This is a genomic window from Campylobacter sp. IFREMER_LSEM_CL1085 (assembly GCF_025772235.1).
Classification (GTDB): Bacteria; Campylobacterota; Campylobacteria; order Campylobacterales; family Campylobacteraceae; genus Campylobacter_D; species Campylobacter_D lari_D.
Map to the genome: position 1 here is coordinate 1 of NZ_JAKMRU010000011.1, position 56,801 is coordinate 56,801.

64 protein-coding genes and 1 tRNA gene (1 of these 65 running past the window's edge) are annotated in these 56,801 nt (G+C 29.3%); 42 read left to right on the forward strand and 23 right to left on the reverse strand.

The window, feature by feature from the left end:
- Nucleotides 1-140 precede the first annotated feature (140 nt).
- The 6 genes from L8W56_RS05555 to mog are packed head-to-tail and all read left to right on the forward strand — an operon-like array spanning nt 141 to nt 7,510.
- Entirely contained in the window at nt 141-1,547 is a 1,407-nt protein-coding gene (locus L8W56_RS05555) for a COG3400 family protein (protein ID WP_263659668.1), read from the forward strand.
- Between the two features lie 7 nt (nt 1,548-1,554).
- A complete protein-coding gene (gene aroB, locus L8W56_RS05560; protein WP_263659669.1) occupies nt 1,555-2,613 on the forward strand; it encodes a 3-dehydroquinate synthase in 1,059 nt (352 codons plus the stop codon).
- Nucleotides 2,610-4,139, forward strand: a complete 1,530-nt coding sequence (locus tag L8W56_RS05565; protein WP_263659670.1) for a mechanosensitive ion channel family protein — start codon at nt 2,610-2,612, stop codon at nt 4,137-4,139. The genes aroB and L8W56_RS05565 overlap by 4 nt, the downstream gene beginning before the upstream one ends.
- On the forward strand, nt 4,136-5,392 hold the full coding sequence (gene mtaB, locus L8W56_RS05570) for a tRNA (N(6)-L-threonylcarbamoyladenosine(37)-C(2))-methylthiotransferase MtaB (protein ID WP_133318946.1): 1,257 nt from the start codon (nt 4,136-4,138) through the stop codon (nt 5,390-5,392). Before L8W56_RS05565 ends, mtaB begins: the two co-directional genes overlap by 4 nt.
- Nucleotides 5,382-6,980, forward strand: coding sequence for an AAA family ATPase (locus L8W56_RS05575; RefSeq protein WP_263659671.1), 1,599 nt, complete (start codon nt 5,382-5,384; stop codon nt 6,978-6,980). Before mtaB ends, L8W56_RS05575 begins: the two co-directional genes overlap by 11 nt.
- Before the next feature lie 2 nt (nt 6,981-6,982).
- Nucleotides 6,983-7,510, forward strand: coding sequence for a molybdopterin adenylyltransferase (mog, locus tag L8W56_RS05580; protein ID WP_039618174.1), 528 nt, complete (start codon nt 6,983-6,985; stop codon nt 7,508-7,510).
- A gap of 12 nt (nt 7,511-7,522) precedes the next feature.
- Here the strand turns inward: mog and L8W56_RS05585 are convergent, their stop codons facing one another.
- Genes L8W56_RS05585 through L8W56_RS05630 form a run of 10 tightly spaced genes read right to left on the reverse strand, consistent with a single transcriptional unit; the run spans nt 7,523 to nt 15,224 of the window.
- A complete protein-coding gene (locus L8W56_RS05585) occupies nt 7,523-7,897 on the reverse strand; it encodes a rhodanese-like domain-containing protein (protein WP_263659672.1) in 375 nt (124 codons plus the stop codon).
- A gap of 2 nt (nt 7,898-7,899) precedes the next feature.
- Nucleotides 7,900-8,232, reverse strand: a complete 333-nt coding sequence (locus L8W56_RS05590) for a rhodanese-like domain-containing protein (RefSeq protein WP_263659673.1) — start codon at nt 8,230-8,232, stop codon at nt 7,900-7,902.
- On the reverse strand, nt 8,229-10,058 hold the full coding sequence (gene htpG / locus L8W56_RS05595) for a molecular chaperone HtpG (protein WP_263659674.1): 1,830 nt from the start codon (nt 10,056-10,058) through the stop codon (nt 8,229-8,231). Before htpG ends, L8W56_RS05590 begins: the two co-directional genes overlap by 4 nt.
- 11 nt (nt 10,059-10,069) lie before the next feature.
- On the reverse strand, nt 10,070-10,438 hold the full coding sequence (gene crcB / locus L8W56_RS05600; protein WP_263659675.1) for a fluoride efflux transporter CrcB: 369 nt from the start codon (nt 10,436-10,438) through the stop codon (nt 10,070-10,072).
- A complete protein-coding gene (locus L8W56_RS05605) occupies nt 10,435-11,124 on the reverse strand; it encodes a lysophospholipid acyltransferase family protein (RefSeq protein ID WP_263659676.1) in 690 nt (229 codons plus the stop codon). Before L8W56_RS05605 ends, crcB begins: the two co-directional genes overlap by 4 nt.
- Nucleotides 11,102-12,307 (reverse strand): hypothetical protein, encoded by a 1,206-nt coding sequence (locus L8W56_RS05610; protein ID WP_263659677.1) that lies wholly within the window; start codon nt 12,305-12,307, stop codon nt 11,102-11,104. Before L8W56_RS05610 ends, L8W56_RS05605 begins: the two co-directional genes overlap by 23 nt.
- Nucleotides 12,301-12,951 (reverse strand): phosphoribosylformylglycinamidine synthase subunit PurQ, encoded by a 651-nt coding sequence (purQ, locus tag L8W56_RS05615; protein WP_133318939.1) that lies wholly within the window; start codon nt 12,949-12,951, stop codon nt 12,301-12,303. The genes L8W56_RS05610 and purQ overlap by 7 nt, the downstream gene beginning before the upstream one ends.
- Nucleotides 12,948-13,184: a phosphoribosylformylglycinamidine synthase subunit PurS gene (purS, locus tag L8W56_RS05620; protein ID WP_133318938.1), complete on the reverse strand. Its 237-nt coding sequence runs from the start codon at nt 13,182-13,184 to the stop codon at nt 12,948-12,950. The genes purQ and purS overlap by 4 nt, the downstream gene beginning before the upstream one ends.
- 8 nt (nt 13,185-13,192) lie before the next feature.
- Nucleotides 13,193-13,900, reverse strand: a complete 708-nt coding sequence (gene purC / locus L8W56_RS05625; RefSeq protein ID WP_263659703.1) for a phosphoribosylaminoimidazolesuccinocarboxamide synthase — start codon at nt 13,898-13,900, stop codon at nt 13,193-13,195.
- A gap of 7 nt (nt 13,901-13,907) precedes the next feature.
- Nucleotides 13,908-15,224: a S41 family peptidase gene (locus L8W56_RS05630; RefSeq protein WP_318529807.1), complete on the reverse strand. Its 1,317-nt coding sequence runs from the start codon at nt 15,222-15,224 to the stop codon at nt 13,908-13,910.
- A gap of 206 nt (nt 15,225-15,430) precedes the next feature.
- Between L8W56_RS05630 and L8W56_RS05635 the strand changes: the two genes are divergently transcribed.
- The 5 genes from L8W56_RS05635 (at nt 15,431) to L8W56_RS05655 (ending at nt 22,259) form a co-directional block, all read left to right on the forward strand.
- Nucleotides 15,431-18,004, forward strand: coding sequence for an ATP-dependent Clp protease ATP-binding subunit (locus L8W56_RS05635; RefSeq protein WP_263659678.1), 2,574 nt, complete (start codon nt 15,431-15,433; stop codon nt 18,002-18,004).
- Between the two features lie 159 nt (nt 18,005-18,163).
- Entirely contained in the window at nt 18,164-19,303 is a 1,140-nt protein-coding gene (locus L8W56_RS05640; RefSeq protein WP_133318935.1) for a hydrogenase small subunit, read from the forward strand.
- 2 nt (nt 19,304-19,305) lie between these two features.
- Nucleotides 19,306-21,021, forward strand: a complete 1,716-nt coding sequence (locus tag L8W56_RS05645) for a nickel-dependent hydrogenase large subunit (RefSeq protein WP_263659679.1) — start codon at nt 19,306-19,308, stop codon at nt 21,019-21,021.
- A 15-nt stretch (nt 21,022-21,036) separates the two neighbouring features.
- Nucleotides 21,037-21,729 carry a Ni/Fe-hydrogenase, b-type cytochrome subunit gene (gene cybH / locus L8W56_RS05650; RefSeq protein WP_133318933.1) on the forward strand — a complete coding sequence of 231 codons (693 nt, stop codon included), beginning with the start codon at nt 21,037-21,039 and terminating at the stop codon, nt 21,727-21,729.
- Nucleotides 21,726-22,259 (forward strand): HyaD/HybD family hydrogenase maturation endopeptidase, encoded by a 534-nt coding sequence (locus L8W56_RS05655; protein WP_220566245.1) that lies wholly within the window; start codon nt 21,726-21,728, stop codon nt 22,257-22,259. The genes cybH and L8W56_RS05655 overlap by 4 nt, the downstream gene beginning before the upstream one ends.
- A 22-nt stretch (nt 22,260-22,281) precedes the next feature.
- On the opposite strand, the gene L8W56_RS05660 is transcribed toward L8W56_RS05655, so the two are convergent.
- The gene (locus tag L8W56_RS05660) at nt 22,282-22,704 is read right to left on the reverse strand and encodes a PepSY-like domain-containing protein (protein WP_263659680.1); all 423 of its coding nucleotides are present in this window, start codon (nt 22,702-22,704) and stop codon (nt 22,282-22,284) included.
- A gap of 126 nt (nt 22,705-22,830) precedes the next feature.
- Here L8W56_RS05660 and gltX point away from each other — a divergent pair, with 126 nt between their 5' ends.
- Genes gltX through L8W56_RS05675 form a run of 3 tightly spaced genes read left to right on the forward strand, consistent with a single transcriptional unit; the run spans nt 22,831 to nt 26,053 of the window.
- Nucleotides 22,831-24,126 (forward strand): glutamate--tRNA ligase, encoded by a 1,296-nt coding sequence (gene gltX, locus L8W56_RS05665; RefSeq protein ID WP_263659681.1) that lies wholly within the window; start codon nt 22,831-22,833, stop codon nt 24,124-24,126.
- 1 nt (nt 24,127) lies between these two features.
- Nucleotides 24,128-24,415 (forward strand): YggT family protein, encoded by a 288-nt coding sequence (locus L8W56_RS05670; protein ID WP_012661430.1) that lies wholly within the window; start codon nt 24,128-24,130, stop codon nt 24,413-24,415.
- Complete coding sequence (locus L8W56_RS05675) at nt 24,416-26,053, forward strand: lytic transglycosylase domain-containing protein (RefSeq protein WP_263659682.1); 1,638 nt, start codon at nt 24,416-24,418, stop codon at nt 26,051-26,053. It begins immediately after the preceding gene.
- Here L8W56_RS05675 and L8W56_RS05680 read toward each other — a convergent pair.
- Nucleotides 25,941-26,435 (reverse strand): hypothetical protein, encoded by a 495-nt coding sequence (locus L8W56_RS05680; RefSeq protein ID WP_133318928.1) that lies wholly within the window; start codon nt 26,433-26,435, stop codon nt 25,941-25,943. The two genes, L8W56_RS05675 and L8W56_RS05680, sit on opposite strands and share 113 nt — an antisense overlap.
- An 87-nt stretch (nt 26,436-26,522) precedes the next feature.
- Between L8W56_RS05680 and mobB the strand changes: the two genes are divergently transcribed.
- From mobB to L8W56_RS05710, 6 genes are all read left to right on the forward strand, one after another.
- The gene (mobB, locus tag L8W56_RS05685; RefSeq protein ID WP_133318927.1) at nt 26,523-27,002 is read left to right on the forward strand and encodes a molybdopterin-guanine dinucleotide biosynthesis protein B; all 480 of its coding nucleotides are present in this window, start codon (nt 26,523-26,525) and stop codon (nt 27,000-27,002) included.
- A 9-nt stretch (nt 27,003-27,011) separates the two neighbouring features.
- Nucleotides 27,012-27,860, forward strand: coding sequence for a class 1 fructose-bisphosphatase (locus L8W56_RS05690; protein WP_133318926.1), 849 nt, complete (start codon nt 27,012-27,014; stop codon nt 27,858-27,860).
- Entirely contained in the window at nt 27,860-28,054 is a 195-nt protein-coding gene (locus L8W56_RS05695) for a hypothetical protein (protein WP_263659683.1), read from the forward strand. The genes L8W56_RS05690 and L8W56_RS05695 overlap by 1 nt, the downstream gene beginning before the upstream one ends.
- A 12-nt stretch (nt 28,055-28,066) precedes the next feature.
- On the forward strand, nt 28,067-29,953 hold the full coding sequence (metG, locus tag L8W56_RS05700; protein ID WP_263659684.1) for a methionine--tRNA ligase: 1,887 nt from the start codon (nt 28,067-28,069) through the stop codon (nt 29,951-29,953).
- The gene (locus L8W56_RS05705; protein WP_263659685.1) at nt 29,954-30,895 is read left to right on the forward strand and encodes a hypothetical protein; all 942 of its coding nucleotides are present in this window, start codon (nt 29,954-29,956) and stop codon (nt 30,893-30,895) included.
- A 61-nt stretch (nt 30,896-30,956) separates the two neighbouring features.
- Nucleotides 30,957-31,700 carry a substrate-binding domain-containing protein gene (locus L8W56_RS05710; protein ID WP_263659686.1) on the forward strand — a complete coding sequence of 248 codons (744 nt, stop codon included), beginning with the start codon at nt 30,957-30,959 and terminating at the stop codon, nt 31,698-31,700.
- Between the two features lie 41 nt (nt 31,701-31,741).
- Here L8W56_RS05710 and L8W56_RS05715 read toward each other — a convergent pair whose 3' ends face one another.
- Together L8W56_RS05715 and queC are read right to left on the reverse strand one after the other, a co-directional pair.
- Nucleotides 31,742-32,314 (reverse strand): YceI family protein, encoded by a 573-nt coding sequence (locus tag L8W56_RS05715; protein ID WP_133318921.1) that lies wholly within the window; start codon nt 32,312-32,314, stop codon nt 31,742-31,744.
- Between the two features lie 62 nt (nt 32,315-32,376).
- Complete coding sequence (gene queC, locus L8W56_RS05720; protein ID WP_263659687.1) at nt 32,377-33,042, reverse strand: 7-cyano-7-deazaguanine synthase QueC; 666 nt, start codon at nt 33,040-33,042, stop codon at nt 32,377-32,379.
- Between the two features lie 52 nt (nt 33,043-33,094).
- On the opposite strand from queC, the gene ybeY reads away from it, so the two are divergent.
- Nucleotides 33,095-33,505 (forward strand): rRNA maturation RNase YbeY, encoded by a 411-nt coding sequence (gene ybeY, locus L8W56_RS05725; RefSeq protein ID WP_220566256.1) that lies wholly within the window; start codon nt 33,095-33,097, stop codon nt 33,503-33,505.
- A gap of 294 nt (nt 33,506-33,799) precedes the next feature.
- On the opposite strand, the gene L8W56_RS05730 is transcribed toward ybeY, so the two are convergent.
- On the reverse strand, nt 33,800-34,210 hold the full coding sequence (locus L8W56_RS05730; RefSeq protein ID WP_133318918.1) for a PepSY-like domain-containing protein: 411 nt from the start codon (nt 34,208-34,210) through the stop codon (nt 33,800-33,802).
- A gap of 113 nt (nt 34,211-34,323) precedes the next feature.
- Here L8W56_RS05730 and L8W56_RS05735 point away from each other — a divergent pair, with 113 nt between their 5' ends.
- Together L8W56_RS05735 and L8W56_RS05740 are read left to right on the forward strand one after the other, a co-directional pair.
- A complete protein-coding gene (locus L8W56_RS05735; RefSeq protein ID WP_133318917.1) occupies nt 34,324-34,854 on the forward strand; it encodes a rhomboid family intramembrane serine protease in 531 nt (176 codons plus the stop codon).
- A complete protein-coding gene (locus tag L8W56_RS05740; RefSeq protein WP_133318916.1) occupies nt 34,851-35,342 on the forward strand; it encodes a SixA phosphatase family protein in 492 nt (163 codons plus the stop codon). Before L8W56_RS05735 ends, L8W56_RS05740 begins: the two co-directional genes overlap by 4 nt.
- Before the next feature lie 422 nt (nt 35,343-35,764).
- Here the strand turns inward: L8W56_RS05740 and L8W56_RS05745 are convergent, their stop codons facing one another.
- Complete coding sequence (locus tag L8W56_RS05745; RefSeq protein ID WP_133318915.1) at nt 35,765-35,965, reverse strand: molybdenum cofactor biosynthesis protein; 201 nt, start codon at nt 35,963-35,965, stop codon at nt 35,765-35,767.
- 93 nt (nt 35,966-36,058) lie between these two features.
- Here L8W56_RS05745 and L8W56_RS05750 point away from each other — a divergent pair, with 93 nt between their 5' ends.
- Together L8W56_RS05750 and L8W56_RS05755 are read left to right on the forward strand one after the other, a co-directional pair.
- Entirely contained in the window at nt 36,059-36,742 is a 684-nt protein-coding gene (locus tag L8W56_RS05750; RefSeq protein ID WP_263659688.1) for an aspartate/glutamate racemase family protein, read from the forward strand.
- Nucleotides 36,742-37,809 (forward strand): tyrosine-type recombinase/integrase, encoded by a 1,068-nt coding sequence (locus tag L8W56_RS05755; RefSeq protein ID WP_263659689.1) that lies wholly within the window; start codon nt 36,742-36,744, stop codon nt 37,807-37,809. The genes L8W56_RS05750 and L8W56_RS05755 overlap by 1 nt, the downstream gene beginning before the upstream one ends.
- A 34-nt stretch (nt 37,810-37,843) precedes the next feature.
- Here the strand turns inward: L8W56_RS05755 and L8W56_RS05760 are convergent, their stop codons facing one another.
- Nucleotides 37,844-38,701 carry a DMT family transporter gene (locus tag L8W56_RS05760; RefSeq protein ID WP_263659690.1) on the reverse strand — a complete coding sequence of 286 codons (858 nt, stop codon included), beginning with the start codon at nt 38,699-38,701 and terminating at the stop codon, nt 37,844-37,846.
- A gap of 84 nt (nt 38,702-38,785) precedes the next feature.
- On the opposite strand from L8W56_RS05760, the gene murA reads away from it, so the two are divergent.
- Together murA and L8W56_RS05770 are read left to right on the forward strand one after the other, a co-directional pair.
- A complete protein-coding gene (murA, locus tag L8W56_RS05765) occupies nt 38,786-40,042 on the forward strand; it encodes a UDP-N-acetylglucosamine 1-carboxyvinyltransferase (RefSeq protein WP_263659691.1) in 1,257 nt (418 codons plus the stop codon).
- A complete protein-coding gene (locus tag L8W56_RS05770) occupies nt 40,039-41,199 on the forward strand; it encodes a molybdopterin molybdotransferase MoeA (protein ID WP_263659692.1) in 1,161 nt (386 codons plus the stop codon). Before murA ends, L8W56_RS05770 begins: the two co-directional genes overlap by 4 nt.
- A gap of 30 nt (nt 41,200-41,229) precedes the next feature.
- On the opposite strand, the gene L8W56_RS05775 is transcribed toward L8W56_RS05770, so the two are convergent.
- Nucleotides 41,230-41,526, reverse strand: coding sequence for an invasion antigen C (locus L8W56_RS05775; protein ID WP_039668370.1), 297 nt, complete (start codon nt 41,524-41,526; stop codon nt 41,230-41,232).
- Nucleotides 41,527-41,634: 108 nt separating this feature from the next.
- On the opposite strand from L8W56_RS05775, the gene L8W56_RS05780 reads away from it, so the two are divergent.
- The 9 genes from L8W56_RS05780 (at nt 41,635) to L8W56_RS05820 (ending at nt 48,751) form a co-directional block, all read left to right on the forward strand.
- Nucleotides 41,635-41,709, forward strand: a tRNA-Gly gene (locus L8W56_RS05780).
- A gap of 72 nt (nt 41,710-41,781) precedes the next feature.
- Nucleotides 41,782-42,450, forward strand: coding sequence for a flagellar basal body P-ring formation chaperone FlgA (flgA, locus tag L8W56_RS05785; RefSeq protein ID WP_133318910.1), 669 nt, complete (start codon nt 41,782-41,784; stop codon nt 42,448-42,450).
- A complete protein-coding gene (locus L8W56_RS05790; protein WP_263659693.1) occupies nt 42,447-43,025 on the forward strand; it encodes a UbiX family flavin prenyltransferase in 579 nt (192 codons plus the stop codon). The genes flgA and L8W56_RS05790 overlap by 4 nt, the downstream gene beginning before the upstream one ends.
- Nucleotides 43,022-43,504, forward strand: a complete 483-nt coding sequence (gene coaD, locus L8W56_RS05795; protein WP_263659694.1) for a pantetheine-phosphate adenylyltransferase — start codon at nt 43,022-43,024, stop codon at nt 43,502-43,504. Before L8W56_RS05790 ends, coaD begins: the two co-directional genes overlap by 4 nt.
- Nucleotides 43,495-44,079, forward strand: coding sequence for a dTMP kinase (gene tmk / locus L8W56_RS05800; protein WP_263659695.1), 585 nt, complete (start codon nt 43,495-43,497; stop codon nt 44,077-44,079). The genes coaD and tmk overlap by 10 nt, the downstream gene beginning before the upstream one ends.
- Complete coding sequence (gene hisS, locus L8W56_RS05805) at nt 44,072-45,298, forward strand: histidine--tRNA ligase (protein ID WP_263659696.1); 1,227 nt, start codon at nt 44,072-44,074, stop codon at nt 45,296-45,298. Before tmk ends, hisS begins: the two co-directional genes overlap by 8 nt.
- Nucleotides 45,295-47,124: a biosynthetic arginine decarboxylase gene (gene speA / locus L8W56_RS05810; RefSeq protein WP_263659697.1), complete on the forward strand. Its 1,830-nt coding sequence runs from the start codon at nt 45,295-45,297 to the stop codon at nt 47,122-47,124. Before hisS ends, speA begins: the two co-directional genes overlap by 4 nt.
- Complete coding sequence (cysE, locus tag L8W56_RS05815; protein ID WP_133318905.1) at nt 47,121-47,723, forward strand: serine O-acetyltransferase; 603 nt, start codon at nt 47,121-47,123, stop codon at nt 47,721-47,723. The genes speA and cysE overlap by 4 nt, the downstream gene beginning before the upstream one ends.
- Entirely contained in the window at nt 47,720-48,751 is a 1,032-nt protein-coding gene (locus L8W56_RS05820) for a UDP-N-acetylglucosamine--N-acetylmuramyl-(pentapeptide) pyrophosphoryl-undecaprenol N-acetylglucosamine transferase (protein ID WP_263659698.1), read from the forward strand. The genes cysE and L8W56_RS05820 overlap by 4 nt, the downstream gene beginning before the upstream one ends.
- Here L8W56_RS05820 and L8W56_RS05825 read toward each other — a convergent pair.
- Genes L8W56_RS05825 through L8W56_RS05845 form a run of 5 tightly spaced genes read right to left on the reverse strand, consistent with a single transcriptional unit; the run spans nt 48,744 to nt 51,985 of the window.
- Complete coding sequence (locus L8W56_RS05825; protein WP_258107345.1) at nt 48,744-49,361, reverse strand: YggS family pyridoxal phosphate-dependent enzyme; 618 nt, start codon at nt 49,359-49,361, stop codon at nt 48,744-48,746. The two genes, L8W56_RS05820 and L8W56_RS05825, sit on opposite strands and share 8 nt — an antisense overlap.
- 6 nt (nt 49,362-49,367) lie before the next feature.
- Nucleotides 49,368-50,615 carry an RNA polymerase factor sigma-54 gene (locus L8W56_RS05830; protein WP_133318902.1) on the reverse strand — a complete coding sequence of 416 codons (1,248 nt, stop codon included), beginning with the start codon at nt 50,613-50,615 and terminating at the stop codon, nt 49,368-49,370.
- Nucleotides 50,615-51,340: an LPS export ABC transporter ATP-binding protein gene (gene lptB / locus L8W56_RS05835; protein WP_039618272.1), complete on the reverse strand. Its 726-nt coding sequence runs from the start codon at nt 51,338-51,340 to the stop codon at nt 50,615-50,617. Before lptB ends, L8W56_RS05830 begins: the two co-directional genes overlap by 1 nt.
- Nucleotides 51,333-51,740 carry a tRNA (adenosine(37)-N6)-threonylcarbamoyltransferase complex ATPase subunit type 1 TsaE gene (gene tsaE / locus L8W56_RS05840; RefSeq protein ID WP_220566375.1) on the reverse strand — a complete coding sequence of 136 codons (408 nt, stop codon included), beginning with the start codon at nt 51,738-51,740 and terminating at the stop codon, nt 51,333-51,335. Before tsaE ends, lptB begins: the two co-directional genes overlap by 8 nt.
- On the reverse strand, nt 51,737-51,985 hold the full coding sequence (locus L8W56_RS05845) for an RNA-binding S4 domain-containing protein (RefSeq protein WP_039618276.1): 249 nt from the start codon (nt 51,983-51,985) through the stop codon (nt 51,737-51,739). Before L8W56_RS05845 ends, tsaE begins: the two co-directional genes overlap by 4 nt.
- Before the next feature lie 115 nt (nt 51,986-52,100).
- Between L8W56_RS05845 and L8W56_RS05850 the strand changes: the two genes are divergently transcribed.
- The 6 genes from L8W56_RS05850 to L8W56_RS05875 form a co-directional block, all read left to right on the forward strand.
- Complete coding sequence (locus L8W56_RS05850) at nt 52,101-53,321, forward strand: argininosuccinate synthase (protein WP_263659699.1); 1,221 nt, start codon at nt 52,101-52,103, stop codon at nt 53,319-53,321.
- A gap of 11 nt (nt 53,322-53,332) precedes the next feature.
- Nucleotides 53,333-53,776, forward strand: coding sequence for a 50S ribosomal protein L9 (gene rplI, locus L8W56_RS05855; protein WP_039618280.1), 444 nt, complete (start codon nt 53,333-53,335; stop codon nt 53,774-53,776).
- Nucleotides 53,776-54,318 (forward strand): ATP-dependent protease subunit HslV, encoded by a 543-nt coding sequence (gene hslV, locus L8W56_RS05860; protein WP_263659700.1) that lies wholly within the window; start codon nt 53,776-53,778, stop codon nt 54,316-54,318. The genes rplI and hslV overlap by 1 nt, the downstream gene beginning before the upstream one ends.
- Nucleotides 54,315-55,634, forward strand: coding sequence for an ATP-dependent protease ATPase subunit HslU (gene hslU, locus L8W56_RS05865; RefSeq protein WP_133318898.1), 1,320 nt, complete (start codon nt 54,315-54,317; stop codon nt 55,632-55,634). Before hslV ends, hslU begins: the two co-directional genes overlap by 4 nt.
- Entirely contained in the window at nt 55,631-56,503 is an 873-nt protein-coding gene (era, locus tag L8W56_RS05870; protein ID WP_263659701.1) for a GTPase Era, read from the forward strand. Before hslU ends, era begins: the two co-directional genes overlap by 4 nt.
- On the forward strand, nt 56,493-56,801 hold part of the coding region annotated (locus L8W56_RS05875) for a hypothetical protein (RefSeq protein ID WP_263659702.1) (this coding region is incomplete at its 3' end). Its footprint extends 443 nt past the window's final position; 309 of 752 annotated nt are visible. The genes era and L8W56_RS05875, both read left to right, overlap by 11 nt.

Consider the following 56,801-nt stretch of genomic DNA (forward strand, 5'->3'; position numbering starts at 1 on the left):
GATTTTTACTGAATGAAAAATAATAATTTTTGTTAATTTAAAAGATATATTAAGTAGTGGAATATATTTTGAAAAAACAAAAACTTTAAAATATAAACTATAACTTTGCTATAATTATGCTTTATATTTTAGAGGTGTGAATGAATAAGATTTTATTACTGACTGATGGACCTTTTGCGAAAGATTTTTTAAAGAAAATTTATAATAACAAAACCTTCAAAGAGTCTTTGAGTGTTGTGTATTATAATGATGATAGCGTAGACTTAGACTTAGAGAATGAACAAATTTCTTTTTTTAAATTTGATCCTACGAGTTTGATTAAGCTAGAAAATTTATTAAAAGAAAATTTTCATCAAGCTATTATTTATATGCAAGAAGAAGCAGATACATTAGCTTGCTATCAAAATTTAAGAAAATTACATCCAAGATTAAATATAGTTATTATGGATTTGTGGAATAGCCAAATTGATGATAATTTTTGTGAGGTAATTAATATTTATGATACTTTAAGTACAAGATTGACAGGTTGTTTGGATAATATGCCTTCAATGGCACAATTTATAGGGCTTGGACAAGGTGAGATTATGGAGGTTAAAATTCCTGCAGGGTCAAGTTTTGCTTATAGGCACATAAGCTCTATTAGCCAAAAACGCTTTAAAATCGTAATGGTTTATAGAAATAATGAATTTATTTTGGCAAGACCTGGGCTTATTTTAATGCCAAATGATAGCATTTTAATCGTGGGTGATCCTAAAGTTTTGCAAAGTGTTTTTACTAATGTTAAAACAAGCTTAGGACGCTTTCCATCGCCTTTTGGAGATAATATACTTTGTATTATAGATATGAAAAAAATGAGTGAGTTTGCTATAGAAAAGCTTATTTTTGCAAGCTTGCTTTTGCATGTAAGAATCAATAGCAAAAAACTTTATTTTAAGGTGATTAATCCTACTTTAACTCCTATGTATTATAAACTTAAATCCTTGCATAAAAATAGCACTGAAGTGATATTTGACTTTGAAAGCACAAATATAAAAAACATTAAACCTTTTGTGGAAAATACTAGCATAGGTTTACTAGTGGTGGAGGATTATCTTTTTGAAAAAGAAAAAAGTTTTCTTTTTACTTTAAAACTTCCTGTGTTAAAAGCAGGTAAAGGGGATTTTGCAGATTTAAAATCTTCTGTAGTTTTAAGTTCAAATTTTGAAGATGTAGAGGGTATTGCTTCTATTATGCTTGATTTTAACAAGCAAATTCAACTAGGCCTTGCCTTGTATTACTATGCTTTAAAATTAAATAAAGCCGAAATTTTTGAATATCATCAGTATTTTGAAAGCCTTTCAAAACTTCATGATGAAAAATTACTTTTGATAGAAGAAAAAGAACATAATCCTATCAATAAATTTTCTTACAAACAAAATATATTGCATTTTGTACCATTTAATGAAAAAATTTTAGGAAACAATTTCAATAAAATTTTAAAAACGGATTTAAATACGATATATTATAAGATGAATAAAAATTATCAATTGTTTATACCATCATTGTGAGAAAATAATGCAAGTTAAGGTAAATTTAGATAAAAATACAAGTTATAATGTCTATATAAATGAGTTAGAAAAATTAAATTTTGATACTAAAGTAGTGATTTTAACTAATGAATTAGTTGCAAAACTACATTTGGATACACTTTTGAAAAAAATTCATGCTAAAGAACTTTTTGTTATAAAAATCAAAGATGGCGAAGAGTATAAAAATTTACAAACTATAGAATATATCTTAGATCAAATGTGTACTTATAGGCTAGATAGAAAAAGCTTACTCATAAGCTTTGGTGGTGGGGTGATCTCTGATATGGGTGGTTTTGTAGCAAGTATATATCAAAGAGGGATAGAATTTATCAATATCCCTACAACTTTACTAGCTTGCGTGGATGCAAGTGTGGGTGGTAAAACCGGAGTGAATAATAAATTTGGTAAAAACTTAATAGGCACTTTTTATCAGCCAAAAGCAGTGTATTGTGAGAGTAAGTTTTTAAAAACCTTACCTTCAAGAGAACTAGCTGCTGGCATGGCTGAATTTATCAAAATGGCTGTGGTTTTTGATGAAGCAATTTTATCTTTTTTAGAAAATTTAGATGAGGATAAATTTTTAAACGCTAAATTAGATGATATTACCTTGGCTCAAATCATCCAAAAAAGTATAGAACTTAAAGCTAATGTGGTTTCACAAGATGAAAAAGAAAGTGGCTTAAGAATGCTTTTAAATTATGGTCATACTTTTGCTCATGTTATAGAAAATCAAACAGGATATAAAAAGTACTTACATGGTGAAGCCGTGGCTATAGGTATGAACATGGCAAATATTCTAGCTTTAAATTTGGGGTTATTAAGCGAGCAAGAATGCCAAAGAGTACAAAAATTGCTTGTGAAATTTAAATTACCCATATCTTATAAAATTTCAAATATAGAAGAGTTTTATAATGCCTTTTTCTTAGATAAAAAAACACATTTTCAAAAGATTAATTTTGTTTTAGCTTGTGGTTTAGGAAAAGCTTGTATAAAAAATGATATATCTAAAGAAGATATTTTACACACTTTAGAGGTGTTTGCATGAAAAAAATTATATTGATTTTGCTCTTACCCTTTACATTACTTTTAGCGCAAGATGATATAGAGCATTTAGAACAAAAATTAAATGAATTACATAATAATTTAGCATATAATACTTGGATAATTAAATATAATAATTTTAACATTTACAGAAAAACTCAAGATGAAATTTTGGCTTTAGAAAAAGAAAGTTTAAAAGCTAATGAACGCAATAAAAGCATTATAGAAAGACAAATTTTAATTTTAAAAGAAAGATTAGAGCTTTTAAGTGAGTATAAAAGTGCAAATTTTTCTAAGATGGTTTTGGCACCTGAAGAAGTTGATAAAATAGATAAGCTAACTAATCCTTTGGCTATTATTTCAGCATACTCACATATAAAAAAATTAAGACGCGACAAAGAAGAATATGTCAATCTTTTAAATAGTTTTAAGCAAACTTTAGATGAGCTTATAAAAGAAAATGTTTTAGTAGCTGAAATAGCTAAATTATCTTCTAATAAAGAGCATGATGAATATTTAAAAATATCCAATCAAATGGTTAGAGATTTTTCACAAACTCTGCGTTTTGGAGAAATTTCTTATTCTGTGTATGAGAAAAAAATTCAAGAAGAGATTGAAAAAACGACAGCTTCAATTAAAATTCAGGGTGTAAGAGCTTTCAATATAGTTTTGGCTATTGTTATAGTTGTAGCCATAGCATTTTTACTCAAATTTATAGCTAGAAAATATATAGGTGATAATGATCGCTTTTATACAGCAAATAAAATCATTAATTTTATTAATATCAATGTAATTGTTTTAATCTTGCTTTTTGGATATATTGAAAATATCAGCTATTTAGTTACTGTGCTTGGTTTTGCTTCTGCTGGTTTGGCTATTGCTATGAAAGATATGTTTATGTCTATGCTTGGTTGGTGTGTGATAGTTTTTGGTGGAAGTTTTAGAGTGGGCGATAGGGTGAGAGTTTTTCAAAACAATACACATTATATCGGCGATATAATTGATATTTCGTTTTTAAGAATAACTTTGTATGAAGATATATCTTTACTAACTTATACAGATAATCGAAGAAGTGGTAGGATAATTTTCATACCAAATAATTTTATTTTTACCAATCTTATATCAAATTATACTCATCATGGGATGAAAACAATTTGGGATGGACTTGATATTACTTTAACTTTTGATTCAAATCATCAAAAAGCCTTAGATATAGTAGAAGAAATCGTTATAAAAGCTTCCAAAGGCTATACAAAAATTGCAAAAGAATCCATGAATAAATTAAGAAATGAATACAGCATTAGAAATCCTAAAGTAGAACCTAGGTTTTTTACATTTTTAGAAGGTTATGGTATGAGAATTTCTGCTTGGTATATGACAAATTCTTATGCGGCCTTGGTTTTAAGAAGTAATATAAGTAAAGAAATTATCAATGAATTTAATAAACATGATGATATAAAAATAGCCTATCCATCGCAAAATTTATATATGGCAAAACATGAATTTATAGAAAATAAGGAAGATATTTGAAAAAAAAGGTATATTTTAAAACTTTTGGTTGTAGAACTAATATTTATGATACGCAATTATTAAAAACTTATATTAAAGATCATATTGTCACACAAAATGAACAAGAAGCTGATGTGATAGTGATAAATTCTTGCACGGTTACAAATGGTGCTGATAGTGGGCTTAGAAGTTATATTAATAGTGTAAAAAAAAATGGAGTTAAGGTTATACTTACAGGCTGTGGTGCTGTAAGCAAGGGAAAGGATTTTTTTAATAAAAAAGAAATTTTTGGAGTTTTAGGAGCTTCTAATAAAGATAAAATTAACGAGTTAATCTCACAGGATAAAGCCTTTTATGAGCTTGGAAATTTACGCTTTATCGATACAAAAATCGTAAGTAATTATGAAAATCACACTAAAGCTTTTGTAAAAATTCAAGAAGGATGTGACTTTGCTTGTAGTTATTGCATAATCCCAAGTGTTAGAGGTAAATCAAGAAGCATGCCAAGTGAGGAAATAATAAAACAAATCAAACTTTTGGCTCAAAATGGCTATAGTGAAGTAGTTTTAACGGGTACTAATATAGGAAGTTATGGTTTAAAAGATAAAACTACACTTGGAAAATTACTGCAAGAAATAGGCAAGATTAATGGTATAAAAAGAGTAAGACTTGGGAGTTTAGAACCTGCTCAAATTGATGAGAGTTTTAAAGAAATTTTAGATGAACCTTGGCTTGAAAAGCATTTGCATATTGCCCTGCAACACACTCATGAGAAAATGCTACGCATCATGCGTAGAAGATCACACACGCAAAATGATTTAGCATTGTTTAATGAGTTAAATCAAAAAGGTTTTGCTTTAGGAACAGACTTTATCGTGGCACATCCTGGGGAAAGTGAGTTGATATGGCAAGAAGCTTTAGAAAATTTCAAACAATTTAAACTCACACATATCCATGCTTTTATTTTCTCACCACGCGATGGAACGCATTCTGCTTCTATGAGTGAGCGAATTAATGGTGATATAGCCAAAGAAAGATTAAATATTTTAAAAGATATAGTCGCACAAAATAATTATGAGTTTAGAAAAAACCAAAAAAATATTTTAGAAATTTTAGTCGAGAGTAAAAAAGATGGTTTTTATGAAGGCTATGATCAATTTTTTAATAAAATCAAAATTACAAGCAAAGAAGATATTGCTAAACAATGGATAAGTATTGAAAAATATGAATGCAAAGAAGATTGTAACTATTTAAGGTTAGAGGATGAAAAATAAAAAGATTATCTTGGCTTCATTTTTATTGCTTTGTGTTTTTATATTGATTGCATTTTTAAAAAATCAACCAGATTATATTAGCAAGGCTGCTTATGAAGAGCTTTTAGAACAAAATTTAATCCAAAAGGCTATAGTAGAAAATAATGAAATATTATTAAAAAGCAAAGAAGGAAATTTTTTAATCGCTAAAGATGTAGTGGATTTAAATGCTTTGTGGCAAAAAATTCCTTTAGAATATGCTAAAGATTATGATTTGAGCGAGTTTTTTTTGATATTTATTTTACTTGCTTTTCTCATAAGCTTTTTACTCTTTCTTAATAAAAAAAACAAAGATAGGCAAAATTTACTTTCTTTAGAAAAAAATATTTTAGAAAAAAATGAACAAAATAACACCATACAAGATGTAGTAAGTGAAGTTAAATTTAAAGATGTAGCAGGGATTGATGAGGCTAAGGTGGAGCTTTTGGAAATCGTTGATTTTTTAAAAAATCCTCAAAAATATAAAGATTTTGGCGTGAAAATGCCAAAAGGCGTTTTGCTAGTAGGCCCTCCTGGAGTAGGTAAAACCTTGATAGCAAAAGCAGTAGCAGGTGAAGCTGGGGTGTCATTTTTTTATCAAAGTGGGGCTAGTTTTGTAGAAATTTATGTAGGTATGGGTGCAAAAAGAGTTAGAGAGCTTTTTTTAAAAGCTAAATCAAAAGCTCCAAGTATTATTTTTATAGATGAAATTGACGCAGTTGGTAAAAGTAGAGGGGATTTTTCCAATGTAGAAAGAGATAATACTCTAAATCAACTTTTAACTCAAATGGATGGATTTGAAGATAATAGTGGTGTTATAGTGATGGCTGCTACAAATAAAATCGATCTTATGGATAATGCGTTATTAAGATCAGGGCGTTTTGATAGAAGAATTTTTATATCTTTGCCTGATTTTAAAGATAGAATGCATATTTTGCAAAATTATATGAAAGAAAAAAAATCTAGCGTAGATTTAGAAAAAATTGCAAAAGCTAGTGTGGGTTTTAGTGGAGCTGCCTTGGAGACTTTAGTTAATGAAGCGGCTATTAATGCTATAAGAAGAAAATCAGATTTAATAGAAGAAAATGATTTTTTTGCAGTGCTTAATAAAGTTTTAATGGGTAAAAAAAAGATTTTTTCTCTAAGCGACAAAGAAAGAAAAATTCAAGCCACATATCAAGCAGCTAAAGCCTTGTGTGCTTTTTATTTTGATGTTAAATTTGAAAAAATTACCCTAATTGAAGATAGGTTTAAAGAATATGAAAATACTATCAAATCAAAATCAGAATTATTAAATAAAATAAAAGTTTTTTTAGCAGGTTCAGTTGCTATGGAGCTTATTTTTAATGAAAGTTACACTAATGCACAAAGTGATCTTTTAAAGGTTAAAGAATTGCTCGTTTTTATGGAAACTTTCGCTATGGCAAATGAGGGTTTATTACAAGAGCAAAAGCAAGAAGTGAAAGAATTTTTAGAATTAATGAAAGAAAAAGTAGTGAGATTAGCTAGCATTCTTTTAGAAAATGAAAAAATAGAAAAACAAGATATAGAAAAAATCATAATGGAGTGAAAATGGTAAAAATAGGAATTTTAGTACTTTCAGATAGAGCAAGTAGCGGAGTTTATGAGGATAAATCCGGAGTAGAGATAGAAAAAATTTTAGATTCTTATATAAAAAATGAAAAAAGCTTTTATTATGAGCTAATTCCTGATGAGTATGATTTAATCATAGAAAAATTAGCTTATTTGGCAGATGAAGTAAAATGTGATTTGATTTTTACCACAGGAGGTACAGGGCCTGCTTTACGTGATGTGACACCAGAGGCAACACAAGCAGTGTGTGATAAAATGCTTCCAGGTTTTGGGGAGTTAATGCGTGCAAAAAGCTTAGAATATGTGCCAACGGCTATACTTTCAAGACAAAGTGCAGGTATAAAAGGAAAATCATTAATTATTAACTTACCGGGTAATCCAAAAGCTATAAGAGAATGTATTGAGCCTATATTTCCTGCTATTCCTTATTGTGTAGATTTGATAGGTGGAGCTTATATTGAAAATAATGAAGAAGTAATTTCTGTGTTTAGACCAAAGAAAAAATAAGTCTAGTTAGACTTATTTTGAGGTTTCATAACCTTGTGATAAAAGTGCGTTTATACCGCCTTTTAAATTAGTAACTTCTATGCCATTTTGATCTAGTAAAGCAGAAGCCTTAGCACTTCTTGCTCCACTTCTACAAACTATAGCAATAGGTTTTTTGCTTGAAATCTTTTTAATTTCCTCAACGAAATTTTTATTCAAGCTTCCATCTTCATTATAAAAGCTAATTTTAATGGCATTTTTTATTGTACCAGTTTGTACCCATTCACTAGGTTTTCTAACATCAATTACTTGATAATTTTCTAAAATTCCTGCGTTAATATCGATATTTTTAACTTCTGCTAAAACAAAACTAGTACAAAGCATTAAAGATAAAAATATTTTTTTCATAATCAACCTTCTTTTGTTGCTTCATAACCTTGTGATAAAAGCGCTACCATGCCACCATCTAAATTAGTACATTCTATACCTAGAGCATCTTCTATCATCACAGCAGTATGTTTGCTTCTTGAGCCTGTAGCACATACAAAGGCTATGTTTTTATTTTGATAATCTACTTTTTCTTTAAACTCTTGGATGAAATTTTCATTCATAAAGCCATTATCATCGCAAAGTGCGATGAGTACAGCTTCTTTTATAACCCCGCTTTTCCATTCGCTAGGAGTTCTTACATCTATAATGCAAAATTTGTGCAAAATATCTTTAGAAATAGCTATATTTTTCATTTTTCTAAAGCCTTAGAAACGATTTTGCTTAAGGCATTGTTAAATTCACTAGGGTTATCTATACCCATACCTTCGCTAAGTTTAGCCATATTTAAAAGAATATGTGCCATTTCATTAGCTAAGGTATCATTTTCTTTTAAGGCTTTTAAAATTTCATGATTAGGATTGATTTCAAGTATAGGTTTAACTTGCTGTTCTTGCCCCATTTGTTTAAGAATTTGTTGCATAGCAAAATCAGGTTTATTTTGATCATAAACAATACAACTTGGACTATTTGAAAGTCTTTGGCTAAGTTTTACCTCTTCAACATCATCTTTTAAAACTTCTTTTATTTTGATGAGCAAGCTTGCAAATTCAGCCTTTTGTTCTTCGCTAGTTTCTTCACTAGCTAGATGGTTAATAGCGCTAAATTTTAAACCTTCAAATTCATTCATCATAGGCATAACTATGGTATCAATTTCCTCATCAAGCAATAAAACATTGATATTTTTTTGTTTATAGCTTTCAAGTAATGGAGAATTTCTTAAAAGTTTTTCATTTTTTCCGCTAATATAAAAAATTTCATTTTGACCTTCAGCTAGGTTTTGTTTATACTCTTCAAGATCAATTAATTCTTCTTTGTTTGAGTTTTTAAAATATAAAAGCTTAGCTATAGCGTCTTTATTTTCACCAAAACCATATAAACCCTCTTTTAAAACTTTTCCAAAATTTTCATGGAATTTAAGATAATTTTCTTTATCTTTTTCTTTAAATTTTTTAAGTTCAGCTAGGATTTTTTTAACACTTGCTTCTTGAACGCTTTTTAAGATTTTATTTTCTTGTAAGATTTCACGACTAACATTAAGCGGTAAATCTTCTACATCAATAATCCCACGCACAAATCTTAGATAAGTTGGTAATAATTCTTTATCATCATCACTTATAAAAACTCTTTTAACATAAAGTTTTAAACCACTTTTATAATCTACTCTATAAAGATCAAATGGAGCTTGCGCAGGTATAAAGAATAAAGAATTGTATTCTATAGAACCTTCAGCTTTTGTGTGGATATAAAGCATAGGTTTGTTTGAATCATGGAAGTTTTGTTCATAAAATCTTTCATAATCCTCAGCTTTTAAACTTGCTTTATTTTGTCTCCATAAGGCACTTGCTGTATTAATTTGAGTGTTTTTTAATTCTTTTTTAGGTTCTTTTTCACCTTCTTCTAGTGGTAAATATTCTTCTTTTTCCATGAAAATAGGAAATTGTATATGATTTGAATATTTTTCTACTATGCTTTCAATGCGGTATGAGTTTAAAAACTCTTCATCTTTTAAATGCAAGGTTATGCAAGTGCCTTGTTCATCTTTATTTGCATCTTCTATTTCATAACCACTAGCATCAGAAGTCCAAAGATAAGCTTTGTCATCTAATGCTTTTTTGCTTAAAACTTCTATTTTGGAAGCTACCATAAAAGCAGAGTAAAAACCTACACCAAATTGTCCTATAAGTTGAGAGTCTTTTTTGGCATCACCACTTAAGTTCTCTAAAAAGCTTTTTGTGCCACTTTTAGCAATGGTTCCAAGATGATTGATTAAATCGTCTTTATTCATACCTATACCATTATCACTTATAGTTAAGGTTTTTGCTTCTTGATTGAAATTAATTTGAATTTTTGGCTCAAATTTTAAATTTTTATAAGCATCATCACTCACGCTTAAATAACTAAGTTTATCAAGTGCATCACTTGCATTAGAAATAAGCTCTCTTAAAAAAATTTCTTTGTTAGAATACAAAGAATGAATCATAAGTTGTAAAAGTTGATTAACTTCAGTTTGAAATTGCATTTATATCTCCTTTATTTAAAAATTAAAAAACCAATCCATACTGCCAAAAGACAAAGGATAACATTTAAAATAATATTTATAAAAAAGTGAAAATAATCACCATTTTGCAAAAATAACAAATTTTCATAAGAAAAAGTTGAAAAAGTTGTAAAGGCACCCAAAAAACCAGTGCTAATTAAATTTTTAGTAAAAATATGCACACCTTTAGAATTTGCATAAGAAAAAAATAAACCTATTAAAAATGATCCTATTATATTGACCATTAATGTCCCATAAGGAAAGTTATGAGGAATGATTTTATTAAAAAGGTTGCTAGTAAGCATTCTGGATATGGCCCCTAAAAAGCCTCCAAAACCTACAGCTAAAATCGTACCAATCAAGCTTGTGACCTTTCGCTATCTAAGATTGTTTGCATTTTTTCTCTAGTTTGCTCAAGCCAATCATCTTTACTTGTATCGACAAGATCTAGAAATACCACTTTTAAAACACCACTATTTGCACTAAAGTTTTGGGTGTCTAAAATTTTAGCTGAATCAACAATTACCACAGGCTGGACTTTTAACTTAAGCTTTTCACTTAAAATTTTAGCTCCGACTTTAAATTTTAAAAGTTTTTGTGTTTTAGATCTTGTGCCTTCTGGAAAAATGGCTAAAATTCTATCCTCATTTAATCTTTCTTTGGCTTCTTTTAAAAGCTTTACTAGACCCTTTGGACTTCTATCTATACAAATAATTTTTGGTTTTTTAATCAAAGTTTTAAAAACAGGGAGTTCACCTAGTTCTTTTTTAGCTATCCAAGATATATTTTTTGGGCATAAATCTTCCAAAACAACTATATCTAGCAAGCTTTGATGATTGATTAAAAGCAAATTAGCTTGAGGGTGTATAGAACCTTGGGTTTGAATTTTATAGTTTATTACATATTTTTGCAGTTTTGACCATACTTTTCTGATTTTCCAAATTTTTTCTTGCGATTGCAATAATAAAAAGGCAATACATAAAAATATAATAGATAAAATAAATTCTACCCAAAATATTAAAGCTTTAAATCTTTGATAAATCTTCACTTTTCACCCAGCCTATTTTTCCATTATTAAATAAAATTTTTCTGTATTCATCTCTTGAATCTAACACTTCTACTTCTTGTTTGTATTTCCCAGAATAAAAATGAGTTGAGTTTAGAGTTGGTAAAATTTGTACTTTACTTTCAGCTTTTAATATAGCTTTATATATGTTATTTTGAGCTAAAAAACTTGCTATTAGAGCCAAAATTGCCAAACCTAAAGCTGTGTAGCTTTTTTTAAATACAAACCATAAAGCGAAAATACCACACAAGCTCCATAAAAAAACTTGTTTGTAAAAATTAAAATCATTAGTTTTTGGATTTAAATCACTTTGTGTACTTATACTGTCTTCTTTAAGTTCTATTTTTAAGGAAAAATCTTTTAATTCTTTAGAATTTAAATTAAAATAAGAAAAATCAAAACGCGTTTTACTTTTATCTAAAATAGCATAATAAAATCCACTTTGTTTTTCAAAATCGCCTTTAATAGCCTCTACACCTTGTTTTTGGATATCTTTTATGTTAAAACTTGCTAGATTTGTGTTTTCTCCTGCAAGTTCTATAAATAAAATTATACTATCATTATCAAAACTACTCGCTTTTACTTGTTTAACTTCCAAATTGCTTGCAACTATATGTGAGTATTTATTAGAAGGAGCATCGATTTTTTTAAGTTTAATGGGCTTTATAATTAATGATGAGCTTTGAAAAATATGATCATTTCTGCTTAATGAAACGATGATTTTGTTTAAACTAGCATTTAAACTTTTAGCTTCAAACCATAATTTTGTATGATATGAATTAGCCTTTTGTTCCCAAATAGGATTAGGATTGATCCAAAGCATATCATCACTTTTTTCAAAACTCACATTTAAATCAAAACTCACATTAGTTGTGGTAATAACCTCAAGATCTATAGTAAAAGCTTCATCTATGAAAGCTTCATCAGTGTATTCTTTTGCGTTTAATACTAAAGAACCTTGAGGGATGAAATTTTCATCATCGATTTTACTTTCATAATTACTCTCATCACTTGGAGCGATGGTTTGATAAATTTGCTTAGCTTGATCATCTAATTGATTGTAATTTTTTTCTAAAGTGTTATAATCTTCAAAAACACTATTTTCTTGAGCATATAAGTTAAAAGTTAGTAAAAAAAGACAAAAAAATTTGAAGGTTTTTAGCAATTTAAAAATCCTTCAAACATTTTAAGTCCTACTTTTGATCCAAGAATATCATCGCACATTCTTTCAGGATGTGGCATTAATCCAAAGACTTTTTTATTTTCATCACAAATTCCTGCTATATCGTTTAAAGAGCCATTTGGATTGTTGATATATCTTAGTAAGATCATATCTTTATCTTCTAGCATTTTAATACCATCTTCGCTATTAAAATAATTTCCTTCTCCATGGGCAATAGGTAATTCTATGATATCATTTTTTTGAAAATTTTTCAAAAAAGCATTATTATTTGATACTACTTGCAATGCTTGCATTTTAGAAATAAAACTTAAACTATTGTTATGTTTCATAGCTCCTTTTAAAAGTCCAAGTTCTAATAAAATTTGAAAGCCGTTGCATATGCCTAGAACATATCCACCTTTTTGAACATGCTCTTTAAGTGTTTTTATAGCAGGAGCAAGTTTTGCAATAGCAGCACATCTTAAATAATCTCCATAAGAAAAACCTCCAGGTAATACGATTAAATCTGCACTAAAATCTTGTCTTTCATGCCAAATGATTTCAGTTTTTACCCCTAATTTTTCAAAGGCATAAGCTGTATCAAACTCACAATTAGTTCCAGGAAAACGAATAATAGCTACTTTCATAATATTATCTCATAATCTTCTATCACAGTATTTGCAAGTAATTCTTTACACATTAAATCAACTTGTTTAAAAGCTTCTTCTTTATCATCACAAGCTATATCAAAACTAATTTGTTTTGAGGTTTTAACATTTGCAATATTATTAAAATCCAAAGAATGCAAAGCCTTTTCTATGGCTTTGCCTTGAGGATCTAAAACCCCATTTTTAAGTGTGATATTTATAGTTACTTTCATTATTTTTCCTAATTTAAAATTCTTTTTAAGACTTCTTCATAGGCCATTTTTACATTACCTAAGTCTTGTCTAAAGCGATCTTTATCTAATTTTTCATTAGTTTTGCTATCCCAAAATCTACAGCTATCAGGACTAATTTCATCAGCTAAGATCATATTTCCTTCATTATCAATACCAAATTCTAATTTAAAGTCAATCAATCTTAAACCTTTAGATTCAAAGAATTTTACTAGAATAGAATTGATATGTCTTGCGGTATTTTTGATTAATTCTAAATCTTTTTCACTTTTTACTAGATTTAAAATCAAACAATGCTCATCATTGATGATAGGATCACCTAAATCATCATTTTTATAACAAAACTCAACTACAGCAAAAGGTAAAATCGTGCCTTCTTTAATGCCTAATCTTTTTGTTAAAGATCCTGTAGCTACATTTCTAGTAATAACTTCAATGGGTATAATATTACATTTTTTAACAATTTGTTCTTTTTCGCTGATGGTTTCTACTAGATGGGTTTTAATGCCTTCTTTTTCTAAGAGATGAAAAATTTCAGTACTAATTTTACAATTTAATGCACCTTTTCCTGCTTCATTACCCTTTTTTTCTGCATTAAAAGCTGTTAAATCATCTTTAAATTCTGTGATGAGCAAATTCTCATCATCAGTTTTAAACATTTTTTTACCTTTTCCTTCATATAAAAGATCTAATTTCATAGCCATTTTACTCTCCTTTTGTAATGCTTAAAATTTTAATCGCATCTATTGCGGTTTTTAGTTGTATGTCATTATTAATTTGTTCTTTGGTAATGATATTTTTATCTTCTTTGTTGTCTTTTTTCTTTTCTTGATGTCCGATTTTATCTAGTTCAGCTTGTAAGTGTTTTTTAAGATCACTTTCTTTGATTTCAAAGCCGTGATTTTCTTCTTTACTTACTTTTCCTGGAAATACTTCTATATCAGGATTAACTCCAACAGCTTGTATAGTTCTACCACTTGGTAAATAATATTTTGCTATAGTAAGTCTCAAGCCTTCTTTACCTTTTTCATCCATAGGTAATATAAGTTGCACACTACCTTTTCCAAAGGTTTTTTCTCCTATGATAATAGCGCGTTTAAAATCCTGCAAAGCCCCACTTACAATCTCGCTCGCACTTGCACTGCCACCATTTACAAGCACTACTAAAGGTGCATTGGTGATTTTTTTACTAGGATTTGCTTTAAATTCTACATTCTCGCTTTCAATTTTACCTTTTTGTGAAACGATTACTCCTTTATCTACAAAAAGATTTACTAAACCCACTGCTTGATTTAAAATACCGCCTGGATTGGTTCTAAGATCTAGTATAATTCCTTTTGTATTAGAATGTTTTTTGATCGCTTTACTAGCTTCATCTACAACATTTTTATCAAAATTAGTCACTCTTAAATAAAGTAAATTTTCATTTTCGATTAATTTTGTATAAACACTATCTACTTTTATGATATCTCTTTTTAAATTTACATCAAATGGCTTTACATCGCCTTTTCTATAAATAGTTAGAGTAACCTTTGTTTTAGGCTCTCCACGCATTTTAGAAACAGCTTCATTTAAAGTCATACCTAAAGTCGATTCATTATTAATTCTTAAGATAATATCATCAGTTTTAATACCTGCTTTATCCGCTGGACTTCCTTCTATAGGAGCTACAACACTAATTGCTCCATCTTTTTGGGTAATAGTAAAGCCAAGTCCACCAAATTCCCCATTAGTTTGTTCTTTAAGCTCTTTATAACCTTTTTCATCTAAGAAGGAAGAGTGGGCATCTAAATTTGTAAGTAAACCTGCTATGGATTTATCAACCAAATCTGTATAATTAACATCATCAACATAATATTGTTCTATGATAGACATAGTTCTTGTAAGTTTAGATAAAGCTTCTATTTTTTTTTCTGCTTCGCTAGGAGCGGGATTTTTAGCTTGCAAGTTAGTAAAAATAAAAGAAGCGGTTATTAAACTACAAATGCTAGCTGCGATAATAAGATTTCTTTTTGTCTTCAAAGGAAAAACTCCAAAATAAATATGAATTCATAAAATAATTATCTAATTTTAGTTATTTTTGCTTAAAAAATCGTAAATAAAGTAAATATTTTTATGATATTAGTGTATATATATAAAAAATTATTTATAAATATAACTAAATAAACTTGACAATAATAGACTAAAGTTATATAATACACTTCATATAAAAGTAAAAAGGAGTAAAAATGGCAAATATACAAGATTTTTTAACAGATTCTATGCTTTCAAATATAGAAAGTGCAATTTCTTTGGCCATTCATTCTAAGAATAGTGAAATAAAACCTTTGCATTTATTATGGGCTTTAAGTGTTGATAGCTCCAGTTTGCTTAATCAAGTTTTTAATAAATTAAATGTTTCTAAAGAGGCATTTGAGTTAGAAGTAAAAAGTAAAATTTCATCTTTTCCTACTAGCTCAAATGTAAATAAAGACAATATTAAATTTTCAAATGAATTTATTAATTCTTTAGAAAAAGCAAAAGGCTTGGCTTTAGAAAATAAAGATAACTATTTAGCTGTGGATATGTGGCTTGTTTCAGAAAGTGCTAGCGGGGTTATTAAGGAACTTTTGTCTAAATTTGTAGATTTAAATGAGTTTAAAAAAGAATTGGAATTCATTAGAGCAGGAGCTAAAATAGAAACCAAAACAAGTGATGAAACGCTTGATTCTTTATCTAAATTTGGTATTGATTTGACTATGAAAGCTAAAAACAATGAGCTTGATCCTGTTATAGGTAGAGAAGAAGAAATTCAAAGATTAATGCAAATTTTAATCAGAAAAACTAAAAATAATCCTATTTTATTAGGTGAGCCAGGGGTAGGAAAAACTGCTGTGGTGGAAGCTTTAGCACAAAGGATAGTAAAAAAAGATGTTCCTACTTCGTTGCAAAATAAAAAAGTTATAGCTTTAGATATGAGTGCTTTAATAGCAGGGGCAAAATACAGAGGTGAATTTGAAGATAGATTAAAAGCAGTTGTAAATGAAGTAATAAAACATAAGAATGTAATTTTATTTATAGATGAAATTCACACCATTGTAGGTGCAGGTGCAAATGAAGGGAGCATGGATGCAGCAAATATTTTAAAACCTGCTTTAGCAAGAGGTGAGCTTCATACTATAGGTGCTACAACCTTAAAAGAATATAGAAAATATTTTGAAAAAGATGCAGCTTTACAAAGAAGATTTCAGCCTGTAAATGTAGCTGAACCTAGTGTAAATGAAGCTTTGGCTATGCTTAGAGGTATAAAAGAAAAATTAGAAATTCATCATAATGTAACTATCAATGATAGTGCTTTAGTGGCAGCTGCAAAGCTATCTAAGCGTTATATAGCTAATAGATTTTTACCTGATAAAGCGATTGATTTAATTGATGAGGCTGCAGCGGAATTAAAAATGCAAATAGAAAGTGAGCCAAATTCTTTAAGAAAGGTTAGAAAGCAAATTGAAAGTTTGGAAGTAGAAAATGAAGCTTTAAAAATGGAAGAAAATGAAGCTAATGAAAAAAGATTGGAGGAGATTAAAAAAGAATTAGCAAATTTAAAAGAAGAGCAAATCAAACTTAATGCTAAATTTGAAAATGAAAAAGCAGTATTTAATGGCATAAGTGCAAAGAAAAAAGAAATCGATACTTTAAAAAATGAAGCTATTTTGGCTAAAAATAAAGGAGATTTCCAAAAGGCTGCTGAAATAGAATATGGCAAAATTTTAGAGTGTGAAAAAGAGGTTTTAAATTTAGAAGAAAAATGGAAACAAATGACCCAAGAAGGAGTTTTGCTTAAAAATCAAGTAGATGAGGATTTAGTAGCTGGTATTTTAAGTAAATGGACAGGCATTAGTGTGCAAAAAATGCTCACTTCTGAAAAACAAAAATATTTACATATTCAAGAGTATTTACAAGAAAGCGTCATAGGGCAAGATGAGGCTTTGAGTGCTTTAGCTAAAGCTATTAAGCGTAACAAAGCAGGGTTAAATCAAGCAACTAAGCCTATAGGAAGCTTTTTATTTTTAGGGCCAACTGGAGTAGGTAAAACAGAAAGTGCGAAGGCTTTGGCTAAATTTTTATTTGATGATGAAAAAGCTATGGTGCGTTTTGATATGAGTGAATTTATGGAAAAACACAGTGTATCAAGACTTTTAGGTGCACCTCCAGGATATATAGGGCATGAAGAAGGTGGGGAATTAACTGAAGCTGTTAGAAGAAAGCCTTATAGTGTGATTTTATTTGATGAAGTAGAAAAAGCCCATAAAGATGTATTTAATATACTTTTGGGAATTTTAGATGATGGTAGGGCTACAGATAGTAAAGGCGTAACGATTGATTTTACTAATACTATCATTATCTTAACTTCTAATATAGGTGCAAATTTTATTATGGAGTTAAAGAGCGAAGAAAGAGAAAAAGCTATCAAAGAAGCTCTTAGAAGCTTTTTTAGACCTGAGTTTTTAAATCGTTTGGATGATATTATTACTTTTAATCCTTTGGGAGAAAGTGAAGCTGAAAAAATAGTTAAATTGCTTTTTAATACCTTGCAAAAAAGTCTTGAAAATAGAGGTATTAAAGCAAGCTTGAGTGATAATGCTGCTAGGTTAATAGCAAAGGTTGGTTTTGATGTGGATTTTGGTGCAAGACCATTAAAAAGAGCTTTATATGATATGGTAGAAGATAAATTAAGTGATATGATATTATCGGATGAATTAAATGAAAATGATGAGATTATTATAGATTCTAAAGATGATGAGATTATCATTGTTAAACAATAAGCAAGTGTAATACTTGCTTATTTAGAGTAAAATTATCTTAATAATACTAAATTGTAAATACTTCGTATATTTGATTAAAAAATTATCATTTTTTATCTATTCTTAACAATAAATATTTTAAAATCTTTAATGATATTTCTATAATTTAAGGAACAACAAATGAGTGATTTAGATATTTTTAATCGCCGTTTAGACGCATTAGAAAAACTTCCTCTTTTGAAAAATGAGATTTCTATCTCTAAAGCCTTAGAGCAATCAGGTTTTTCAAGAAGAGATTTTATGAAATGGGCTAGTGCTATGACCGCATTTTTAGCATTACCTGCTAGCTTTACTCCAGTAGTTGCAAGAGCTGCTGAGCTTAGTGATAGACTTCCAGTGATTTGGCTTCATATGGCTGAATGTACAGGATGTTCTGAAAGTTTATTAAGAAGTGATGCTCCTACCATTGATAGTTTGATTTTTGATCATATTTCTTTAGAATATCATGAAACTATAATGGGTGCTGCAGGTTGGCAAGCTGAACATAATCTTGAAGCTGCTATGGAAAAATATAAAGGTAGATATATCTTAATGGTAGAAGGTGGTATACCAACAGGTGCTACAGAAAACTTTTTAACTATAGGACCACATGGAAAAACAGGAAGACAATTAGCAGAACAAGCCTGTAATGATGCTTTAGCTATTTTTGCTATAGGTACTTGTTCAGCTTTTGGTGGTATCCAAGCTGCTAGACCTAATCCAAGCAATGCTGTAAGCTTAAGTAAAGTAACAAATAAAACAGTTATTAATGTACCAGGTTGTCCTCCAAGTGAAAAAAATATTATAGGTAATGTGATTCATTACATATTGTATCAAACATTGCCAGCACTTGATGCCTATAATAGACCAAAATGGGCTTATGGGTTAAGAATTCATGATCTTTGTGAAAGAAGAGGACGCTTTGATGCGGGTGAATTTGTGCAACAATTTGGTGATGAGGGAGCAAAAAAAGGATATTGTCTTTATAAAGTAGGTTGTAAAGGCCCTTATACTTTTAATAATTGCTCAAGAGAGAGATTTAATCAACATACTTCATGGCCAATCCAAGCAGGACATGGTTGTATAGGCTGTTCTGAACCTGATTTTTGGGATACTATGGGACCTTTTGAAGAAGTGATGGCAGGAAGATTATTTGATACTGTTTATGGCTTGGGTGCTGATAGCATTTCAGATAAAATTGGTATAGGTGTGCTTTGTGTAACAGGCGTAGCTGTTGCTGCGCATGCTGTAATTGCTTCATTAGAAAAAAATAAGGATTAAAAATGTCAAAAAGAATTATTATAGATCCACTTACTAGAATAGAAGGACATTTAAGAGTTGAAGTAGTGGTTGATGAAAATAATGTCATTAAAGAAGCATATTCAGGATCGACTTTATGGAGAGGGATTGAAACTATTGTAAAAGGTCGTGATCCAAGAGATGCAGGCTTTTTAACTCAAAGAATTTGTGGTGTTTGTACTTTTTCACATTATAGAGCAGGGATTATCGCAGTAGAAAATGCTTTAGGTATTACTCCGCCACTAAATGCAGTTTTAACTAGAACTTTAATGAATGCAGCTTTATATATGCATGATCATCCTGTACATTTTTATCAACTTCATGGTCTTGATTTTGTTGATGTTGTAAGTGCTTTAAGTGCTGATGTAAAAAAAGCAAGTGATGAAGCATTTAAATATACTGATATGCCTTATGCAACAGGTGCAGATAAGCTTTTAGAAGTTCAGCAAAGACTAAAAATCTTTGTAGATAAAGGAAATCTTGGACCATTTGCAAATGCTTATTATGGACACGCAACTTATCGCTTTACTCCTGAGCAAAACCTTATTGCACTTTCGCATTATTTAGAATGTTTAAGAATTCAAAGAACAATAGCTCAAGCTATGGCGATTTTTGGTGCTAAAAATCCTCATCCACAAAGTTTAACAGTAGGTGGTGTAACTTGTGTTATGGATCTTTTAAACCCATCAAGAATGGCTGAATATATGACTAAATTCCAAGAAGTAGCTGATTTTATTAATCGTGCTTATTATCCGGATTTAATCATGGCAGCTAAAGCTTACTCTAAAGAAGCAAGTGTATTAAATGATGTAGGGGTAAATAACTTCTATACTGAGAGAGAATTCCAAATTTCAAGTGATGAATGGTTGTTTGAAGGTGGTATTATTAGAAATGGTGATTTGAGTAAGGTTGAAGAAGTAGATGAAGCTAAAATCACTGAAGAGGCTACAAGATCATGGTATGCAGACAATGAAGCTTTACATCCTTATGATGGTAAAACTAATCCAAACTATACAGGCTTAATTGATGGTGAAAGCATTGATGATAAAGGTAATATGGTTCATAGTAAGGTATTTGATATTAAAGGCAAATATAGCTGGATTAAAGCTCCAAGATATGAAAATTCGCCTATGCAAGTTGGACCATTAGCAAATATTTTAGTAAATTATGCTAAGGGTAATAAAATTGTAGTAGAAGCGGTTGATTCTTTCTTAAAAGCTACGAATTTACCAGTTCAAGCACTTATGAGCACTTTAGGAAGAACAGGCGCTAGAGCAATTGAAGCTAAAATTATTGCTGATCATGGTTTAAAAGCATTTAATTCTTTGATTGAAAATTTAAAAACAGATGAAAGTACTTGTGCTACTTATGTAATTGATAAAAACAAAGAATACAAAGGTAGATTTATGGGAAGTGCACCTCGTGGTGCATTGAGCCATTGGTGTAGGATTAAAAATGGTGTAATTGAAAATTGGCAAGCAGTAGTTCCTTCTACTTGGAATGCAAGTCCAAAAGATGCAAATGGAGTAGGTGGTAGCTATGAACAATGTCTTATTGGTATGAAACTAGCTGATGTTAAACAGCCTTTAGAAGTAATAAGAGCTATTCACTCTTATGATCCTTGTATAGCATGTGCAGTACATGTAATGGATACTAAAGGTAATAATCTTAGCGAGTATAAAGTTAATGTAAATTTATAAGGAAAGGACTTTAGTATGGATTCTAAACATTCCTTAAAATCAAACAGAAAGGCTGAATACGAATTTAGTATCGGTCTTCGTTTTACACATTGGTTAAGAGCGGTTGCAATCGTGATTTTAGTGGGAACTGGATATTATATTTCTTATGTATTTCAAGCTCCTTCTATTTCATCTGAACCGACTTTATTTATGCAGGCAAAATACCGCATGGTGCACCAAATTTTTGGTTTTATCTTAATAGCTTGTGTGATTTTTAAAACATATTTGTTCTTTTTTGATTCAAAAAGTGATGGCGAGAGAAAGAGTATAAAAGATATTTTTAATGTAAAATTATGGATAGAGCAGATTAAATTTTACATTTTCCTAGGAAAGCACCCGCATTTACAAGGTGTATATAATCCTTTGCAATTTGTAACTTACCTTTTCTTTTATCTTGTTATGTTTGGGCTTATTTTAACAGGTCTAATCCTTTATATGCATGTATATCATGAAGGCTTGGGTGGATTTTTATATAATATCTTAAGACCTATTGAGGTAATGTTGGGTGGATTGGCTGATGTTAGAACCTATCATAGAATTTTAATGTGGGTTGTGTTGATTTTTGTTCCAGTGCATATTTATATGGCTGTATTTAACTCAGTTAAAGGTAAAGATGGTGCTTTAGATGCTATCTTTAGCGGTTATAAATTTGTAAGAGAAAATCGTTGAAACTTCTAGTTTTAGGTATTGGTAATATTATGTTTGCAGATGAGGGCTTAGGCGTTCATCTTTGCAAACTTTTAGAAAAAAATTATAAGTTTTATCATGAAAAAGACTCAGTGAGTTTTGTAGATGGTGGAACTTTGGCTTTACAACTTAGCTATATTATAGCCGAATATGATGAAATGATTGTGATTGATTGTATTGCAGCAGATGATGCTAAGATTGGAGATATTTTTTTCTTTCCTTATGATGCAATGCCAAAAAAAGTTAATTGGAGTGGTAGTGCGCATGAGGTTGAAATGCTTCAAACTTTACAATACATGGAGCTTATGGGAGATTTACCTAAAACTCAAATTTTAGCTTGCGTGCCAAAGCGTATAGAGCCATTGAGTTTTGAACTTTCAAAAGAAGTCTTAAATGCTTTAGAAAAAATGGAGAAAATTTTACTTGATTTTTTAGAGAAAAAAGGCTTTACTTATAAGAGAGTTGCTAATTATAATATACAAGAGCTTGCTCTAAATTCTTATAAAAGCTAAGCAAAAAAGCTTAGCTTAAATTCTAATCATCAAATTTTTGTCCTAAGAAATTTCCATTTATATCAGTATAAATTTCCATCATATTATTAAGTTTAAATTTATAACCTTGAATTTCTTTTTCAACTTTAATTATGCTTGCATTTGGGTGCATTTTTTTAATCGTTGCTAAAACATTTGGACTTAAAAAAGAAGTATCAATTGGTCTGTATTTTGCATCGATTTCTTTCCAATCTCCATTGATAAAAAACTCAAGCTCAGTTCCATTGTCTAAATAAACATCAAAGCTATCAATATCTTGTTTAACTAAAGCAATGTTTGAACCTGTAAAATGTTTTTGTATGAAATTTTTAGAATTTGCTGGTAAAGCATTAACTCCTACAATCATATCTTGTGCAAAAACAAAACCTGCAGTAACTAATGTTGCTAAAGCTATTTTTAATTTCATTTTTTATCCTTTATGTTGAATTATTTATGAAATCATATTGCTATTGAGTGAATTTTGTGTGAACTTAAAAGAAATAGCAAGTATTTAATTGTATAATGATAAAAAAGTTTTTTAAAAGGATAAATAATGTATAGGTTTGCACCATCGCCTACTGGAGATATGCATATTGGAAATTTAAGAGCAGCTTTATTTAATTATATTAAAGCAAGACAAGAAAATTCTGATTTTATTTTGCGTATTGAAGATACGGATAATGCTAGAAATATAGCTGGAAAAGAAGAAGAAATAAAAGCTATTTTAAAAGAATTTGGTATAACTTGGCAGCATTATTATGTACAAAGTGAGAATTTGAAATTTCATCGTCAAATGGCTTTAAAGCTAGTAAGTGAAAAAAAAGCTTTTGCTTGTTTTTGCACTGAGGATGAATTAGCTCATAAAAAAGAACTAGCTAAAAGTAAAAATCAAGCATATAGATACGATGGTACTTGTGAAAAACTTGCAGATATTGATGTATTAAATTGTGAAAAACCTTTCGTAATCCGTCTTAAAAAACCTCAATCGCAAATGAAATTTATAGACTATATTAAAGGTGAGATTAGTTTTAATCCTGAAGATATTGATAGTTTTGTAATTATGAGGGCTGATAAAACCCCAACTTATAATTTTGCTTGTGCGGTTGATGATATGCTAGAAGGTGTTACTTGTATTATAAGGGGCGAAGATCATGTTTCAAATACTCCTAAGCAAGAACATATTAGAGCAAGTTTGGGTTATGATAAAAGCATGACTTATGTACATTTGCCTATCATTTTAAATGAAGAAGGTGTTAAAATGAGCAAAAGAGAGGCTCATTCTAGTGTAAAATGGATGCTTGATAATGGATATTTAGCAAGTGCTATTGCAAATTATTTAATCCTTCTAGGTAATAAAACTCTAAAAGAGATTTTTACTTTAGAAGAAGCCATAGAATGGTTTGATTTGAAAAAAGTTTCAAAATCTCCTGCAAGATTTGATACTAAGCGTTTAATGCAAATTAACCGTGAGCATATAAAAATGCTTGATAATGATAAATTAAATTCTTTATTAAATTTAGGCAAAGATGTAGCTGAGCTTGCAAAATTTTATACTCAAGAAGCTAGCACGCTAAATGAGATAAGAGAAAAAATACAAGCAATTTTTGCAGTTAAAAATTATAATGAATTTGAAAAAGAATGTAAGTTGATTAAAGAAGTTTTAAAAGATTTAGATCTACCTCAAGAATATGATGAGTTTAAAAAGATTTTGATGGAAAAAACAAATTTAAAAGGTAAAAATTTCTTTATGCCTTTGCGTTTGGTATTAACAGGAGTTACTCACGGACCTGAAATGAGTGAAATTTATACTCTAATCAAGCCTTTTGTTAAAGAAATTATAAAGGAGTAAAATGGGAGTTGGAACAAGTTTGATTGTATCTTTGGTGCAAATTTTTTCTTTAGTTATTGAAATTTATGTATGGATTATAATCATTGCAGCATTGATTTCTTGGGTAAGGCCTGATCCATATAATCCTATAGTGCAAATTTTATATCGTTTAACTAATCCTGCTTATGCTTTTGTAAGAAGGTTTATTCCTACTACTATAGGGAGTATTGATTTAGCACCTTTGATTATTATTTTAGGATTAAAATTTATCCAAATATTTTTATCAAATTTAATTTTAGGAAGTTTATAAGTGTTGAAAAAAAGTGTAGTGTTACTTTTAGCTGGAGTGGTTTTTGCAAATAGTGCAATGTATTCTTATAAAGAATTAGAGCAAAGACCAAATTCTTTAGCTAAGGATTATTATTTATATCGTTTATTAGAAAAAAATGAATTTAAAAAAGAAGAAGTTGAAGGTTTAAAAGAACATATTTATCGTTATGCAGGGCGTATTAAAAATGCCATTGAAGCCATTATTCCGCCTTTGGGGTATAATAAAGAATATGAAGCTTGTTATAAATTTAATACGCAAAATATCTTAGATGCTAATGCTACTTGTCAGCTTATAAGATTAAATAGTTTAACTTTTATACAAGATCTTAATGCTTCAGTGCGTAATGAGATGAAAAAAAATATCCCACAGGATAATCCAAATTTAACAAAACTTTTAGAAGCTTTTGATGCTAAAGATCCTCTAAGTTATGCGGTTTTAAATTATGATAGTGCTAATTTTTATAAAATCTATAATTTCTTAAAAGATAAAAAAGATTTTTTCTTAGAAAAAGATTTTGTAAATGAATTAGCTAAAGAAAAAGAATTTACAAATTTTGTAAAAGAAATTATCATTAAGAAAAAAAGTCCATTGATAAGAAAATCTCTAGTCAATGTAGATGCAAATTTAACTTTTCAAGATAATGCTTTTTATCTAGGTGTAAATGCTATTTTAGAAAATGACGATAAAAAAGCATTGGAATTTTTTCAAGTAGCAAAAGATACTTTTAAAAGCAAACCTTTGGCAGATAATGCAAATTTTTGGCTATATTTGATCACTCAAGATAAAAAGTACATTGATGAGCTTGCTCAAAGTGATTCTTTAAATATTTATAGTCTTTATGCAAGAGAGTTAAAAGGCTTGCCTTTACCTAAAATAGAAGAATTAAAGCCAAAAAAACAAAAAAATAATTTTGATATGAAAGATCCTTTTGCTTGGCAAAAGCTCGCAAAAGAAATTGCAAAAGGTACTCCTAATGAGCTAGAAAAACTTGCAAAAGATTTTTATACCAAGGAAAATATCGCTATTTATGCCTATATTAAAGAAAGGGCCGAAGGTTTTAAAAAACATTATTTTATTATGCCTTATTTTGAATATTTAAAAGATTATTCTACACAAAGAAAAGCTATGATTTTAGCTTTAGCTAGACAAGAAAGTCGTTTTATACCAACAGCCATTTCAACTTCTTATGCTTTGGGTATTATGCAATTTATCCCATTTTTAGCTAATCATATAGGCAATAAAGAACTGCAAATTCCAAATTTTGATCAAGATATGCTTTTTGAACCAAAAACAGCTTATACTTTTGCAAATCATCATTTAGATTATTTAGAATCTAAACTTAATTCCCCGGTTTTTGTGGCTTATGCTTATAATGGAGGTATAGGATTTACCACTAGAATGCTCAAAAGAGAAGATATGTTTAGAGCGGGAAAATATGAGCCATTTTTATCAATGGAGCTTGTTCCTTATGCAGAAAGCAGGGTATATGCTAAGAAAGTTTTAGCTAATTATGTTGTTTATTTGCATCTTCTGAACGATAATACACCGATTTCGAAATTTTTTGAAACTTTAGCTCAAAACACTGATTCTCAAAACACAAATCAAGTTTTAAAATAGGTTTTTGCACTAATTCATTAAGAGTGATTTTGTAATAACTTGCATAATCACTCTTAATGATATATTTAAATAATTTATCATTTTGATCTAAGGTTTTTATATTAGTTTTTTCTCCATCTATGAGTATTGAAATTTGCTCTTGCTTGATGTTGATATTTGGCAAAAAACTAAGTACAAAAACTTCTTTTTGACTTTTTTCATCTAATACAGGGTTTAAATAGCTCAATAAAGCAACTACTCTATTATCTTTATAATTAAAATTAATTTTTTGTGCATACATTAGAGTTTGGCTTTTTAAATTAATTTCACTTTGCTCTTGGGTTTTATTAGAGCATGCGGTAAAAATAAGTGTTAAAAAAATAATCATATAAACTTTTTTCATATTTTTGTTCCTAATTTTTTTATAATTATAAGCTTTTAACTTTTAAAAAGATATAATTTCATTTATTTTATTTGATTTAAGGAAGTTATGAAAAGATTAGCAATGGCTTTTAGCGGGCCTTCCAATTCAGGTAAAACGACTTTGATTACTCAAGTTGCTAAGTATTTTATGGAACAAAATTATAAAGTATGCATTATAAAACACGATCCAAAAGATAAAGCAAGCTTTGATATAGCAAAAAAAGATAGTTTTAAATTTTTTCAAAGTGGTGCTGATGTAATGGTTTTAAGTCCTACAAGGACAACTTTATTTACACATTCTCCAAGTACTTTAGATGAAGCTATTTCTAAGCTAGGAGAATTTGATTTTTTACTTATAGAGGGCTTAAAAACCTTAGATATGCCAAGAATTAGCGTTTTTTGTAAAGAAGTAGATGAGAGCTATTTTGCTTATTCTAAGGCTATTGCAAGCTATGAGAAAATTGAAAATAAAAATTTAACTTGGCTTTATTTGGATGATTTGGAAAGTATTTGTGATTTTATATTAAAAAATTCAAAAAAAGTATAGAGGTAAAATATGCAAGAATTAATTGACGATATACAAAAAGCAGTGATTGAAATTTCAAAAGAACTTAGATATTTAAAAGATTTTGATTATACCACTTCTCAAAATGCCACAGGAGATAATCAATTAAAACTTGATGTAAAAAGCGATGAGATTATCACTAGAATTTTAAAGCAAAGCAAAGGTTTAAAAAGCTTAATTAGCGAGGAAAAACAAGAGCAATTGCTAATCAATGAAAATGAAAAATATGTTGTTGCTTATGATCCTTTAGATGGTTCTTCTTTAGTAGATGTGAATTTTGCTATAGGTTCTATTTTTGCTATTTATGAGCAAAAGGCTAGTGCAAAAAATCTAAAAGCAGCAATTTATGCTATTTATGGCGTGCGTTTAGAGCTTATAGTGTGTATAGACACTCCTAAGCTTTATAGATTAAACGAAAAAGATGAATTTGTTTTTGTTAAGGATTTAAAATTAAACGAAAAAGGCAAATTAAATGCAAGCGGTGGGACACAAAAAAATTGGTCAAATACTCATAGAGCCTTTATAAAAGCTTTATTTGATGAGGGTTATCGCTTGAGATATTCTGGTGCTATGGTGAGTGATTTGCACCAAATTTTACTCAAAGGTGGAGGGTTGTTTTCATATCCTGCAACAAGCGATGCACCAAATGGAAAATTAAGAGCATATTTTGAGGTGTTTCCTTTTGCTTTTATTTTTGAAAAAGCAGGAGGATTTTCTACCAATGGAGAAAATGATTCTTTACTTGATTTAGAATTTGAAAAAATTCATGCAAGTACGCCATGCTTTTTGGGTTCTAAATATGAAATTGAAAAACTAAAACAAGCTTATAAAGGTTTTTAATGGCTGAAGTTAAAGATGAATTTGAGTTGGCTTTAGAAGTTAAAAAAAATGAACTTCAAGCTTGTCAAAACGAAAAAAAAAGAAAATCTTGTTTACCTTGCTCTATGATTTTTGAGTGCTCTTTAAGAAAAGAGTATATAGAAGCAGTTTATAAGAGTATGTCTAAAGGTAAAGAAGGTGGATTTGATTTTTAATAAAGGTTGAAAATGCGTTATATTACTACCCCGATATATTATGTAAATGATGTGGCTCATATTGGTCATGCTTACACTACGATTATAGCAGATACTTTGGCTAGATTTTATCGCTTACAAGGAGAAAAAACATTCTTTTTAACAGGCACAGATGAACATGGTCAAAAAATAGAGCAAGCTGCTAGCGTTAGAAATTTTACTCCTAAAGAATATGCAGATGAAATTAGTGCTAAGTTTAAAAAACTTTGGGATGAGTTTGAAATTTCTTATGATTATTTCATTAGAACTACGGATGAAAATCACAAATTAAGCGTTCAAAAAGCATTTAAAAAAATGTATGATAAAGGTGATATTTACAAAGGCACTTATGAAGGCTTTTATTGTGTTTCTTGTGAGAGTTATTTTACTCAAACTCAACTTATAAATGAGTGTCATTGTCCAGATTGTGGTAAGAAAACACAGCTTTTAAAAGAAGAAAGTTATTTTTTCAAGCTTTCTAAATATCAAGATCAAATTCTTAAATGGTACAAAGAAAAAGAGCCGATTTTACCCAAAAATAAGGCTAATGAGTTGATTTATTTTGTAGAAGGTGGCTTAAAAGATCTTTCCATTACAAGAACGAGTTTTGAATGGGGTATAAAGCTTCCAAAAGAACTAAATGATGAAAAACATGTGGTGTATGTTTGGCTTGATGCTTTGATGAATTATGTGAGTGCTTTGGGCTATGGACTTGATGATGAAAATATGGATCTTTGGCCTGCTTATATACACTTTGTAGGCAAAGATATTTTGCGTTTTCATGCAGTGTATTGGCCTGCGTTTTTGATGAGTTTAGAACTTCCTTTACCTAAATTTATAGCAGCACATGGTTGGTGGACTAAAGATGGTGAAAAAATGAGCAAATCTAAAGGTAATGTAGTAGCGCCTAAAGAAGTAGCAGATACTTTTGGTTTAGAGGCTTTTAGATATTTTTTACTCAGAGAAGTTCCTTTTGGTAATGATGGAGATTTTTCGCAAAAAGCATTAATCACTAGAATCAATGCAGAATTAAGCAATGAGCTTGGAAATTTATTAAATAGAATTATCGGTATGAGTGCTAAGTATTCTCAAAATATTATTGAGTGTAAAGATGTGAATTTGTATTTTAATCAAGAATTAAATGAATGCAAAGAGTATTTAGATAATGCAATCAATGCTTTGGAAAATATCCAGCCAAATCGCTATTTAGAGGAACTTTTCAAGGCTTTATCTTTAGCAAATTTAAGTATTAGTAAATATGAGCCTTGGAATTTGATTAAAAATAATCAAACGCAAAAAGCTAATGCTTTAGTGGCTTTATGTGCTAATATTTTAACAAAAGCAACTATTTTACTTTCAGCTGCTATGCCAAAGACAGCATTAAAAATTGCAAAGGCTTTAAATTTTGAAATATCAAACGAAAATTATCAAAAACTAATTTTAAATAATCAATTATGTGATTTAAAATCAAGTGCATGTGAAGCTTTGTTTCCAAAAGTTGAATTAACCCAAGAAAACAAAAAAGAAGAAAAATTAGAAGAGAAGCCAAATTTAGCTCAAATTAAAATAGATGATTTTAAAAAAATCGAAATCAAAGTAGCATCAGTAAAAGATTGTCAGAATATAGAAGGCAGTGAAAAGCTTTTAAAATTTCAACTTGAACTTGAAAATGGCGAACTAAGACAAGTACTTTCAGGTATTGCTAAATTTTATAAAGCTAGTGAGTTAATAGGCAAGCAAGTTTGCGTAATTACAAATCTAAAAAAAGCTAAAATTTTTGGTCATGAAAGCCAAGGTATGATTTTAAGTGCTCAAAAAGATGAAAAATTAGTTTTGATAAGCCCGCAAGGCTTTATCGAAAATGGAGCTTTAATAGGCTAGATGAATATTTCTAACTTTATCGAACTTATTAATGCTCGAGTTTTAAATTATGGAGCAACTTCTAGTGTTTATGATTTTAGTATAGATTTAAACAAAGTCAAACAAGCAAGTGTATTTTTTGCTAAGAATAATGAACAAGCTAGTTTTGCTATAAAACTTGGAGCATATGTTATAGTAAGTGAGGAAAGATTAAAACTTGAAGATAAAGATGTGTTTTATCTTCAAGTTGATGATTTAGAAGCAACTATTTTTAGACTTTTTAGATTTTTAAGTGAAGAAAAATCTTATGAATTTATATATTGCAATCATGTAGAATTAAAATTTGCAAAGGCATTTAATTTTAAAGTCTTAAACTCAAATATTTTATTAGATTTTGATCTTTTAAAAAATTCAAAAGAAAAAACTTTCTTTTGCTCTGATGATGAAAAATTTATTTTAAAACTTAAATCAAATTTTCATACTTTAAAAGCATGTAAATACGAAATTTTAGGCTCTAAATCTTTATTTCAAACGAGTTTGCTTTGTAAAAATTTGTATTTTAAAGATTTAAAATTTGCATTTTTTTATGCAGATATTTTTGCTAGATTTATTGATTTTGCTGAAAAGCAAAATCTATCTTTTAATTTTAATGAAAAAAAGTTAGATCTTTTTAAGGCATATTTTTTAAACTCAAAAAATGAAATTTGTGCTTTTGGTGGAAGTTCTAGAGTAATTTTACTTGTGGAAAACGAAAAAGATTTTGAATTTATATGCCAAAAGCTCCAAGGCGTTAAAGATTTCAAAATAGCATTAAAAAATTCATTATTTTGTGATTTTTCTTATATAAATTTGAGTGAATTAAAGAATTTTTTTGATTTTAAATATTGCCTAATCAAAGAAAGCGAAGAAGAGTTTTTGGAGTATTTTTTAGCACGAGAGAAAAAAATTAGTTTATTTGATTAAAAAAATATCAACTTTAAAAAGATATATTTACGATTTTATTTTATTAATTTAAGGAAAAAATATGAAAAAATTTTTATTTTTAAGTTTATTTGCTGCAGCTGCATTAAATGCTGAAATTTTAGTTTATGGTCCAGGTGGTCCTGCTCCTGTTTTGAAAGAGCTTGCTAAGCAATTTGAAGAAAAACATGGAGAAAAAGTTATTATTAATGCAGGACCAACACCTAAATGGATAAAAAAAGCAAAAACAGATGCTGATATTATTTATTCAGGTAATACTTCTATGATGGATGGTTTTGTTAAAGCAATGCCAAAACAAATCAAAATACAAGATGTTCAAGTTTTAAATGCTAGAGGCTCGGGTATGATTGTGAGAGCAAATAATCCAAAAAAAATTAAAAAATTTGAAGATCTTTTAAAAGATGGTGTTAATGTTATGGTGGTTGATGGAGCAGGGCAGGTTGGCTTATATGAGGATATGGCTTTAAAAACAGGAAAAATTGAAAACCTAGAAAAATTAAGAAAAAACATTAAAGTATATGCTAAAAATTCAAAAGCAGCGGTTGATGAGTGGAAAAATAATCAAAATATCGATGCTTTAATCATTTGGACACATTGGATTAAAGCAGTTGGAGAGAAAGAAAATAAATTTATTTTAGCGGATAAAAATTCAATCATTTACAGAGCGGCTGAAATAGTTCCAACGCAAAAAGGTTTAAAAAATCCAAAAGTAGCTGAATTCATCAAATTTACACAAAGTAAAGAAGCTCAAAAAATTTGGAAAAAAGAAGGTTGGGTAGTTAAATAAAAATCAAAGCATTTTACAAAAAGTAAAATGCTTTTATAGTATTATTTTTCGTTGATTTCTGCTTCGATGCTAATTTGTACTTCATCGCTAAGTGTTAAGCTAGAAGTATCAGGAGCAAATTTGAAATCACTTCTTTTAATTTGTCCTTGTAGAGTAAAACCTGCTTTTTCTTTGCCACTATCTGTTTTAATAACGCCGCCAATTTCAGTATCTAAAACAACATCTTTGCTTACTCCAGCAATGCTTAATGAGCCATACATTTTACCTTTTTCATTAGAGATTTTTTCATATTTACTCATAGTAAAAGTAATGTTTGGATGAGTTTTTGCTTTAAAAAAATCATCTTGTTGTAAATGCGCATCTCTTGCTTTATTTTCTGTGTTTATAGAAGCAACTTTTATATTTGCTTGAAGTTTGTTAAATTCAAATTTAGCACTATCAAAATCAATTACTGCATCATAATCTTTAAAATTTCCATTTACATTGCTAATTTGTAAATGTTTGATTTTAAAAGCTACATTTGTGTGTGCTTTATCTAAGCTAAATTCTTTACTCAAAGCACTACTTGCCAAAATCGAAGCAGCTAAAAATGAACCAAATAATATTTTTTTCATGTTTTCTCCTTAATGTTTAAAAAAGCAAATTATACAAACTAAAATAAAATGAAAGTAAATTTTTAAACATATTCTATAAAATCTTTTACATTAGCCTCTTTAAAGCCTTTTAGTCTTAATAAACAACTATCACATTTACCACAAGCTTTATCTTCTCTTTCATAGCAAGACCAAGTATATTCTAAGGCTACCTTTTCTTTTAGGGCTAATTCAACTATTTGTCCTTTACTTAGATGAACTAACGGGGTTTTTATTTGTACTTTGCAAGTTTTTGTTGTTCCTTCATTGATAAATTCATTGGCTTTTTGTATAAATTTCGCACTGCAATCAGGATAACCACTGCTATCTTCTTGTACCACTCCTATAAAAATACTTTCACAATTTTCCTTTTCAGCTATAGCACCTGCGATAGATAAAAAAATACCATTTCTAAAAGGAACATAGGTATTTGGGACTTCTTTTTCATGTAGTTTTTCTTTGGGAATTTCTAAATTTAAATCTGTTAGTGAGTTTCCTCCAATATTTGCTATAAATGACACATCTAAAATATATTTTGTTTTTATGTTAAGTTTTTCACAAATTTTATTAAAACATTCCCTTTCTTTAAGCATGGTGCGTTGGTTATAGTCAAAATGTAAAGCAATGATCTCATATCCTTCTTTTTTAGCTAAATATGCACATAAAGTACTATCCATACCACCACTTATAATACAAAGAGCTTTTTTCATGCTTTTCCTTAATTTTGATATAATTTGAAATTATAAAATCAAAAGGATAATAATGATTTTTTGTGAAGAAGAAATGGATATTTCTTTTCTTGAAAAAATAGCCCAGAAAATGAGCGATCAAAATATAGAGCTTGTTTTGGTAGATGAAAGAGTTATGCGTGAGATTAATTTTAGTCAAAGAGGTATAGATAAAACTACAGATGTGTTATCTTTTCCTTTGATACAAAATTGTGAAAATTTACTTGGCAGTATTGTGATAAATTTAGATGAAGTAAGTAAAAAAGCAATGGAGTATAAACACAGTAATGAAGAAGAGATGGCATTACTTTTTATACATGCTATGCTTCATTTACAAGGATATGATCATGAGGTAGATCAAGGACAAATGAGACAAAAAGAACAAGAATGGATTGAATATTTTAAGCTACCAAAAAGCCTGATAGTAAGAGTGCAAGAGGAGTAAATATTTAAAAAATTTTAGCTTATGTGTGAGTTATATACCTATAATGAAAATACATTTATACTAAATATTTTAGGAAAAATTTGATATTTGTTTATCTAGTTTGACAAAGAGTAGTACTAATTATGATTTTGTCCAAACAAAGTAAAATCAATATTTAAGGTGAGAAAATCAATACGGAGCCTATGATAAAGCTCCTTATTCTGCCGGAGCAATTGAAATTTTTATAAGTTTTGATAAGGGTTAAAGCCTTTTTAGAAGAAAATTTAAAACTTGCTTATTTGATCTTAAACAATTTTAATCGTCAAATTTTTGTCTTAAAATAGTCCCATTATCATCAATATAAAGTTTCATTTGATTATTAAGTTCTATTTTGTAATATGAAATTTTTCTTTCTATTTCAATAATCGCTGCATTTGGATAGGTATTTTTAATGGTATTTTGTATTGCTAAAGGCAAAATAGCATAATTTAAAGATCTGAAATTTTCAGCTTCTTTAAATTCTCCATTGAGTGAAAACTCAATTTCACTTCCATCACTTAAATAAATTTCGTAAGAATATCCATCTTGTTCTACTAGACCAATCTCTGCATTAAAGTAATCTTTAATAAACTGTTTGATATTTACCGGCAAAGAATCAGGTGCTATGACTATACCAGCATTAAGAGTATTTAAACTAATCAAAAAAGCTAAAGCTAGTTTTTTCATTTTTAACCTTATTATATTTTTGACGATATTGTATCTTATTAATGTGAATTTTATGTGTAAGCTAGAATTTAAATAGCTTTTTGTTATAATTATCAAAAATACAAAGTAGGGCAATGGTAGCTTCATTTTTAATCGCTTTTAATGTTATTGTATTTATTTTTGTAAATTATCTTTATTTTGGTTCTTTAAATTTAGATACTATTTTGGGTTTAAATTTATTTTTTTTTCAAGGATTTTACTGGCAAATTTTAAGCTCAATATTTATGCATGGAAATTGGCCTCATTTGATTTTAAATATGATAGTGCTTTTTCAATTTGGTTCTATGCTTGAAAAATACTTAAAAAGTTTTAAATTTGCCCTGCTTTATTTAATCGGTGGAATTCTTTGCTCTTTGCTTAGTGCTTTTTATGTGTATTTAAGTTTTGATGGTAGTTTTGTAAATGTAGTGGGTGCAAGTGGTGCTATATGTGTTTTAATGGGGTATTATGCATATTTGGATAAAACCGCCACCAAAGGACTTATTGTGGCTATATTGTTAATGAGTTTTGTGCCTATTTTTATGGGTGTTAATATAGCTTGGTATGCACATATTTTTGGCTTTATATGTGGATATGCTTTGGGTAAATTTAAGGTTATAAGATGAAATATATCTATTTTATTCGTCATGCTAAAGCTCAAAAAGAAAATTACGATCAAGATTTACAACGAGAACTTAGTTCTAGTGGAAAAGATGATTTAAAAACTATGATTTATAGGATTAAGGATTTAGAATTTAAAGCTCAAAGCATTATCTCAAGTCCTGCTAAGCGCTGTATAAAAACAGCACAAAAACTCTGCAAAAGCTTTTCTTTAAAAGAAAAAGATATCAAGATAGAAAAAAGCTTTTATGATGGTAATTTAAAGGATGTGTTAAATTTTATAAAAGAATCAAAAGAGAGTAGGGTAGTGCTAATTATGCACAATCCTTTATTGCAAGAACTTTGTGAGTATCTAGCTCATATAGATTTAGAAAACTTTCCAACTTCTGCTATTTTATGTATGCAATTTGATATAAAAGAATTTAAAGATATAAAAGAACACAGCGGGGAAGTTGTGTTTTTTGATTATCCTAAAAGTCAAGAAAATAACTAATCTACATTTTTAAACTTCAAATTTATTTAAGCAAAAATATAAACTAAAATTTAGTTGAAATGAAAAATATACATCTTTAGTCTTTTATAGCTGCATAAAATAACTTATAATATTTTTCAAAAAATTATACTTATTTTTTTATGGATAAATTATTTTCATCCAAAAAATAAAATGCTTTAAAATACTATATTATAGGTATTTTTAAATATATTTTACTTATGTATAAACAGATAAATATAAAAGTTTGAAAATTATAGTTTTCAATACAAAATATATATAATTTCAATATTTTACTATTTATCATATAATTTTACATATATATTAAGTTTAAGTTAAAATATTTTTATAGACTAAAAAAGTTAAAATGATGAGTAAAAAAAAGAAATTAATACAAAAGTTTAACTTGTGTGGAGTTTTTGATTTTATTTGGATTTTTGAATTAATCTTGAAAGTTGTTTTGCTAAAAGTTTAGCACTATTTTCATTTTTGCTAAGTTTTTTCATATTTTCTCTAAATTCGTAAAGTCTTTTTTCTTGTGCAAAGTCGTTATTTAAAGTATTATCTTGTTTTGAAATATTGTTTTGTTTTACTTGCTTTTGCGCGGTTTTTTTCTTAAAAAACATATCATCACCCTATTTTGTTTTTATAATTATAGCTTGATATTTTTTAAGTAAGATTTTTTTATAATTTTTATATTAATTTTAAAAGGAAAAAAATTGAAAACCATAGGTTTAATAGGCGGAATGAGCTATGAAAGCACACTTAGTTATTATGAAATTATCAATAAATTAACAAATGAAAAATTAGGAAAATTACATAGTGCCAAGATAGTTTTAACTAGCGTTGATTTTGAAGAAATAGAAGAATGTCAACGAAAGAATGATTGGCAAAAAGCAAGTGAAATTTTAACCCAACATGCCCTACTTTTGCAAAAAAGTGGAGTTGATTTTATATTAATTTGCACTAATACTATGCATAAATGTTATGAAAATATACAAAAAAACATTCAAATTCCTATCTTACATATAGCTAAAGCTATGCTTTTAGAACTTCAAGAGCAAAATATCGATAAAGTGTTGTTATTAGGGACAAAATACACTATGCAAGAAGATTTTTATAAACAACTTTTAATTAACTCAAAGATTGAAGTTTTTATTCCCAAAAATGATGATATTTTAAAGCTTAATGACATTATTTTTAATGAACTTTGTAAAGGTATTATAAATGAAAAATCAAAAAGATATTTATGTGATTTGATTGCTCAATTTTCGGAGGTTCAAGGAGTGATTTTGGGTTGTACTGAACTTGGTTTGATTATAAAAGAAAACTCTAAAAAGCTATTTGATAGTGCATATATTCATGCAAAAATGGCTACTTTGAAAGCTTTGGAGAATGAGTGATGAAATATCCTCTAGATTGTGAAGAAAATTTTGAAAAGTCATTTTTATTTTGGCTTTGTAGATATGTGAAATTTAAACTTAATTCTTTATCAAATAAAGAATTAAAAGACCCTCAAGCCTTGGCTGTAGTAAATTTAGCCTTAAGTAAGGGTGTTAAAAATATACAAGAGCTTGATGCTTATGTAAAAAAAGCAAGAAATGCAGGACTTAGCGGTGTAAATACATATTTTAATCCTTTGAAAAAACTTTATGAGTATTTGTTATTTTATAAGCTTTATTCACTAAAACAAATCGATGAAGAGCTTTTAGTAGAAATTTTAGCAAGTATTAGTGCTTCTTTGTCTGATGCGAGTAAGAAAAACTACCGTATAGCTGTGATTAATTTTTTTGCATTTTTAGATAAACAAAATGAAGAAGATCAAAAAGCACACATTTTTGATATTAATCTTAAAAACTGGGCGGGTATAAGTGGTTCTAAGGGAGTTAAGCTACCTGAGTATATGAGTGAAGATGAAGTGAGTAAATTTTTAGATGCTATTGATAATACAGATTTTAAAAGTAATACCATACGCAATCGTTTGATTATTAAAATTATCATTTTTACAGGAATTAGGGTTAGTGAAGCTATTAATATAAAATTAAAAGATATTAGCGAAGAAAATGATCTTTATATTATACGCATTAGAGCTAAAGGTAATAAATACCGCGTTGTGATGATTAAAAAAGAGCTTATAGAACATCTTTTAAAAGATGTAAGGGTAAATTATCTTTCTTATGATGGACTTTTATTTGTCAATCGCAATGGCAAAGCCCTAACCCAAGCTTATGTTTCGCGTATAGTAGAACAAATTTTATTTAAAGCAGGAATTCGCAAGCAAAAAAACGGAGCTCATATGTTAAGACATACTTTTGCTACCCTACTTTATAAAAAACAAAAAGATTTAGTTTTAGTCCAAGAAGCACTAGGGCATGCGAGTTTAAATACTTCAAGAATTTATACGCACTTTGATAATGAAAAGCTAAAATTAGCTGCAGAGGTAGCCAAAAAACTTCACGATAGAACCTAGATAGTTTTATCTAGTATTTTTTAATCACTTATTCTTAGTGTTTTTTGGCATTTAAAAACACACTAAGAATGATCAAAGCAAAAGCAAAAAGATCAATCACATTATAAATAGTTCCTAAAAATAAAAAACTCATAAAAGCAGCAGCCACGGGTTCTATACAAGCTATCATACTAGCTTTAAAAGCCCCTATTAATTCAACTCCTTTTAAATATAAACAAAAAGCCCCTATTGTGCCTATAAATACAATCGCGCTCATAGCCAAAAAGGAATTTAAAGAAAAATCATGTTTTGGGATATTTCCTTGCAATAATACAAAAAGCAAAAAAGAAGCAAATAAACTAGCCAAACCCATAATTAAAAATAAGCCATATTTTGCTATGATAAGCCTAGCACTCAAAGAGTAAAACGCTACTCCAAGAGCTCCAAAAAAAGCCCAAATAATACCTCTTATATCAAGTTTTAATGTATTAATATCTCCATTTGTTATAAGTAAAAATAAAGCAAAAAGTATTAAAAACAAAGCGATTAGTTCTACTTTTTTAGGAAAAATTTTATTTTTAAAACACATAAAAAGCATTATGATTAATGGTGCGTTGTATTGTATCATCGTGGCAGTTCCTGCATCGGTATAATAAATAGCTTTAAAATAACCATATTGAGTTATCAATAAACCAAAGATAGAAAAAATTAAAAGAGAGCTAAGTTCTTGTTTTTGCTTTAGTAGTTTTAGTTTGAAATTTTTTACACCCAAAATTATTAAAATAACGCCGGTAAAAAGCAAACGATAAAAACTTACCCATTCAGCAGAATAATGATTTTTAAACAAATACTCAGCCAAAACCCCACTTATGGCCCAAAATATCCCACCAAGTATGACTAGAAAAACTCCCAAAAAACACCTTTAATCTTATTAATTTATATAATATTTGTAGTAAAATATTATTATATCATTATGTATATATTTTAAGGAAAATTAATGACTTATTTAGAGATTGATGGTGTTGAAAAGTTAAATGGAGAAGTGATAATAAGTGGTGCAAAAAATGCAGCACTTCCTTTGATAGCTTCAAGTATTTTAGCTAAAAATGAAGTGCAAATTTCAAATTTACCAAATGTAGCAGATATTTGTACCCTACTTTCTTTGCTTGAAAATTTAGGGGCAAATTATACTTTTAAAGACAATTTTGCAAAAATAAATACAAAACACCTAAATAAAACCATAGCAAAATACGACATCGTGCGTAAAATGCGTGCCTCTATACTTACCTTAGGGCCTTTACTAGCTAGATTTGGAAATTGTGAAGTTTCTTTACCGGGAGGTTGTGCTATAGGCCAACGCCCTATTGATTTACACCTTTTAGCTTTAGAAAAAATGGGAGCTAATATTGAGATTAAACAAGGCTATGTAGTAGCTAGTGGAGGGCTTAGGGGTGCTGATGTGATGTTTGATAAAATCACTGTTACAGGCAGTGAAAATATCATTATGGCAGCAGCCCTAGCTCATGGTAAAACTAGACTTTTAAATGTTGCTAAAGAGCCTGAAGTAGTGCAACTTTGTGAGGTTTTAGCTAGAGCCGGGCTTGATATACAAGGCATAGGATCTTCTGAACTTGAAATTTATGGCACAAGTGGAGAACTTTTAGAATTTAAACCTTTTGAAATTATTCCTGATCGTATTGAAGCAGGAACTTATCTGTGTGCAGGAGCTATCACTAACTCAAAAATCACTCTAAAAAAAGTCAATGCAAGCCATCTTAGTGCAGTTTTGGCAAAGCTAGAGCAAATGGGTTTTAGCTTTGATATTAATGAAGATAGTATTGGCATAAATCCTGCTAAAGAAATCAAACCGGTTGAAATTTTAACTAGCGAATATCCAGGTTTTCCAACGGATATGCAAGCACAATTTATGGCTTTAGCTTTAAAAGCAAATGGTACAAGTATTATTGATGAGAGATTATTTGAAAATCGTTTTATGCATGTAAGTGAGCTTTTAAGAATGGGAGCTGATATAAGATTAAACGGGCATATTGCTACTATAAATGGCACTAAAGAGCTTTTGGGGGCTGATGTTATGGCTACTGATTTGCGTGCGTCTTCTGCTTTGATTTTAGCGGCTTTAGCAGCTAAAGGAACTAGTAAAATTCATAGAATTTATCATCTTGATAGAGGATATGAAAATTTAGAAGAAAAATTTAAAAAACTAGGTGCAAGTATAAGAAGGCTTGAAGAATGAGAGATATTTTTGCAACTTTAAATTTTTTAAAAGAACAAATCAAAGCAAAAAATGAATTTCAAAAAGTAAATTTGACGCAAGCTTTGGGGTGTATTTTATATGAAGATGTTTTTGTGAAAAAAAACCTACCCGCTTTTGATAATTCTGCCCTAGATGGTTATGCATTAAATTATGCACATAAGAATGAATTGCTAAAAATAAAAGGAAGCATTTTAGCAGGCGATAAAAATGATTATATTTTAGAAAAAAATGAATGCTATAAAATTATGACAGGAGCTAAAATTCCTCAAAATGCAAATACTATTTTAATGTTTGAAGAAGCTTTGCTTGAAGATGAAAAGCTCAATGCCAAAAACGCTAAAGAAAACAATGCCATCCGTTTTAAAGGCGAGGAAGCAAAGCTTGGAGAGCTTTTGTTTAAAAAGGGACAAAAAATCACTTCAGGTATGATAGCTATGCTTGCTGCTCAAGGAATTTATGAGTTAAATGTCGTTAAAAAATTGCGTGTTGGGATTTTTTCAAGTGGAGATGAGCTTGTAGAACCTTGGGAAAATGCTGATGAATACAGCATATATAATGCAAATGCTTTTGGAATTTATGCTATTTTGCAAGATTATGCTGATGTTGAGTATTTAGGACTTATAAAAGATGATTTAAATGCATATAAAAAGCTTTTAGAAAATAAAGAATTTGATATGCTTATAAGCAGTGGTGGAGCTAGCGTGGGTGAGGCTGATTTTATCAAACAAGCTTTGCTTGAGTGTGATTTTAACCCTATTTTTGAAAAAGTAAATGCTAAACTTTGCAAGCATGTAAAACTTTTTAGCAAAAGCGATACGCTTTTTCTAGCCCTACCAGGAAATCCTTTAGCCTCTTTAGTTTCAACGCATATTTTTGCAAAAAATATACTCAATTTACTTTATGGTAAAGAACTTTTGGAAATTGATAAAGCAAGATTGACTAAAGATTTAAATTTCAAAGGTCAAAGAAATGATTTTGCTTTTGGAAAATTAGTCGATGGGTATTTTAAACCAAGTGAAGCTAAATTTGGCTCAGGTATGCTAAAACCTTTATGTGAAAACACGCATATTTTAATCACGCAAATTGATGATACAAAATTAGTAAAAGATCAAGAAGTTAAAGTTTTAAAAATTTAATAGGGTATTGCACTACCCTATTTTGAATGATTAACTTCTTGCTTTATCTAAAGTTTTAAAAAGATTGTTTAAGATATTTTCTTCATTTTTTTGGTATTTGCTTTGGCGTAATTTCTCCCAAGCATATACGCTATAATCTTTAGAAATTGAACCTATATTTAAATCTGTATTACTAAAAGCATTGTTGCTATCTTTTTTATACTCTTTTTCCTCTTTGTCTTTAAGTGCATTAAGTGTAGCTTGAAATTCATCTGAAGATGTGTTTTTTTCTTTGATTTTTGTCATATTGTTTAAGGCTAGCGGACTATTTTTATCATTTACTTGCATGAGTTGCTCCTTTTAAAATTTAATAATCACAAGCAAAAAACATTCCTTAATTTTAAAAACTTGACAATAAAATAAAGTTTTGATAAAATCACACTCTACTTTCAAAATGCGGGAATAGCTCAGGGGTAGAGCACAACCTTGCCAAGGTTGGGGTCGCGAGTTCGAATCTCGTTTCCCGCTCCACTTCTTTTAACTAAAATCAAACTTTTTTGATGTATTATATAATTAATATATTTTATATAAGAGGTTGCTGTATTGTTTTTTAAACAAATCATTCTAGTTTTATTTTTCTATACTTTAAGTTTTGCTTCGAATTTTGATGAAGTAAAATTAGCTTTGATTAAAGAATTTAAAATAAATTATCCGCAGTTAGAAATCATTTCTTTGGATCTTAACACTCAATCAAGTTTGCCTGCTGATTTTAATCAATATATTTTTTTAAAGCTAGGTAATCATAATTTTGATAGAGCCGATGGTTTTATAAAGGCTGAATTTAAAACTCCAGAGCAGTTTAAAAAAAATATATTTTTTAAGTATTTTTTAAAGGCAAAATTAGAAGTTTTGCAAACTACGCGTCCTATTTCGCGTAATGAAAATTTAAGTCCTGCTAGTTTTAAAATTTTAAAAATTCCTTTTGATAAAGCCCCTCAAGGTGTATTAAAAAAAGATGAAATCACAAATTTAATAGCCAAAAGCAATATAAGAGAAAATATGATTTTAAAATATAATATGTTTAAAACCAAAACCCTTATACAAAGAAATGATTCTGTTTATGGTATCATCAAAGATGGGGATTTAAGTATGATGATAGAATTAAAAGCCTTGCAAAGTGGGAATTTAAACCAAAGAATTCGCCTTAAAAATAAAGATGGAAAAGTCGTGCATGGTAAAGTTATTAGTAAAAATTATGTGGAGCTAAAATGAGAAAAATTTTAGTAGGTATTAGTGGAGCTAGTTCTTGCGAGCTTGGCTTTTTATTATTAAAACATTTAAAAGAAAAAGGACAAATTTATGCTATCGTGAGTAAAAATGCAAAAATAAGCTTTATAAAAGAAAATTCCCTTTTGCAAAATATAGACTTTTTGCAACACATAAAAGATAAATTTGAGCTTGAACATGTAAATTTTTTAGATAATGAAGACATTAGTCAATGCGTAGCAAGCGGATCTTTTGGCATAGAAACGACTTTTATCACACCTTGCTCGATTAATACTTTAGCAAAAGTTGCTTGCGGTATAAATGATACTTTACTTACAAGAGCTGCAGGAGTGGCTTTAAAAGAACGCAAAAAGCTCATACTTGGAGTAAGAGAAATGCCCTATTCTACTTTAAATTTAGAACAAATGGCTAAACTTTCTAGTTATGGAGTTATCATCGCTCCTCCTGTAATGGCAAGTTATGCTAAGATTGATAATTTAGAAAAATTATATGAATTTATCATAGGAAAATGGCTTGATTTAGCAAATATCGAGCATAATTTATACCAAAGGTGGCAATGATGGCTAGTTGTGTGTATCCAGGAACATTTGATCCTATCACTAATGGACATTTAGATGTTATCATTAGAGCTAGCAAGATGTTTGAAGAGGTGGTAGTTGCTATAGCTAAAAGTGAAAGCAAAAAGCCTATGTTTGGCTTGGAACATAGAGAAAAAATGGTAAAAATTGCTACAAAAGACTTAAAAAATGTTAAAATTACAACTTTTGATAACTTACTAGTAGATCTTGCTAAAAATTTGCAAATAAATATCATTATAAGAGGCTTAAGAGCGGTGAGTGATTTTGAGTATGAATTACAACTTGGCTATGCAAATCACATGCTTTGGGAAGATTTTGAAACTATATATCTTATGCCAAATTTAAAAAATTCTTTTATTTCAAGCTCCATAGTAAGATCAATTTGTGCCCATAATGGTGATGTGAGCAAGCTTGTGCCAAAAGAAATTATACCTTTATTAAAGGAGAGAGATTGTATATAGCTTTTGAAGGGGTTGATTGTGTGGGTAAAAGCACACAGATAGAACTTTTAAAAAAATATTTTCATAATGCATTTTTTACTAAAGAACCAGGTGGAAGTGAGCTTGGAGTGCATTTGAGAAAAATTTTATTAGAAAGCAAAATACATTTTTCTAAAAAGGCTGAGCTTTTGCTTTTTTTAGCAGATAGAGCAAATTTAATCGACATGCATTTAGCACAAAATAAAAACAAACTTATCATTTCAGATCGTAGTTTTATTTCTAATATGGCTTATGCAAGATGTGATTTTGATCAAAATATTTTATTTGAGTTAAATTCTTTCGCCACAGGTGGACTTTTTCCACAAAAGGTTGTGTTTTTGCATGGCTCTAAAGAGCTTATCGCACAAAGACTTTCTAAAAAAGATCTAGATAGTATTGAAAAAAGAGGGGTTGAATATTTTTTAAATATACAAAATGCCCTAGAAGAAACTTTAGAGTTTTTAAAAACTAAGATAGATATAAAAATTTTAAAATTAGATGCTTCTTTGAGTATTGAAAATTTACATGAAAAAATTAAGGAATTTATAGATGATTAATGCTTTAAAAGGAATGAAAGATTTACAAGATGATCAAGCTACTCTTTATGAAAAAGTGGTAAAAACTTGTGAAGAAGTAGCTAAAAACTATGGTTTTACTTTTATTAATTGTCCGCATTTAGAACTTACTAAGCTTTTTAAAAGAAGTGTTGGAGAAAGCTCTGATATAGTTGGCAAAGAAATGTATGAATTTGTTGATAAAGCAGGCAATGAAGTGTGTTTAAGGCCTGAAGGGACAGCTGGGGTGGTAAGATCATACATAGAAGCTAAAATGGATAAGGCTCAAAGTGTTAAAAGATGGTTTTATCATGGCTCTATGTTTCGCTATGAAAGGCCACAAAAAGGAAGATTGCGTGAATTTCATCAATTTGGAGTAGAAAGCTTTGGTGTAGCAAGTGTGTATGAGGATGTGAGCATTATTTTAATGCTAAATGAAATTTTTAAACGCTTAGAAATTCATACAAGCTTGAAAATTAATTCTTTAGGCTGCAAAGAATGTATGGGTGTATATAAAGAAAAACTCATAGCTTTTTTAAATTCTAAAGAAGGTTTTTGCGAAGATTGCTTAAGAAGAAAAGACTTAAATCCTATTAGAGTGCTTGATTGCAAAAATGATCATTGTCAAAGTTTAATCGAAAATGCGCCAAAACTAAGTGAAAATTTATGTCCATGTTGTAAGAAAGATTATGAAAAATTGCAAAAACTTTTAAAAGAAAATGATGTTGAATTTGAATGTGATGAAAAATTAGTGCGTGGGCTTGATTATTATTCTAAAAGTGCATTTGAGTTTGTTAGCGATGAAATCGGTGCAAAAGCTGCCGTAGCAGGTGGTGGAAGATATGATAGATTGATTGAATATTTAGATGGTAAAAGTGGTTATGGTGTGGGTTTTGCTATGGGTATAGAAAGGATTATGGCTATTTTAGAGCAAAAACAAAGCGTAAAATCAAGAGAAGGAATTTATCTTTGTGCTATGGATGAAGCTTATATAGATACTATTTTTAAATTAGCAAATACTTTAAGAAAAAAACATAAGGTATATTTAAGCTATGAAGCAAAAAAACTTGCAAAGCATTTAAACCAAGCAGATAATGCTAATGCTAAAATCTTTTTGTGTATAGGCGAAGATGAAATGCAAAAAGAAGAGATTTTTTATAAAAATTTAGATAGTAAAGAAAATAAAAATATAAAATTAGCAAATTTGGAGAATGAGTTATGATTGATTATGGTATTAATATTTGGGGTGCAAATAATTTTATCATTGAAAATGGCAAAGTATGTGTAAATCATGGTAAAAAACCTGCCATTATAGATATAGTAAATACTTTGCGCGATGATGGTTATAAGGGGCCATTGTTGCTTCGTTTTCCTCATTTAATCCATAAGCAAATTGAGCAAATTTATAATAAATTTGCTAAAGCAAAAAAAGAATTTAACTATAAAGGTTCTTTTAACGCTGTATATCCTTTAAAAGTCAATCAATATCCAGGTTTTGTAAAAAATTTAGTTAATCTAGGTAAAGAATACAACTATGGCTTAGAGGCAGGAAGTAAGGCTGAGCTTTTGCTAGCTATGGCTTATAACAATGAAGGTGCACCTATAACAGTTAATGGCTTTAAAGATAAAGAACTCATAAATATGGGCTTTATAGCGTGTGAAATGGGTCATAATATCACTTTAACTATGGAAGGACTTAATGAGCTTGAAGCGATGATTGAAATTGCTAAAAATCGTTTTAAGCCAAAGCCAAATATAGGCTTAAGGGTGCGTTTGCATTCAGCTGGAGTAGGAATTTGGGCAAAAAGTGGTGGTATAAATTCAAAATTTGGTTTAACATCCACTGAACTGATTGAAGCGGTAAATCTTTTAAAAGCTAATAAACTTTTAGAGCAATTTACTATGATACATTTTCATTTAGGCTCACAAATTACTGAAATTCATCCTTTGAAAAAAGCTCTAAATGAAGCGGGTAATATCTACACCGAGCTTAGAAAAATGGGGGCAAAAAATTTAAAAGCTATTAATCTTGGTGGAGGTTTAGCGGTAGAATACTCTCAGTTTAAAAACGAAACAAGCAGAAATTACACCTTAAGTGAGTATGCAAACGATGTTGTGTTTATTTTAAAAGGTATTGCAGAACAAAAAAAAGATTTAGAGCCTGATATTTTTATAGAAAGTGGGCGTTTTGTAGCAGCAAATCATGCTGTTTTAGTAGCGCCTGTTTTAGAGCTTTTTTCTCAAGAATACACAGAAAGCAAGCTTTTATTAAAAGATAAAAACCCAAAACTTATTGATGAACTTTATGATTTGTATAAAAACATTAAAGCTTCTAATGCACTTGAGTATTTACATGATAGCATTGATCATATGGAGAGTATTTTAACCTTGTTTGATTTGGGTTATGTAGATTTACAAGATCGCTCTAATAGTGAAATTTTAGTACATTTGATTATGAGAAAAGCTATTTCTTTGGTGGGTGATCAAGCTGATTTATCGAGTTTGCAAAATGAAGTGCAAGAAAAATATTTAGTGAATTTTTCAGTATTTCAGTCTTTACCTGATTTTTGGGGTTTAGAGCAAAATTTCCCTATCATGCCACTTGATAGACTCAATAAAAAGCCAACTAGAAGTGCAAGTATATGGGATATAACTTGTGATAGCGATGGAGAAATTTCTTATTCTAAAGATAATCCTTTGTTTTTACATGATATTGATGTAGAAGCTGAAGATTATTTTTTAGGATTTTTCCTAGTGGGAGCTTATCAAGAAGTGCTTGGCATGAAGCATAATCTTTTTACACATCCAACTGAAGCTTGTATAAGTATTAATGAAAAGGGTTTTGAAGTAGAAAGCGTGCTAGAGGCTCAATCTATTTTAGATACCTTAGAAGATCTTGATTATGATGTGCATGCAATTATGGACAATATTAATGAAAAAATTTATGCTTCAAAACTTGTAAATGAAAATCAAAAAAAACATATTTTGGGTGAAATTTATTTATTTTTAAATGATAATGGATACTTAAAAAGTATAGGTTCTAAATGAGTATTTTTAAACTAATCAAAGAAGATTTTTCTATGCCAAAGCAAAAAGATCCTGCATATAGATCTTGGGTGGAATTAGTTTTTAACTATCCCGGTGTTTGGGCTGTGGTAAATTATCGTTTTGCGCATTTTTTTTATATCAAAAATTATAAACGCATAGCAAGAATGATTAGTGGAATTTCTCAGTTTTTAACAGGGGTTGATTTGCATCCTGGAGCTACGCTAGGTAGAAGGATATTCATAGATCATGCAATAGGTGTGGTAGTAGGTGAAACAGCTATAATTGGTAATGATGTGATTATCTATCAAGGAGTAACCTTAGGTGGCACAAGTTTAGATAAAAATACCAAAAGACATCCTACTATAGAAGATGGTGTGATCATAGGCTCTGGGGCTAAAATTTTAGGTAATATTACCATAGGTAAAAATGCAAAAATAGGTTCAAATGCAGTTGTATTAAAAGATGTTGGGGCAAATTTAACAGCTATTGGTATACCTGCTTATATTAAAGAATTTCAAATAAGCCAAAAAGAGAGAATTCAAAAACTAGAGGAAAGAATTAAATTTTTAGAAGAAAAACTAAATAAAGAGGACAAATGATAGCAATTACAGGTGGAGGCACGGGAGGGCATTTGGCTATAGCTAGATGTTTATTGCAAAGTGCAAGAAAACAAGGCATAAAATGTATTTACATAGGAAGTGAAAATGGCCAAGATAGACTTTGGTTTGAAAATGAAAATGGTTTTTATAAAAAATATTTTCTAAGCTCTCAAGGCGTTGTTAATAAAAAAGGCTTAGCTAAAGTTCAATCATTTTTACATATTTTAAAACTTGCAAGAACAACAAAACAAATTTTAAAAGAGCATAATATTAAAGTAGTTTTTAGTGTGGGTGGATATAGCAGTGCCCCAGGCGCTTTTGGTGCTTTAATGGCAAATATCCCACTTTTAATCCATGAACAAAATTCAAAAATAGGAAGTTTAAATTCACTTTTAAAGCCTTTTTCTAAAGCTTTTTTTACTGCTTTTGATGATCAAATTAACAAAGCAAATACTTTCTTTTGTCCTTATCCTATCAGCGAGATTTTTTCTCAAAAAGCAAGAGTGAGAAAAGAATTAAAAAATATTATTTTTCTTGGTGGCTCTCAAGGGGCTAAATTTATTAATGACCTTGCTTTAGAAAATGCTTTATACTTTAAAGAAAAAGGTATAAATATCATTCATCAATGTGGTAAGAATGATTATGAAAGATGTAAAAAAGCTTATGAGGATTTAAATGTCAAAGTAGAGCTTTTTGATTTTGATAAAAACATTATAGATAAAATTTCTAAAGCAGATTTAGCTATATCAAGATCAGGTGCAAGTAGTCTTTTTGAGCTTAGTGCAAATTTACTTCCTTGTATTTTTATTCCTTATCCATATGCGGTTAAAAATCATCAATATTTTAATGCTTTGTATTTAAAAGAGCGTAATTTATGTGAAATTTTAACCCAAGAAGAAAAACATCAATTTTTAAATTTAGTAGAAAATTTCTCATTAGAAGAAAAATCTTTAGCCTTGCAAGGATTAAAAAGCGAAAATGGCACAGATTTTATGATAGAAAAAGCAAAACAAATGGGGTTTATTTAAATAAAATACTCCCCAAACGCACCATATTTGAACCACATTTTATAGCTAGTTCAAAATCCCCACTCATACCCATGGAGCAAATTTTTGCCCCGTGTTTTTGTAAAATTTCATAGATTTTAAAAGTTTGCTCAAAGCTTTCTTGAACTTTTTCCTCATCCATAGAGCCTATACACATAATGCCTGTAAGGTTTAAATTTTTACACTCTTCTTGTATTTGTAAATACTCTTCTATGGCCTTATTTTGCTCTATGCCACTTTTAGAACTTTCATTGGCAGTATTGATTTCTAATAAAGTATCTAATTTATAATCAAGTCTTTTATCTACGGCTTTGGCGATTTTTAAGCCATTGCAAGATTGCCAAAGTAATGGGTTTTGTTTGATTAAAAGATTGATTTTGTTACTTTGAAGATTGCCTATAAAATGCCATTTGATTTCTAAATCTTGAAGTTTTTCTTTTTTTAAAGCTAAAGCTTGGACTTGATTTTCTCCAAACTCTACAACACCTTGCTTAAAAAGCTCTCGAATTTGTTCATCTTGAACATACTTGCTAGCTGCTACTAAACGCACATTTTGTTTTATAGTTTTTTCAAAAATACTTTCTAAATTCATCTTTTCCTACATCAATTCATATAATTTTTTACGCTCACTTGAGCTTCCTATACCAAGTTGCATACGATATTTAGTGATAGTCCTACGTCCTAGTTGCACACTTGGGAATTCTTTTTGAGTGAGTTCAAGAATTTTCAAATCACTCAAAGGTTTTTTAGGATTTTCTTTTTTAATTAAATTACTAAGAAAATCTTTGATTGTAGCATTAGAAGTTTCACCATCATCAACTGCAGTGGTAAAGAAAGATTTTAAAGGTATTAAACCTCTATCGCAACTTAAGTATTTGTTTGCAATTGCCCTTGAAATAGTAGAAGCATTTCTTTCAAGATCTTGTGCTAAATCTTTAAGCTGCATAGGTTTGATATCCCCGCCCATGAAAAAATCATATTGATATTCTATAATCATAAGCCCTAGTTTATAAAGGGTAGCTTTACGCATAGCTAGTGCATCGATTAAATTTTTTGCATCTTTTAAATAAGCACTTAAAAACTCATGATCTAAACCATCTGCTTCAAAAGCAATTTCAGGATAATAATCATCATTGATTTTAATTTTAATTTCACCATTTTCTTGATAAATAAATATATCAGGAATGATTTCCATGCTCTCTTCAAAATACTCCAAAAAAGGTGGAATGGAGATTTTTTTAATTATCGCTATAGCTTTTTTATACAAAGGATCTTTGATAAAATCTTTTGCATTTTCTAAATTTAAAATTAACATTTTGCAAAACTCATAAAGCTCATCATCTAAGTCAAAATGCTCTAATGCAAAAATAAAAGCTTCTTGATTGTCTTTTGCACCTACTCCAATAGGCTCAAGATACTTAAATCTCTGCCTGATTTTTTCTACTTCTAAAGGATCAAATTCACCTAAAATTTCCTCATCATACTCAAAATAACCTTCATGATTTAAACATTCTATGATTTTTTCAGCAATGGTTTGGGATTTTTTAGTAGGAAAAAATGGTGGTATGATTTGCTCACTTAAAAGTTCATACACATTTTTTACTTCCAAGCTTTTTGCATCAATCATTTGCGTGGTGGTATTTTTACTAAAATACTCTTGATAATACTTGTTTTGATTGTTTGTAATGCTTGAGTTTTCTTTGATCTCTATAAAAGGATTTTCTTTAGCAAATTCATCTAAACTTTCTTTTAGATCTTCAATATTAGCTTGCAATATAGGAAGCCAAGATCTTAAGGTTTGTGATAGTTTTGCTTTTTGCGTTATAGAGGTTTTTTGTTTAAGCATTATTCAAGTCTAAACTCACTTCCAAGATAATATTTTTTAACATCTTCATTATGCGCAATTTCATTAGCATTACCACTAGCTAGCAACCTTCCGCTTCTAATCACATAAGCTCTATCGCAAATTGCTAAAGTTTCTCTTACATTATGATCAGTGATTAAAACACCTATATTCATAGCTTTTAAATCATTAATCAAACTTTGAATTTCACTCACTGCGATAGGATCAACCCCAGCAAATGGTTCATCTAAAAGTAAAAATTTAGGATCACACATAAGTGATCTTGCGATTTCACAACGCCTTCTTTCACCCCCACTTAAACTCATGCCTTTTCTGTGTCTAATAGGTTCTATGCTAAGTAATTCTAGCATTTGTTCTATCTTTTGTTCTAATAAATTTTTATCCTTATATATTACTTGGGCGGCTAAAAGTAAATTTTCTTCTACGCTTAAGTCTTTAAAAACACTACTTTCTTGAGGTAAATACCCAATGCCAAGCTTTGCTCTTTTATTAAGTGGTTCTTTTGTGATATCTTGTGAGTCTAAAAACACCTGTCCACTTGTTGGCAAAATAAGTCCACATATCATATAAAAACTCGTAGTTTTTCCTGCTCCATTAGGCCCTAAAAGTCCTACAACTTCTCCACTTTGCACTTCTAGCGAAACATCGTGTATGATTTTAGTTTTTTTAATGATTTTTTCTAAATTTCTAGCTTCTAGCTTACTCATGTATTATATACTTTCTTTTATTTTCATAAGGAATGATTTGTAAAATTATATTAAAAATTTGATATTTATCTAAATATTTTTTTAATTTTTCATCACCCCACTCTACCAAATGCAAACCATCTTCAAAAAAATTTTCAATCAAGCCATTTTTTAAAAGCCCATCAAAACCTTCTTGATAAATATCATAATGATACATTTTACCTTGTTGAAAATCATACTCTTGCATGATAGAAAATGTAGGAGAATTAAGCGTTTTTTCTACTCCAAGAAATTGAGCATAATTTTGCACTAAAGTAGTTTTACCGCTTGCTAAATCCCCTTGAAGTAAAATAACTCCATTTTTAGGTAAAATTTCACAAAGCTTATAAAGCTCATTTTGGCTTAAAATCATTTCTTTCATTGGATTTTTACCACATATTTTTCTTGCATAGCTTTTGGTATGCTTTTGGTTGTTGGTATGTCTAAAACTTTATAGATATTAGTATATTCTATAAATTTAATGCTTATTTCATCGCCAATTTTTACTTCTTTACTAGCTTTAACTACTTGATTATTTATACTTACTACACCACTTTTACACATATCTTCTGAAATAGCACGACGCTTAGTAATATTAACTACATTTAAAAATTTATCTATTCTCATAAAAATATTTTATCAAAAAATACAAGAAAATGTTATAAAATGTCTAAATATTTTACATTATATTAAGCTAAATTCGTTAAATTTTACAATCATTTTTTTACAAAGAGGAAAGACAATGAAAAAAGATATTAAAAAAGTAGTTTTAGCATATTCTGGCGGACTTGATACAAGTATAATTTTAAAATGGCTACAAGATGAGTATAAATGTGAAGTAGTAACTTTCACAGCAGATATTGGACAAGGCGAAGAGCTTGAACCTGCTAGAAAAAAAGCGCTTTCTTTGGGTGTAAAAGAAGAAAATATTTTTATTCAAGATTTAAAAGATGAATTTGTAAAAGATTATGTGTTTCCTATGTTTAGAGCAAATGCTATTTATGAAGGAGAATATTTACTAGGTACAAGTATAGCAAGACCTTTGATAGCAAAAGCTTTGGTAGAAATAGCAAATAAAACCAATGCAGATGCTATTAGTCATGGAGCAACAGGTAAAGGAAATGATCAAGTGCGTTTTGAATTAGGTGCTTTGGCGCTAAATCCAAATTTAGCCATTATTGCTCCTTGGAGAGAATGGGATTTAAATAGCCGTGAAAAACTTTTAGCTTATGCACAAAAACATGGTATTGATATAGCTAAAAAGCCAGGTAAGTCACCTTATTCTATGGATGCAAATTTATTGCATATTTCTTATGAGGGTTTAGTACTTGAAGATCCTGCTGCTAAACCTGAAGCGGATATGTGGCGTTGGGTGAAAGATTTAAAAGAAACTCCAAATGAAAGCGAAGTGATAGAGCTTGAGTTTAGTAAAGGCGATTTATGTGCTATTAATGGAGAAAAAATGTCTCCCGCACAACTTTTGGCAAAACTTAATGAGCTTGGTGTAAAACATGGTATAGGTCGTCTTGATATTGTTGAAAATCGCTATGTGGGTATGAAAAGTAGAGGTTGTTATGAAACTCCGGGTGGAAGCATACTTTTAAAAGCACACCGTGCTATAGAAAGTATCACTCTTGATAGAGAGGCAGCACATTTAAAAGATGAATTAATGCCAAAATATGCAAGTTTAATTTATAATGGCTATTGGTTCTCGCCTGAAAGATTAATGCTTCAAGCCTTAATTGATGAGTCACAAAAATATGTAAATGGCAAAGTTAAACTTGAATTATATAAAGGTAATGTAATGGTAATAGGCAGAGAAAGTGCGAATGATAGCTTATTTAGCGAGGCTTATTGTACTTTTGAAGAAGATGCTGTGTATGATCAAAAAGATGCAGCAGGCTTTATAAGATTAAATGCTTTGAGATTTATCATCGCAGGTAAAAATGGAAGAAAATTTTAAAAAGGAAAACAATGAAAGTATTATTAATTAAAGATGTAAAAAGCTTAGGAAAAGCAGGAGAAGTTAAAGAAGTAAAAGATGGATATGGACAAAATTTTTTAATTGCCAAAGGTTTTGCCAAAGCTGCTACACATGAAGTTTTAAAACAATATGAAGCAGAGCAAAAGAAAAAGGCTGAAAATTTAAGATTTGAACTTGCAAATTTGGAAAAATTAAAAGAGGAATTATCTAAAATCACTATTTGTATAGCTAAGCCTGTGGGAGCTAATGGAAGCTTGTTTGGTGGGGTTACTAAAGATGAAATCGCACATGCATTAAAAGATCAAAAAGGTATAGAGCTTGATAAAAAAAGCTTAGAATGTGATACCATAAAAGAGCTTGGTGTGCATGAAATTTCAGCAAAATTAGGCCATGCAATTCATGCTGTATTTAAGCTAGAAGTTAAAGGAGAATAATGTTTCACGCAACTACAATTTTAGCTTATAAAGGTAAAAATAAATCTGTAATTGGTGGAGATGGGCAAGTAAGTTTTGGAAACACTGTTTTAAAAAACAATGCAGTTAAAATTAGAAAATTAAACAATGGAAAAGTATTAGCAGGTTTTGCAGGAAGCACCGCTGATGCTTTTAATCTTTTTGACATGTTTGAAAAACTACTTTCTAGTTCTAAGGGTGATTTGTTAAAAGCTGCAATAGATTTTTCAAAAGAATGGCGTAAGGATAAATACCTAAGAAAACTTGAAGCAATGATGTTGGTATTAGATAGAGATCATATATTTTTACTTTCAGGAACTGGAGATGTAGTTGAGCCTGAAGATGGTGCTATAGCTGCTATTGGTAGTGGGGGTAACTATGCACTTTCTGCTGCAAGAGCTTTATCCAAACATTCAAATTTAGATGAAGAAGAATTAGTCAAAGAAAGCTTGCAAATAGCTGGTGAAATTTGCATTTATACTAATACAAATATTAAAACTTATGTAATTGAGGATGATAAATGAATTTAACTCCAAAAGAGATTGTAAAATTTTTAGATGATTATGTAATTGGACAAAAAAATGCCAAAAAAATCATAGCAATTGCTTTAAGAAATCGTTATAGAAGAATGCAGCTTAGCCCTGAACTTCAAGATGATATCATGCCAAAAAATATTTTAATGATAGGATCAACTGGGGTTGGTAAAACAGAGATTGCAAGACGCCTTGCTAAGATGATGGGACTTCCTTTTGTAAAAGTTGAAGCAAGTAAATATACTGAAGTTGGTTTTGTTGGACGTGATGTAGAAAGCATGGTTAGAGATTTAGCTAATGCTGCTTTAAATTTAGTAAAAAACGAAGAAAAAGAAAAAAATAAAGACAAAATTAATGAATTTATAGAAAATAAAATTTTAGAAAAACTTTTACCACCTTTACCAAAAGGTGTTAGTGAAGAAAAACAAGAAGAGTATCAAAATTCTTTAGAAAAAATGCGCGTGAAATTAAAAGCTGGTGATTTAGATGATAGCACAATAGAAGTTGAAATTTCACAAAGCGTGTTTGATACTAATCCAAATTTACCACCTGAAATGGGTGCTATGCAAGATATAGTAAAAGTTATTGGCGTGGGTAATAAAAAAGTTAAAAAAGAAATGAAAGTAAAAGATGCAAGAATAGCTTTAGCTCAAGAAGCAAGTGAAAAAATTCTTGATATGGAAAGTATTAAAGGCGAGGCTTTAAGAAGAGCTGAAAATGAAGGGATTATTTTTATTGATGAGATAGATAAAGTAGCAGTTTCAAGCTCAAATTCAAACCGCCAAGATCCAAGCAAAGAAGGGGTGCAAAGGGATTTGCTTCCTATAGTTGAAGGTAGTACTATACAAACTAAATTTGGACCTTTAAAAACTGATCATATTTTATTTATCGCAGCAGGTGCTTTTCATCTAAGCAAGCCAAGTGATTTAATCCCTGAACTTCAAGGGCGTTTTCCTTTAAGGGTTGAGCTTGATTCGCTAGATGAGGATGCTTTATATGCTATTTTAACAAGACCTAAAAATTCATTACTAACACAATACATTGAGCTTTTAAAAACTGAAAATGTAGAGCTTGTTTTTGAAGATGAGGCTATTAGAGAAATAGCAAAAATAGCAAGCAAGGCTAATGAAGAAATGCAAGATATTGGCGCAAGACGCTTACACACGGTGGTGGAAAAACTTTTGGAAGATATTAGTTTTGAAGCAGATGAATATGCTGGAAAAGTTTATAAAATAGATGATTTTAAAGTGCAAGTTAAACTTGGAGATATCATAGAAAATAAAGATTTAGCTAGGTATATCTTGTGAAAAGTGGCTTTATAAGCATAGTGGGTAGAACTAATGCGGGAAAAAGTTCTATCCTTAATTCTTTATTAGAAGAAAAAATGGCTATGGTTTCTCATAAGCAAAATGCTACAAGAAGAAAGATTAATGCAATTATAATGCATGAGAATCATCAGCTTATTTTTATAGATACACCAGGCTTGCATGCAAGCTCTAAAGCTATGAATCAGCTTATGATTGATTTGGCGATTAAAAGCATTGCAGATTGTGATGTGATTTTATTTGTGGCTAGTATTTATGATGATATTAAAGATTATGAAAATTTTTTAAGTTTAAATCCTAAAGTGCCGCATATTGTGTTGATCAATAAGGTTGATTTGGTAAAAAAAGAAGTCTTACTTAAAAAATTAAGCGAGTATTCTCAGTTTAACTCACATTTTAGCGCCATTATCCCCTATTCTGCTAAGCAAAAATTTTATAAAAAAATTCTCTTAGATGAGATGATTAAGTATTTGCCTGAACATCCGTATTATTTTGATCCTGAGTTTATTACTACCACAAATGAAAAGGATATCTATAGAGATTTTATTTTAGAAGCCATATATGAAAATTTAAGTGATGAAATTCCTTATAGCACTGAAGTAAAAATAGAAAAAATCAAAGAGCTTGAGCAAATTTATTATATTAACGCTATCATCATTACAGATAGTAATTCTCATAAAGGAATGATACTAGGTAAAGATGGAACTACAATTAAGCGTATAGGTAAAGAAGCTAGGATGAAAATAGAAAAATTAGCGCAAAAAAAGGTAATGCTAAAATTGTTCGTTCAATTAGAAAAAAATTGGCATAAAAACGAGCAAAATCTCAAAAAAATCCTTTATGATGAGTAAAAAAATCATCAAAAAAGATTTTCTTACTTATGAAAAACTTTTATATGTAAAACTTACAAATCCTATTAGTGAAGATGAAATCTTAAAAAAGAGCTTTGAGGAACTTGGTCTTAAAGATGATTTTTCATATGAGCTAAAGTATTTTCAAGATAAATCTTTTACTCATGTATTTTTGTGTAAATATGAAGATATTTTAGATGTTGATTATGTAATCCCAGAACCCCTGCTCTTTGAAGTGTATTTTAGGAATGATACAAATAGTGAAAATCTTGCATTATTATTTAAGAAAAAATACATA

Bases quoted from the DNA above. Each gene is read 5' to 3' on its own strand.
- murA (WP_263659691.1), top strand. From the start codon at position 38,786: ATGACTTATTTAGAGATTGATGGTGTTGAAAAGTTAAATGGAGAAGTG.
- L8W56_RS05680 (WP_133318928.1), bottom strand. From the start codon at position 26,435: ATGAAAAAAGTTTATATGATTATTTTTTTAACACTTATTTTTACCGCA.
- L8W56_RS05830 (WP_133318902.1), bottom strand. From the start codon at position 50,615: ATGCTTAAACAAAAAACCTCTATAACGCAAAAAGCAAAACTATCACAA.
- L8W56_RS05690 (WP_133318926.1), top strand. From the start codon at position 27,012: ATGCAAGAATTAATTGACGATATACAAAAAGCAGTGATTGAAATTTCA.
- rplI (WP_039618280.1), top strand. From the start codon at position 53,333: ATGAAAGTATTATTAATTAAAGATGTAAAAAGCTTAGGAAAAGCAGGA.
- L8W56_RS05850 (WP_263659699.1), top strand. From the start codon at position 52,101: ATGAAAAAAGATATTAAAAAAGTAGTTTTAGCATATTCTGGCGGACTT.
- hslV (WP_263659700.1), top strand. From the start codon at position 53,776: ATGTTTCACGCAACTACAATTTTAGCTTATAAAGGTAAAAATAAATCT.
- purC (WP_263659703.1), bottom strand. From the start codon at position 13,900: ATGAAATTAGATCTTTTATATGAAGGAAAAGGTAAAAAAATGTTTAAA.
- htpG (WP_263659674.1), bottom strand. From the start codon at position 10,058: ATGCAATTTCAAACTGAAGTTAATCAACTTTTACAACTTATGATTCAT.
- L8W56_RS05820 (WP_263659698.1), top strand. From the start codon at position 47,720: ATGATAGCAATTACAGGTGGAGGCACGGGAGGGCATTTGGCTATAGCT.
- metG (WP_263659684.1), top strand. From the start codon at position 28,067: ATGCGTTATATTACTACCCCGATATATTATGTAAATGATGTGGCTCAT.
- L8W56_RS05585 (WP_263659672.1), bottom strand. From the start codon at position 7,897: ATGAAAAAAATATTTTTATCTTTAATGCTTTGTACTAGTTTTGTTTTA.
- purQ (WP_133318939.1), bottom strand. From the start codon at position 12,951: ATGAAAGTAGCTATTATTCGTTTTCCTGGAACTAATTGTGAGTTTGAT.
- L8W56_RS05845 (WP_039618276.1), bottom strand. From the start codon at position 51,985: ATGAGAATAGATAAATTTTTAAATGTAGTTAATATTACTAAGCGTCGT.
- purS (WP_133318938.1), bottom strand. From the start codon at position 13,184: ATGAAAGTAACTATAAATATCACACTTAAAAATGGGGTTTTAGATCCT.
- L8W56_RS05695 (WP_263659683.1), top strand. From the start codon at position 27,860: ATGGCTGAAGTTAAAGATGAATTTGAGTTGGCTTTAGAAGTTAAAAAA.
- L8W56_RS05715 (WP_133318921.1), bottom strand. From the start codon at position 32,314: ATGAAAAAAATATTATTTGGTTCATTTTTAGCTGCTTCGATTTTGGCA.
- tsaE (WP_220566375.1), bottom strand. From the start codon at position 51,740: ATGAAAGAAATGATTTTAAGCCAAAATGAGCTTTATAAGCTTTGTGAA.
- queC (WP_263659687.1), bottom strand. From the start codon at position 33,042: ATGAAAAAAGCTCTTTGTATTATAAGTGGTGGTATGGATAGTACTTTA.
- L8W56_RS05640 (WP_133318935.1), top strand. From the start codon at position 18,164: ATGAGTGATTTAGATATTTTTAATCGCCGTTTAGACGCATTAGAAAAA.
- gltX (WP_263659681.1), top strand. From the start codon at position 22,831: ATGTATAGGTTTGCACCATCGCCTACTGGAGATATGCATATTGGAAAT.
- L8W56_RS05710 (WP_263659686.1), top strand. From the start codon at position 30,957: ATGAAAAAATTTTTATTTTTAAGTTTATTTGCTGCAGCTGCATTAAAT.
- L8W56_RS05740 (WP_133318916.1), top strand. From the start codon at position 34,851: ATGAAATATATCTATTTTATTCGTCATGCTAAAGCTCAAAAAGAAAAT.
- L8W56_RS05670 (WP_012661430.1), top strand. From the start codon at position 24,128: ATGGGAGTTGGAACAAGTTTGATTGTATCTTTGGTGCAAATTTTTTCT.
- hisS (WP_263659696.1), top strand. From the start codon at position 44,072: ATGATTAATGCTTTAAAAGGAATGAAAGATTTACAAGATGATCAAGCT.
- L8W56_RS05575 (WP_263659671.1), top strand. From the start codon at position 5,382: ATGAAAAATAAAAAGATTATCTTGGCTTCATTTTTATTGCTTTGTGTT.
- L8W56_RS05660 (WP_263659680.1), bottom strand. From the start codon at position 22,704: ATGAAATTAAAAATAGCTTTAGCAACATTAGTTACTGCAGGTTTTGTT.
- L8W56_RS05705 (WP_263659685.1), top strand. From the start codon at position 29,954: ATGAATATTTCTAACTTTATCGAACTTATTAATGCTCGAGTTTTAAAT.
- L8W56_RS05770 (WP_263659692.1), top strand. From the start codon at position 40,039: ATGAGAGATATTTTTGCAACTTTAAATTTTTTAAAAGAACAAATCAAA.
- L8W56_RS05635 (WP_263659678.1), top strand. From the start codon at position 15,431: ATGGCAAATATACAAGATTTTTTAACAGATTCTATGCTTTCAAATATA.
- L8W56_RS05790 (WP_263659693.1), top strand. From the start codon at position 42,447: ATGAGAAAAATTTTAGTAGGTATTAGTGGAGCTAGTTCTTGCGAGCTT.
- coaD (WP_263659694.1), top strand. From the start codon at position 43,022: ATGATGGCTAGTTGTGTGTATCCAGGAACATTTGATCCTATCACTAAT.
- L8W56_RS05745 (WP_133318915.1), bottom strand. From the start codon at position 35,965: ATGTTTTTTAAGAAAAAAACCGCGCAAAAGCAAGTAAAACAAAACAAT.
- lptB (WP_039618272.1), bottom strand. From the start codon at position 51,340: ATGAGTAAGCTAGAAGCTAGAAATTTAGAAAAAATCATTAAAAAAACT.
- cybH (WP_133318933.1), top strand. From the start codon at position 21,037: ATGGATTCTAAACATTCCTTAAAATCAAACAGAAAGGCTGAATACGAA.
- L8W56_RS05645 (WP_263659679.1), top strand. From the start codon at position 19,306: ATGTCAAAAAGAATTATTATAGATCCACTTACTAGAATAGAAGGACAT.
- L8W56_RS05825 (WP_258107345.1), bottom strand. From the start codon at position 49,361: ATGAATTTAGAAAGTATTTTTGAAAAAACTATAAAACAAAATGTGCGT.
- hslU (WP_133318898.1), top strand. From the start codon at position 54,315: ATGAATTTAACTCCAAAAGAGATTGTAAAATTTTTAGATGATTATGTA.
- L8W56_RS05755 (WP_263659689.1), top strand. From the start codon at position 36,742: ATGAAATATCCTCTAGATTGTGAAGAAAATTTTGAAAAGTCATTTTTA.
- L8W56_RS05565 (WP_263659670.1), top strand. From the start codon at position 2,610: ATGAAAAAAATTATATTGATTTTGCTCTTACCCTTTACATTACTTTTA.
- L8W56_RS05590 (WP_263659673.1), bottom strand. From the start codon at position 8,232: ATGAAAAATATAGCTATTTCTAAAGATATTTTGCACAAATTTTGCATT.
- speA (WP_263659697.1), top strand. From the start codon at position 45,295: ATGATTGATTATGGTATTAATATTTGGGGTGCAAATAATTTTATCATT.
- mog (WP_039618174.1), top strand. From the start codon at position 6,983: ATGGTAAAAATAGGAATTTTAGTACTTTCAGATAGAGCAAGTAGCGGA.
- L8W56_RS05730 (WP_133318918.1), bottom strand. From the start codon at position 34,210: ATGAAAAAACTAGCTTTAGCTTTTTTGATTAGTTTAAATACTCTTAAT.
- aroB (WP_263659669.1), top strand. From the start codon at position 1,555: ATGCAAGTTAAGGTAAATTTAGATAAAAATACAAGTTATAATGTCTAT.
- L8W56_RS05735 (WP_133318917.1), top strand. From the start codon at position 34,324: ATGGTAGCTTCATTTTTAATCGCTTTTAATGTTATTGTATTTATTTTT.
- L8W56_RS05555 (WP_263659668.1), top strand. From the start codon at position 141: ATGAATAAGATTTTATTACTGACTGATGGACCTTTTGCGAAAGATTTT.
- mobB (WP_133318927.1), top strand. From the start codon at position 26,523: ATGAAAAGATTAGCAATGGCTTTTAGCGGGCCTTCCAATTCAGGTAAA.
- ybeY (WP_220566256.1), top strand. From the start codon at position 33,095: ATGATTTTTTGTGAAGAAGAAATGGATATTTCTTTTCTTGAAAAAATA.
- L8W56_RS05775 (WP_039668370.1), bottom strand. From the start codon at position 41,526: ATGCAAGTAAATGATAAAAATAGTCCGCTAGCCTTAAACAATATGACA.
- cysE (WP_133318905.1), top strand. From the start codon at position 47,121: ATGAGTATTTTTAAACTAATCAAAGAAGATTTTTCTATGCCAAAGCAA.